The organism is Tolypothrix tenuis PCC 7101 (assembly GCF_963874875.1).
GTDB lineage: Bacteria > Cyanobacteriota > Cyanobacteriia > Cyanobacteriales > Nostocaceae > Aulosira > Aulosira tenue.
Genome location: NZ_CAWNJS010000002.1, coordinates 173,015 through 230,685 on the forward strand (window position 1 = coordinate 173,015; position 57,671 = coordinate 230,685).

General features: G+C 40.7%; 56 protein-coding genes and 1 pseudogene (2 of these 57 running past the window's edge). 35 read left to right on the forward strand and 22 right to left on the reverse strand.

Annotation, left to right across the window (positions count from 1 at the left end; all coding sequences use genetic code 11):
• The 8 genes from AACU25_RS34940 to AACU25_RS34975 form a co-directional block, all read left to right on the forward strand.
• Positions 1 to 871, forward strand: partial view of a hypothetical protein gene (locus AACU25_RS34940; protein WP_096584754.1) — the 3' end only. Its footprint begins 1,154 nt before the window's first position; 871 of the gene's 2,025 nt are visible here — the last part of the coding sequence; its start codon lies beyond the left edge, outside the window; its stop codon occupies positions 869 to 871.
• Between the two features lie 18 nt (positions 872 to 889).
• Entirely contained in the window at positions 890 to 1,516 is a 627-nt protein-coding gene (locus AACU25_RS34945) for a hypothetical protein (protein ID WP_096584756.1), read from the forward strand.
• A 617-nt stretch (positions 1,517 to 2,133) separates the two neighbouring features.
• Complete coding sequence (locus AACU25_RS34950) at positions 2,134 to 5,472, forward strand: hypothetical protein (RefSeq protein ID WP_321206717.1); 3,339 nt, start codon at positions 2,134 to 2,136, stop codon at positions 5,470 to 5,472.
• Positions 5,473 to 5,636: 164 nt separating this feature from the next.
• Complete coding sequence (locus tag AACU25_RS34955) at positions 5,637 to 6,449, forward strand: hypothetical protein (RefSeq protein ID WP_096584759.1); 813 nt, start codon at positions 5,637 to 5,639, stop codon at positions 6,447 to 6,449.
• Positions 6,450 to 6,469: 20 nt separating this feature from the next.
• A complete protein-coding gene (locus tag AACU25_RS34960) occupies positions 6,470 to 7,591 on the forward strand; it encodes a hypothetical protein (protein WP_096584762.1) in 1,122 nt (373 codons plus the stop codon).
• Between the two features lie 90 nt (positions 7,592 to 7,681).
• A complete protein-coding gene (locus AACU25_RS34965; protein ID WP_321206718.1) occupies positions 7,682 to 8,413 on the forward strand; it encodes a hypothetical protein in 732 nt (243 codons plus the stop codon).
• 17 nt (positions 8,414 to 8,430) lie between these two features.
• A complete protein-coding gene (locus tag AACU25_RS34970; RefSeq protein ID WP_096584764.1) occupies positions 8,431 to 10,065 on the forward strand; it encodes a TrbI/VirB10 family protein in 1,635 nt (544 codons plus the stop codon).
• Positions 10,062 to 10,871, forward strand: a complete 810-nt coding sequence (locus AACU25_RS34975; RefSeq protein ID WP_096584767.1) for a hypothetical protein — start codon at positions 10,062 to 10,064, stop codon at positions 10,869 to 10,871. Before AACU25_RS34970 ends, AACU25_RS34975 begins: the two co-directional genes overlap by 4 nt.
• Before the next feature lie 628 nt (positions 10,872 to 11,499).
• Here the strand turns inward: AACU25_RS34975 and AACU25_RS34980 are convergent.
• Positions 11,500 to 13,509: an ATP-binding protein gene (locus AACU25_RS34980; protein WP_096584773.1), complete on the reverse strand. Its 2,010-nt coding sequence runs from the start codon at positions 13,507 to 13,509 to the stop codon at positions 11,500 to 11,502.
• A gap of 90 nt (positions 13,510 to 13,599) precedes the next feature.
• Between AACU25_RS34980 and AACU25_RS34985 the strand changes: the two genes are divergently transcribed.
• From AACU25_RS34985 to holA, 10 genes are all read left to right on the forward strand, one after another.
• The gene (locus AACU25_RS34985; protein WP_321206719.1) at positions 13,600 to 15,165 is read left to right on the forward strand and encodes an ATP-dependent DNA helicase; all 1,566 of its coding nucleotides are present in this window, start codon (positions 13,600 to 13,602) and stop codon (positions 15,163 to 15,165) included.
• 488 nt (positions 15,166 to 15,653) lie between these two features.
• Complete coding sequence (locus AACU25_RS34990; RefSeq protein WP_321206720.1) at positions 15,654 to 16,721, forward strand: hypothetical protein; 1,068 nt, start codon at positions 15,654 to 15,656, stop codon at positions 16,719 to 16,721.
• 196 nt (positions 16,722 to 16,917) lie between these two features.
• On the forward strand, positions 16,918 to 17,364 hold the full coding sequence (locus AACU25_RS34995) for a DUF1257 domain-containing protein (RefSeq protein WP_096584780.1): 447 nt from the start codon (positions 16,918 to 16,920) through the stop codon (positions 17,362 to 17,364).
• Between the two features lie 3 nt (positions 17,365 to 17,367).
• Positions 17,368 to 17,574 carry a DUF2997 domain-containing protein gene (locus AACU25_RS35000; protein ID WP_096584782.1) on the forward strand — a complete coding sequence of 69 codons (207 nt, stop codon included), beginning with the start codon at positions 17,368 to 17,370 and terminating at the stop codon, positions 17,572 to 17,574.
• 233 nt (positions 17,575 to 17,807) lie between these two features.
• Positions 17,808 to 18,065 (forward strand): hypothetical protein, encoded by a 258-nt coding sequence (locus AACU25_RS35005; RefSeq protein WP_096584786.1) that lies wholly within the window; start codon positions 17,808 to 17,810, stop codon positions 18,063 to 18,065.
• Positions 18,062 to 19,678: an AAA family ATPase gene (locus AACU25_RS35010; RefSeq protein ID WP_096584789.1), complete on the forward strand. Its 1,617-nt coding sequence runs from the start codon at positions 18,062 to 18,064 to the stop codon at positions 19,676 to 19,678. Before AACU25_RS35005 ends, AACU25_RS35010 begins: the two co-directional genes overlap by 4 nt.
• Before the next feature lie 104 nt (positions 19,679 to 19,782).
• Positions 19,783 to 20,334, forward strand: a complete 552-nt coding sequence (locus AACU25_RS35015) for a WGR domain-containing protein (protein WP_096584792.1) — start codon at positions 19,783 to 19,785, stop codon at positions 20,332 to 20,334.
• A 337-nt stretch (positions 20,335 to 20,671) separates the two neighbouring features.
• Positions 20,672 to 22,087 (forward strand): DNA polymerase III subunit beta, encoded by a 1,416-nt coding sequence (gene dnaN / locus AACU25_RS35020; protein WP_321206721.1) that lies wholly within the window; start codon positions 20,672 to 20,674, stop codon positions 22,085 to 22,087.
• A gap of 95 nt (positions 22,088 to 22,182) precedes the next feature.
• The gene (gene dnaX / locus AACU25_RS35025; protein WP_096584797.1) at positions 22,183 to 23,670 is read left to right on the forward strand and encodes a DNA polymerase III subunit gamma/tau; all 1,488 of its coding nucleotides are present in this window, start codon (positions 22,183 to 22,185) and stop codon (positions 23,668 to 23,670) included.
• Positions 23,667 to 24,650 (forward strand): DNA polymerase III subunit delta, encoded by a 984-nt coding sequence (gene holA, locus AACU25_RS35030; RefSeq protein WP_096584800.1) that lies wholly within the window; start codon positions 23,667 to 23,669, stop codon positions 24,648 to 24,650. Before dnaX ends, holA begins: the two co-directional genes overlap by 4 nt.
• 200 nt (positions 24,651 to 24,850) lie before the next feature.
• Here the strand turns inward: holA and AACU25_RS35035 are convergent, their stop codons facing one another.
• From AACU25_RS35035 to AACU25_RS35045, 3 genes are read right to left on the reverse strand one after another with little or no spacing between them, the layout of a single operon-like run.
• Positions 24,851 to 25,123 (reverse strand): hypothetical protein, encoded by a 273-nt coding sequence (locus AACU25_RS35035; RefSeq protein WP_321206722.1) that lies wholly within the window; start codon positions 25,121 to 25,123, stop codon positions 24,851 to 24,853.
• A 6-nt stretch (positions 25,124 to 25,129) separates the two neighbouring features.
• Positions 25,130 to 25,492 carry a hypothetical protein gene (locus AACU25_RS35040; RefSeq protein WP_096584803.1) on the reverse strand — a complete coding sequence of 121 codons (363 nt, stop codon included), beginning with the start codon at positions 25,490 to 25,492 and terminating at the stop codon, positions 25,130 to 25,132.
• Complete coding sequence (locus AACU25_RS35045) at positions 25,489 to 25,815, reverse strand: DUF5674 family protein (RefSeq protein ID WP_096584806.1); 327 nt, start codon at positions 25,813 to 25,815, stop codon at positions 25,489 to 25,491. Before AACU25_RS35045 ends, AACU25_RS35040 begins: the two co-directional genes overlap by 4 nt.
• Positions 25,816 to 25,993: 178 nt before the next feature.
• On the opposite strand from AACU25_RS35045, the gene AACU25_RS35050 reads away from it, so the two are divergent.
• On the forward strand, positions 25,994 to 26,695 hold the full coding sequence (locus AACU25_RS35050; protein WP_321206723.1) for a hypothetical protein: 702 nt from the start codon (positions 25,994 to 25,996) through the stop codon (positions 26,693 to 26,695).
• Between the two features lie 218 nt (positions 26,696 to 26,913).
• Positions 26,914 to 27,306, forward strand: coding sequence for a hypothetical protein (locus AACU25_RS35055; protein WP_096584812.1), 393 nt, complete (start codon positions 26,914 to 26,916; stop codon positions 27,304 to 27,306).
• A 108-nt stretch (positions 27,307 to 27,414) separates the two neighbouring features.
• Here AACU25_RS35055 and AACU25_RS35060 read toward each other — a convergent pair whose 3' ends face one another.
• Genes AACU25_RS35060 through AACU25_RS35075 form a run of 4 tightly spaced genes read right to left on the reverse strand, consistent with a single transcriptional unit; the run spans position 27,415 to position 32,489 of the window.
• Entirely contained in the window at positions 27,415 to 27,873 is a 459-nt protein-coding gene (locus AACU25_RS35060) for a hypothetical protein (RefSeq protein WP_096584815.1), read from the reverse strand.
• A gap of 26 nt (positions 27,874 to 27,899) precedes the next feature.
• Positions 27,900 to 28,886 (reverse strand): hypothetical protein, encoded by a 987-nt coding sequence (locus AACU25_RS35065; RefSeq protein ID WP_096584818.1) that lies wholly within the window; start codon positions 28,884 to 28,886, stop codon positions 27,900 to 27,902.
• A 24-nt stretch (positions 28,887 to 28,910) separates the two neighbouring features.
• Positions 28,911 to 30,185 (reverse strand): TRAFAC clade GTPase domain-containing protein, encoded by a 1,275-nt coding sequence (locus tag AACU25_RS35070; RefSeq protein ID WP_096584821.1) that lies wholly within the window; start codon positions 30,183 to 30,185, stop codon positions 28,911 to 28,913.
• A gap of 51 nt (positions 30,186 to 30,236) precedes the next feature.
• Positions 30,237 to 32,489, reverse strand: a complete 2,253-nt coding sequence (locus AACU25_RS35075; protein ID WP_096584822.1) for a hypothetical protein — start codon at positions 32,487 to 32,489, stop codon at positions 30,237 to 30,239.
• Positions 32,490 to 32,655: 166 nt separating this feature from the next.
• Between AACU25_RS35075 and AACU25_RS35080 the strand changes: the two genes are divergently transcribed.
• Positions 32,656 to 32,982 carry a GNAT family N-acetyltransferase gene (locus AACU25_RS35080; RefSeq protein WP_321206724.1) on the forward strand — a complete coding sequence of 109 codons (327 nt, stop codon included), beginning with the start codon at positions 32,656 to 32,658 and terminating at the stop codon, positions 32,980 to 32,982.
• Between the two features lie 14 nt (positions 32,983 to 32,996).
• Here AACU25_RS35080 and AACU25_RS35085 read toward each other — a convergent pair whose 3' ends face one another.
• Together AACU25_RS35085 and AACU25_RS35090 are read right to left on the reverse strand one after the other, a co-directional pair.
• On the reverse strand, positions 32,997 to 34,862 hold the full coding sequence (locus AACU25_RS35085) for a type IV secretory system conjugative DNA transfer family protein (protein WP_096584825.1): 1,866 nt from the start codon (positions 34,860 to 34,862) through the stop codon (positions 32,997 to 32,999).
• Between the two features lie 82 nt (positions 34,863 to 34,944).
• The gene (locus AACU25_RS35090) at positions 34,945 to 35,820 is read right to left on the reverse strand and encodes an aspartoacylase (protein ID WP_096584827.1); all 876 of its coding nucleotides are present in this window, start codon (positions 35,818 to 35,820) and stop codon (positions 34,945 to 34,947) included.
• Between the two features lie 289 nt (positions 35,821 to 36,109).
• On the opposite strand from AACU25_RS35090, the gene AACU25_RS35095 reads away from it, so the two are divergent.
• Positions 36,110 to 37,024 carry a LysR family transcriptional regulator gene (locus AACU25_RS35095; RefSeq protein WP_096584830.1) on the forward strand — a complete coding sequence of 305 codons (915 nt, stop codon included), beginning with the start codon at positions 36,110 to 36,112 and terminating at the stop codon, positions 37,022 to 37,024.
• A gap of 182 nt (positions 37,025 to 37,206) precedes the next feature.
• Positions 37,207 to 38,295, forward strand: a complete 1,089-nt coding sequence (locus AACU25_RS35100) for a DUF5895 domain-containing protein (RefSeq protein WP_096584833.1) — start codon at positions 37,207 to 37,209, stop codon at positions 38,293 to 38,295.
• Between the two features lie 132 nt (positions 38,296 to 38,427).
• Here the strand turns inward: AACU25_RS35100 and AACU25_RS35105 are convergent, their stop codons facing one another.
• The 3 genes from AACU25_RS35105 to AACU25_RS35115 all read right to left on the reverse strand — a co-directional run bounded on the left by AACU25_RS35105 (position 38,428) and on the right by AACU25_RS35115 (position 41,711).
• Positions 38,428 to 39,156, reverse strand: coding sequence for a hypothetical protein (locus AACU25_RS35105; RefSeq protein WP_096584836.1), 729 nt, complete (start codon positions 39,154 to 39,156; stop codon positions 38,428 to 38,430).
• Positions 39,157 to 39,159: 3 nt separating this feature from the next.
• Entirely contained in the window at positions 39,160 to 41,154 is a 1,995-nt protein-coding gene (locus tag AACU25_RS35110; protein WP_096584838.1) for a peptidase M23, read from the reverse strand.
• A 248-nt stretch (positions 41,155 to 41,402) separates the two neighbouring features.
• Entirely contained in the window at positions 41,403 to 41,711 is a 309-nt protein-coding gene (locus AACU25_RS35115; protein WP_096584840.1) for a hypothetical protein, read from the reverse strand.
• A 139-nt stretch (positions 41,712 to 41,850) separates the two neighbouring features.
• Between AACU25_RS35115 and AACU25_RS35120 the strand changes: the two genes are divergently transcribed.
• The 4 genes from AACU25_RS35120 (at position 41,851) to AACU25_RS35135 (ending at position 46,577) form a co-directional block, all read left to right on the forward strand.
• Complete coding sequence (locus tag AACU25_RS35120; protein WP_321206725.1) at positions 41,851 to 42,540, forward strand: hypothetical protein; 690 nt, start codon at positions 41,851 to 41,853, stop codon at positions 42,538 to 42,540.
• A gap of 108 nt (positions 42,541 to 42,648) precedes the next feature.
• Positions 42,649 to 43,203 (forward strand): hypothetical protein, encoded by a 555-nt coding sequence (locus AACU25_RS35125; protein ID WP_096584846.1) that lies wholly within the window; start codon positions 42,649 to 42,651, stop codon positions 43,201 to 43,203.
• Between the two features lie 132 nt (positions 43,204 to 43,335).
• The gene (locus AACU25_RS35130) at positions 43,336 to 45,114 is read left to right on the forward strand and encodes a bifunctional 3'-5' exonuclease/DNA polymerase (RefSeq protein WP_096584849.1); all 1,779 of its coding nucleotides are present in this window, start codon (positions 43,336 to 43,338) and stop codon (positions 45,112 to 45,114) included.
• Between the two features lie 533 nt (positions 45,115 to 45,647).
• Positions 45,648 to 46,577 (forward strand): tyrosine-type recombinase/integrase, encoded by a 930-nt coding sequence (locus AACU25_RS35135; protein WP_096584852.1) that lies wholly within the window; start codon positions 45,648 to 45,650, stop codon positions 46,575 to 46,577.
• A 1-nt stretch (position 46,578) separates the two neighbouring features.
• On the opposite strand, the gene AACU25_RS35140 is transcribed toward AACU25_RS35135, so the two are convergent.
• Positions 46,579 to 47,160: a hypothetical protein gene (locus tag AACU25_RS35140; RefSeq protein WP_096584855.1), complete on the reverse strand. Its 582-nt coding sequence runs from the start codon at positions 47,158 to 47,160 to the stop codon at positions 46,579 to 46,581.
• Between the two features lie 114 nt (positions 47,161 to 47,274).
• On the opposite strand from AACU25_RS35140, the gene AACU25_RS35145 reads away from it, so the two are divergent.
• Together AACU25_RS35145 and AACU25_RS35150 are read left to right on the forward strand one after the other, a co-directional pair.
• On the forward strand, positions 47,275 to 47,766 hold the full coding sequence (locus AACU25_RS35145) for a hypothetical protein (protein WP_096584858.1): 492 nt from the start codon (positions 47,275 to 47,277) through the stop codon (positions 47,764 to 47,766).
• Between the two features lie 163 nt (positions 47,767 to 47,929).
• Complete coding sequence (locus tag AACU25_RS35150; RefSeq protein ID WP_096584860.1) at positions 47,930 to 48,349, forward strand: acyl-CoA thioesterase; 420 nt, start codon at positions 47,930 to 47,932, stop codon at positions 48,347 to 48,349.
• Between the two features lie 56 nt (positions 48,350 to 48,405).
• On the opposite strand, the gene AACU25_RS35155 is transcribed toward AACU25_RS35150, so the two are convergent.
• From AACU25_RS35155 to AACU25_RS35175, 5 genes are all read right to left on the reverse strand, one after another.
• Positions 48,406 to 49,086 carry a hypothetical protein gene (locus AACU25_RS35155; RefSeq protein ID WP_096584863.1) on the reverse strand — a complete coding sequence of 227 codons (681 nt, stop codon included), beginning with the start codon at positions 49,084 to 49,086 and terminating at the stop codon, positions 48,406 to 48,408.
• Positions 49,087 to 49,088: 2 nt separating this feature from the next.
• The gene (locus AACU25_RS35160) at positions 49,089 to 49,553 is read right to left on the reverse strand and encodes a hypothetical protein (protein ID WP_096584866.1); all 465 of its coding nucleotides are present in this window, start codon (positions 49,551 to 49,553) and stop codon (positions 49,089 to 49,091) included.
• 3 nt (positions 49,554 to 49,556) lie between these two features.
• Positions 49,557 to 50,582 (reverse strand): tyrosine-type recombinase/integrase, encoded by a 1,026-nt coding sequence (locus AACU25_RS35165; RefSeq protein WP_096584869.1) that lies wholly within the window; start codon positions 50,580 to 50,582, stop codon positions 49,557 to 49,559.
• A gap of 160 nt (positions 50,583 to 50,742) precedes the next feature.
• Positions 50,743 to 51,156 carry an HNH endonuclease gene (locus AACU25_RS35170; protein ID WP_096584872.1) on the reverse strand — a complete coding sequence of 138 codons (414 nt, stop codon included), beginning with the start codon at positions 51,154 to 51,156 and terminating at the stop codon, positions 50,743 to 50,745.
• Between the two features lie 9 nt (positions 51,157 to 51,165).
• Complete coding sequence (locus AACU25_RS35175) at positions 51,166 to 51,540, reverse strand: hypothetical protein (protein WP_096584961.1); 375 nt, start codon at positions 51,538 to 51,540, stop codon at positions 51,166 to 51,168.
• Positions 51,541 to 51,733: 193 nt separating this feature from the next.
• Between AACU25_RS35175 and AACU25_RS35180 the strand changes: the two genes are divergently transcribed.
• Positions 51,734 to 52,390, forward strand: a complete 657-nt coding sequence (locus AACU25_RS35180; protein ID WP_190445580.1) for a hypothetical protein — start codon at positions 51,734 to 51,736, stop codon at positions 52,388 to 52,390.
• A gap of 510 nt (positions 52,391 to 52,900) precedes the next feature.
• Here the strand turns inward: AACU25_RS35180 and AACU25_RS35185 are convergent.
• Together AACU25_RS35185 and cysC are read right to left on the reverse strand one after the other, a co-directional pair.
• Complete coding sequence (locus AACU25_RS35185; protein WP_096584875.1) at positions 52,901 to 54,037, reverse strand: hypothetical protein; 1,137 nt, start codon at positions 54,035 to 54,037, stop codon at positions 52,901 to 52,903.
• A 302-nt stretch (positions 54,038 to 54,339) separates the two neighbouring features.
• Positions 54,340 to 54,873, reverse strand: a complete 534-nt coding sequence (cysC, locus tag AACU25_RS35190; protein ID WP_096584878.1) for an adenylyl-sulfate kinase — start codon at positions 54,871 to 54,873, stop codon at positions 54,340 to 54,342.
• 52 nt (positions 54,874 to 54,925) lie between these two features.
• On the opposite strand from cysC, the pseudogene AACU25_RS37060 reads away from it, so the two are divergent.
• From AACU25_RS37060 to AACU25_RS37070, 3 genes and pseudogenes are all read left to right on the forward strand, one after another.
• Positions 54,926 to 55,098, forward strand: a pseudogene (locus tag AACU25_RS37060) (IS1/IS1595 family N-terminal zinc-binding domain-containing protein); the annotation flags it as partial.
• A 3-nt stretch (positions 55,099 to 55,101) separates the two neighbouring features.
• Positions 55,102 to 55,245, forward strand: coding sequence for a hypothetical protein (locus AACU25_RS37065; RefSeq protein ID WP_199347166.1), 144 nt, complete (start codon positions 55,102 to 55,104; stop codon positions 55,243 to 55,245).
• A complete protein-coding gene (locus AACU25_RS37070) occupies positions 55,245 to 55,406 on the forward strand; it encodes a transposase family protein (RefSeq protein WP_422641127.1) in 162 nt (53 codons plus the stop codon). Before AACU25_RS37065 ends, AACU25_RS37070 begins: the two co-directional genes overlap by 1 nt.
• 15 nt (positions 55,407 to 55,421) lie before the next feature.
• Here AACU25_RS37070 and AACU25_RS35200 read toward each other — a convergent pair whose 3' ends face one another.
• On the reverse strand, positions 55,422 to 55,556 hold the full coding sequence (locus AACU25_RS35200; protein ID WP_321206557.1) for a hypothetical protein: 135 nt from the start codon (positions 55,554 to 55,556) through the stop codon (positions 55,422 to 55,424).
• A gap of 119 nt (positions 55,557 to 55,675) precedes the next feature.
• On the opposite strand from AACU25_RS35200, the gene AACU25_RS35205 reads away from it, so the two are divergent.
• Both AACU25_RS35205 and AACU25_RS35210 read left to right on the forward strand, forming a co-directional pair.
• Positions 55,676 to 55,876 (forward strand): hypothetical protein, encoded by a 201-nt coding sequence (locus AACU25_RS35205; RefSeq protein ID WP_096584881.1) that lies wholly within the window; start codon positions 55,676 to 55,678, stop codon positions 55,874 to 55,876.
• A gap of 50 nt (positions 55,877 to 55,926) precedes the next feature.
• A protein-coding gene (locus AACU25_RS35210) for a type I polyketide synthase (protein WP_096584884.1) crosses the window boundary here: on the forward strand, positions 55,927 to 57,671 show its 5' portion. It continues 1,486 nt past the right edge of the window; only the first 1,745 of its 3,231 coding nucleotides appear in the window; its start codon is at positions 55,927 to 55,929; its stop codon lies beyond the right edge, outside the window.

Below are 57,671 nucleotides of genomic sequence, written 5' to 3' on the forward strand. Positions count from 1 at the left end.
TGAAGCCTACTTAAAAGTTCTTTCCAAACGACTTGATAGTTTAGAAATGGTAGTTAGCCGATTGGAAAAACAGATAGTAGCACAACAAAATAATTCTACTGTTGTTGAGTCAGAAACTGATACAGATATTGTCCCACCTAACTCTACTAGTCAGCCACCGACAGAAGTTGATATTTTAGAACATCTGACGAAACGCCAAGTACAGCAACAACAAGCTGCCTGTGCCGATGGTTTAGTGGGGTTTGCCAAAGTAGCTGGTGAATTACTTGACCAATCACCCCAAGACGGCATTCCTATTTCCAATAACAAAACTTTATGGGTAGAAGGACAAGGTAAACAAGTAGCGATCACCTTAAAAAATACCCAAGGTGAAACACTTTTTGCTGGTACTCGCACTCAGGGACAGTGGGCGATCGCACAAGACAATCTCAGCAGAGATGAAAAGACTGGTATTTGCAAACTACCACAGTCTAAAGAAGAATACGCTCTCAAAGCCAGCACCCAAGCATTAATTCAAAAATTTCAAGAACAGCTACCTAACCCATTTAACAGCAACGATGAATCGACATTCACCTGGACTGAAAAGGGCAAAGTCAAGTACGAGTTTGAAGTAGTGAAACTATCCAATGGTACACAGCTACTTCAAGGATTTAACCCTAATCGTAACGATGAACAAGTGCTTGATGCCGTTTTAGTACCAGGGCAGCCCCCAGACATTTTGCAGTGCAGCATCCCCCTGCGTGAGATAGAAGCGGTACTAGACAATCAGCAATCAACTCGCTCTACCCAAGCCCACACTGATAAAGATACTGCAAAACAACGCCAGAAACAAACTCAAAGAAAAGCCAGCAAACCAGAAATGCAAGTTTAATTTATCGAGAAGAGAAAGATGAATAACACTAAATCTCACAATTCTCAGTTTAAGCTGCTGTTATCTCGCAATTTTTCAACCAAATTGAGAAAGCTGAAAATCAACTGCACAGATTTACTTTTCATTGTTATATCTCTTACGATTGGAATTTATTTGTTAATTACAAAACCTATATTTGTCACTATTTTGGGATGTGCCAGTATTGTTTTCTCGAGTATTGGATATGTAATTCAGACAGTACCCATTCTAGAAAAGTATTTAGGTAGAAAAATTCGCTTCTGGCATATTGTTGCCGCCATTATTACTGTTACTGCTTTACTCGATACCTTTGCAACTCCAGCCCAAGCTATTTTCTTAAGCGGGTTGGAAAGCTTCTTCAACAATCTAGCTCAACAAAGTTCCCAAGCCGGAGGCGGTTCCACTAGTACTTTGGATGCCAATGTTGTTGGTTTAACATTTAACCTCATCCGAGGTGCATTCTTGCTGCTGGTTGCTGCTGCTTCTTTATTTGCTTACAACCAAGCACAGCAAGGTAATGATTGGCGACCAATTGTCACCCAAGTTGGTCTGGCGTTCTCCATTGTAATTGCCATTGATGTCATCACTTTCATATTTGTCGGTAATGGCACAGGAACACCCAGCTAATCTCAAATTACTCTCAATTTTCACCGCTAAATTCAGTTATAAATTAAACCCAACTTGATTTTATACCCATTAATACCAATTCTCCCAAGGAAGGTTACAGATGATGACAATAGGACTGCGAGATTGTGAATCGGTATCAGAAAAAATTGTCAAAATAATCAATGGAACATTCAGAGGATAATCAGAGTAGCAAAAGCCAATCAGCAACATCGTGTTATGAATTAAATCATGAATATAAGTTTAATTAGTGCATCATAATGTGACCAAAAGTTGAATTTATGTGTTGTTCAAAAAATGAGCATCGAAATACTTTAATTTCATTCTCAACTTTCAACATTAAATATGCTTCAAAAACATTTCTAGATAAAAATTTAGTGATTAGTGATCGCATTAGCGCAGATATGTTTTCCTGGCAAGAAAGGCTTCCTTGCTCTCTCGGAATTTTTTGAGCCAGGTTACTGCTGTAACTAGGTTTTAGCTTATTTAAACTCAAATTATCAGTTTGAAGTTTATCGTGTCCTTTTTGCCCAAGTTAACGATAAAAGCCCACAAATGACAATATCACGGCACATTCAGCAACTTAGGTTACTAATGCAGCACCAAATAATTACACAACTATGGCACAAGACAATCAAGAATTCATCAAAGTCAACCGAATTCTGGGCAAGCAAGCTAGCATTGGGCCTATTCCGGCGGAACAGCTACTTCCTTGGATTGCCATTATTGTAGTTTGCTATGTTCTCACCAATGGTTTACTCAGTTTGGGTATGGGTTGGTTCTTTGCCACCTCCTTTTGGCTAATTATCAGTTGGTGGATTCTCACAGGTAACCAGCCCCATCAGTTTTTAGATCGATGGCGTAAGCCACCGGGAACAGAGTGGTGCAATAGTAACAGCATTTACATCTCACCGATTCCCGAATATCGACCAGCTTGGATGCATCGGCGCTACGGGGACTCGCAAGTGCAAATCCGATTCAAGCCGCTGATTGTACCGAATCAATATGGAGGCAAAAGTAAGTTTATGCCCTTCCAAAATGAAGTAAACATCTGCTGTATTGCAGAAATTAAGAAAAACGATCGTGAAGTGGCTGCCCTGTTATTAGATCAAGGCAACTGTCAGTATCAACTTGTGTTTGGGTTTCACATCGCTGGACTGCATGACATACTGCATGAAAATGAGGTTAGCGAATTTGCTCACTCTATCGAAGAGGGTTTGAAAGAACTACCCCCCGGTGAAAAAATTACCTTTTGTACTGGTTGTTATAGTGATGATACTAAGTCATATTCCTTACCGACAGACTCTGCCAAGGGAGTACCCCACAAACGCCAAACCCCACTTACTGTCTTAGCAGACGATTGCCACTTAAAACCAGTTTCTGTGCTGCTTCGCAACGAGCAATTGCGGGTGGAACAACTCAAGGAAGCAGGTTCTCGCCAAATCTGGAACCAAATCGCTTTCTGTACTTGGACGAGCGATGATGAAGCTGGTTCACAGTACAAGGATTTTGTGGGTGGACTGATTGAAAAATGTAGAAAATTCGGCTCTTGGGCAGTTGAATTGATTACAGGGAATAAACGCACCTATCAAGAGGAGTTTTTCAAAAAGCTTTTACTGCAAGGGTTTCAGCAAGGATTTATCCAGTGGGAATTGCTACTCAATACCAAAATTGGCTTAGAAATAACACCTTGCAGTGCTACAGATTTGTGGCAGTGGCTGTGGAATCGATTTAATGAGGGTGCAGCACCTCCTATTCCCCAAGTTATTACACTGAAGGAGACTGAGACAGGACTGGAGTTAACAGAAACCCTAACCACCGACAAGCACATTTGTACATTACTGATTGAAGGACAACATGGACATTCTGCTTGTCCCGAACATCGAGGAGATCATGACCGAGTTTACCTGACAGGTAAAAGCAAGGTTTGTGGAGTCATGGTCGTAACAGATCCCCCTGTTGGTTGGTCTAATGCTCAAGAGCAGCTAAAGTGGGTCTGGAAAATCCTTGCTTCCAGCTATGTCCACGATACAGAAGCTTGGATTGAAATTAGCCGCAGCAATGACTTCTTCATCCAAGACAACCTGGCGCGTCAAGCAAAACAATCGAAAACAGCCCGTACTTTAGCCATAACCAAAGGACAGGGACGGGATATTGGAGCAGAAATCAAACAGGAGGAATCTTTTGAAGCCCAGCGACGACTTTACGAAGGCACAAAAGCGTTGCACTGTGCGCCTGTATTTTTAGTTTACCGCCACAGTGCCCAAGAGTTAACTCAAGCTTGCAACTTGTTGGCTAACAGTTTTGAGACTGCCAAAGTAATTCGAGAGCGTAATATTGCTTGGGAAATTTGGCTGCAAACTCTGCCGATTACCTGCAAATGGTTACTGCATGGAAGTAATCTCAGCGAACGCAGAATAACTTTAGATACCCATACTGTAGCTGGGATTATGCCCCTAACTGTTCCCAAGGACATCGATAAACAAGGTGTGGAATTCCTTACCAATCGTGGTGGCAAGCCTATTTATGTGGACTTATTTCACCAGCAGATTGGACGCGCTCTAATTACAGGTACTTCCGGCTCAGGAAAGAGCGTTTTGGGATGGCGCTTTGCTCTAGAGGCATTAGCTAACAATATTCCCGTTGTTGGTATCGATATCTCTGCCAGTGGTAACAGCACTTTCAAGACGGCAATTGAACTTTTGGGGGAGCAAGGAGCATATTACGATATTTCCAGTGGCAGCAGTAACCTACTGGAACCACCAGATTTGCGACGGTTCAACAAGTCAGAACGGGAACGGCGCATGGAATCTTGGAAAGAGTTTATTCGCAAAGCATTAACAGCGATGGCTTCGCCCGCCTTCGGCAACGCAATGGGTAAAGTCGAAAATCCCCATCTAGCTCAACGGGTTGATGCCTTGCTAGTCAAAGCTTTGGACGTATTTCTAAAAGACCCAGAAATTATTACTCGCTACAATCGAGCGTTTGAGATGGGGTGGCTTTCACCAGAATGGCAGCAGATACCCACGCTACCAGATTTCGTCAAGTTCTGCACCAGAGAGCGCCTTAATCTGAGATCCTTTGAAGAAATTGACCGACAGGCACTCAACCAAATCCAGAATCAGGTTAGTGCTTTACTGGTATCTAGGTTGGGGAAAGCGATCGCTCGTCCCAGCACTTTTTCCCCAGTACCGGCAATTAAATTCTTTGCCCTCAGTGGATTGAGTAACGAACAGGATGCTTACTTAATGGCAATTAACGCCCACAGTGCCTGTATCCGTAATGCCCTATCCCATCCTCAGAGTTTATTTATTGGCGATGAGCTTTCCGTATTGTTACGTAAAGATGGTTTTGCCCAGATTATAGGCGAAACCTGCGCTACAGGAAGGAAAGAAGGCATTGCTGTTCTGCTGTTGTCCCAGGACTTGGATACCATTTGCGAGTGTTCTACAGGCGCTCAAATTATGCAGAACATGACCTACCGGATTACCGGACGTATTACCAGTAGTGGTATTGCTTCTTTCCAACAGTATCTGAGTTATCCCGTCAATATTATCAGTCAGAATGCCACTGAAGCATTTTTGCCCCGTACCAGCGACCTTTATTCCTGCTGGCTTCTAGAAACAGGTGGTACATTCTGGCGTACCCGCTTTTATCCAGGGGAAATGATGTTAGCCAGTGTTGCCAATAACCAGGATGAACGAGAAGCACGAGAACGGGTGATGGCTCAGTATCCAGATACCACTAAAGGCAAGCTGTTAGGACTGAGAGCATTTACTGATGCATACATTCCTGCTTTGAAGGAAAATAGAGGCTTTAAACATATTGGTCGAGAAATACATCAAACCCCAGTATTGCGCGATTCGCTATGCCCTGCTGTAATACCAATTCTCCCAAAGGAAGCAACAGATGATGACGGGGGGAAACGGAGACGCAAAGAGGCGGAAATTCATTTGTAGCAGGATTTTAGAGAAAAGGTATAAGTCCTGCGGACAGTCTTTACCAAAGCGGAGCATCTGTGCTCTGGAGAAAGCGATCGCCAACATAGTAAAAATGAGCAACAGACTCAAGAACGCCTGATCGCAAGTTTATATATCCAGAACTGCATTAAGGGAAGTGAATCATGAAATCTAAACTTACCTTTATCAGATTGATGGTACTGATTCTAATTTTGGAACTAGGTTATATGGCCAGTCCAGCCCTTGCTCGGACTCAAGACAATGGTCGAGATCCAGTAGCTGCTGCTGTTGATAACAAAACTACTGGTGCTATTTTTACCTCAGACACAGCATCTCAAATCAATGATTTTGTGGGAGATATCAAAAATTTCACTCAAAATGAGCTATTGAATCCTCTTGGCAATCTGCTCAATTCTGCCTTGGGTGCAATTCAGATTCCAGATTTAAACAAAGTTTTGGCAGGAATCATGAACGGTTCTGCCAACAACGACCCTGGTGCGGTGCTGTCTGAAACTTTGGAGAACAAAACCAACGGTCAAAGCTCTTATGGTATCCGTGAAGACCTTGGTAAATATGCTACTAGAACAGTTGCTACAGGTATTGCCGAGCGGGCTACTTTGAGCCAAACAGCCCAAAGTCAGATGGCTCAAATTAAGCAAGCTACTCAACAAGATACTCAAGAAAGCGTCAGCTTGGGTGAGGAATCCCAAAGTTTAGATGTCACTCAACAGATTTTGCAAAACCTATCCCAACAGAGTGCCATTACCAGTCGCGTCAACGAGCGGATGCTTCAAGAAGCCCAGCAAGCACGCATTGACAGGGCATTGAGTATAACCATTACCGCTCAAACTGCCAAGGAACTTTCAGCCATCAATACTGCCGATCGCCGTAAAAGTGTTGCCGCAGGCAATGCTGCCACTCAACAGGCGGGCTTATTGATCATGCCTGGTGGCATTACCCTTGGTTCTGACAAGTAGTAGCTTTGATTTCGACACTTATGATCCATATTATTATTGCTCAGTCATTTCCGGTAACAGGTGGAGAACCCGATGCCCTAGAAATTATCTCCAGTTCTTTAGAACTTTCTCGCGCCACAGTTGAGTCGTGGAATAATGTCTGGTTAGTTACTTTAGATCCCCTCGGTTCGGCATTGTGGATTGGCTTGATTAAATTGGGCATCACCTTGGGAGCCGCTAGCATCTTATTTGTGGCGTTGACTACTGGTAAGGAAATCATTGAAAAGCAATCATGGTCAGAATTGGCATCAATTTTTGTTTGGCCTATCGCGATCATGATTTTTTTGGGGGCCAATGGCAATGTACTAGCTAAGACAATTACTGTTATTCGAGGCTTTGCTTACAACCAAGTGCAAAGCGTCCTTCAGCTTCAAGTTGGGGAACTAACATTTCGAGATGCTATTACCAATGTGGCTATTAGCAATATCGCTAGACAACAGCTAGAAAACCTCTATAGCGAATGCCAAGGAAAAGTTGGTACAGAGTTAGTTGAGTGCTGGAACTCAAAGCAAGCCCAGGCACAGGCAATTGTTACCAAAGCTGAAGAGGAAGCTAAATCTCCACTCAAACCACTACGAGATTTTGCTAGTTTCCTCTGGAGTAGAACTTTACCTGGTCAAATCGGTACTGCTGTTCAGTTTGCTAACGATCCAGGTAGTGTATTTCGAGATACTGCCATCCCCATTATTCGCTTTATCCTGTATGCCCTGCAATGGGGCTTTGTAAATATCTTGGAAGCTGCTCTACTGCTGACAGCATTATTTGCACCGATCGCCATTGGTTTATCTTTACTGCCATTACAAGGTCGTCCTATTTGGGCATGGCTGACAGGCTTTATTTCTTTGTTTGGTGTTCAACTTGGTTACAACATTTTAGTAGGTTTAGCAGCTGTTGTACTGGTAAAGTCGGGTGCTGAATTAGCATCTGATGTAGCATTTTTATGTTTTTTGAGCATTTTTGCACCTATTTTGGCAGTATTGATAGCCGGAGGTGGAGGGATGGCGATTTATAACGGTATTTCTGCCAATGTCAAAGGCCTAATCGATATTTTTAGCAGTGTCATTGGAACTGCAACCAGTATTGCTCTACTCCGCAGGGGGTAATACCAAATTTCTTTGGGATTTTAGATTAAAAACCTTTAACACAAGGCTGTTCGGTGGATTCTCAAACAATACTACCTATGCCCATTTGGTATGACTCTGCAAATTAAACGACTTCAATCTCCATTACTTCCAGAAGCTAAAAACCTCCTGGCTGTTTGTTTTCTGTGTCTAACTGCATTTAACGGTTTGATATTATTGTTGACTCTATTCACCGCTTTCAGGGTCAATAAAATTGCTGATCGCAAGACAACCTTTGCCCAGTTGGTAAATGGCGAGACAATCTACGTTTCCGAGCAAGATCGCAACTGGCGCTATCCAGATGTAATTCAAAAGGTAGTTAGTGACTGGACAACCCTAACATTTAACTGGGATGACAAACTCACTGGCACTAATCAAACAGACCAAGGCATTCAAGTTGGTAGAAATGGGCGTATTCCCACAAATGCTTGGTTTGCTTCCCTGCTGCTAGAACCGGAATTTGCCAAAGCTTCTCTACCGAAGATTGCTGCATTAGTTCCTAGTAGCTTATTTTCAGGTCAGATGCGTAGTACCACTATTATTTCCTATTTGTCAGAACCGAGAGCAGTACGACTTGGGGAATGGGAAATAGACATGATTTCTACCCGGATCTTAGTTGACCGTACTACTGGTAGAGATGAGCGTATTCCTTTTAACCGCACCTTTACCGTCCAAGCAGTGGAGATTCCTCGGTCTTCTTTAGGTAAAGATGCTCCCCTGGTAGAACAGAAAATTTATGAAGTGCGATCGTCTGGACTGCAAATTACCAAGATGGTTGAGTTCAATTCTCAGCAACGACGCTAAAGTAAAAAGCTATAATTATGACCAATTCAAATCAAAACTATGAATTTGATGACTTAAACGAAAATTATGCTGATTTGCCGCCGGAAATCAACACTCATAACGGTAATCATCGTTTTACCCAAGCCACTGTGGTTGCTGATGATGATATCACCCCTGAAGAGGAGCAGTTGTTAGCAGGTTATAACCCTACGGCAAGTAATCTCATTTCCGAAGAATATCGCTTGAAACAAGATGCAGAAGGAGCCGTAGAGCGACCGTTAGCAGAAAAACCTAGTGTGCGGCTAGGTTCAGTAGTTGGCTTAGTGGGAATAGTTATTGGCTCTGTAGGACTGGTCTGGTTTGGATTTCTCCAACCTAAACCTCCTGTAAAACTTGTAGTGCAAACTCCTACTCCATCTCCCACAGGCGAACCAGTTTTGGATGAATCTGCCGAACTTAAAAGCAGATTAGCGTTTCAAGACCAACGGCAACAACTGAAAGTGGAACCTGTTGCTCCTAAATCCCCAAGTCCAACCGTACAAAATAAACCCAAACCAAAGCCATCTCCACCTCAAGAAACTTTTTCACCGCGCACAACTCCTACATCGCGCATAACACCAATAACTCCTGTAAAAATTTCTCAACCTCCGCCCCCAGTAGTGCGGTATATTTCTCGAAATCCTGTAAGTTATCAAGCTTCACCACCAAGACGACAGCCTGAAAGTCATGTCGATCCTTTCCGGCAGTGGAACCAACTAGTTAACCTGGGACAGTCGCAAATCGGTAACTTTAAAGTAGCTGAAACTCAGTCAGAACCTGTAGTTAACACTCAAACTTCAACAGACTCCAAACCAACAGCTAGAGCATCCATTTCCACTCCCGAAGACCGTGATATCCAAACAGTTTTAATTGGCTCCAAAACCACTGATAGTACAACTGATAACTTAACTCCAGGGATGATAGGTATCCTCAATCGCACTCCTGTAGCTCCAGATACTGTTAATCTAAGTAAAACTAAAGAGGTAGCATTAGGTACATTTGCCCCAGGTAGAATTATCATGCCAATGATTTGGGATGAGGGGGGGAATAATCAAAGCGATCGCTTTGCTATCGAGTTGACTAAACCTATCACAGCCACAGATGGTACAGTGGCACTCCCATCTGGTACTGTTGTAGTAACGAGAACAGTGGCAGTAGGTAAAAAGAATAACTTAGTATCTGCTAGTGCGATCGCACTTATTTACCCTGACTCCCAAGGCACAGTCAAACAGGAAACCATTCCGCCTGAAACTCTTTCCATTCGCGGTCAAGGACAGCAACCGCTAATTGCTAAAAAGCTGAATGATGTAGGGACAGATATTGCCCAACAAGATTTATTAGTGGGATTACTCAGTAGTTTGGGTAAAGTGGGAAACATTGTGAATCAGCCCCGCACTCAATCTAGCACTGTTGTTTCTGGCGGCACTTTCAACCAAAGTATTGTTACTAGTAACTCTAATCCTCAGATTTGGGCAGCAGCGCTAGAAGGCTTTTTTAGTCCAGTTAGTGAACGTCTATCTAGACGCTCTGACCAAGCAGTACAGGAATTACTTCAACGTCCAAATATCCAGTTTTTACCTGAAGGTACGGAAGTCTCGGTTGTCGTTAATAGTTTTTTGAAAGTTGAACGATGAAACAGTTTGCTGCTCTTAGCATCGTCATTAGCTCATTACTGCTTGGTGTGACAGCACCTATTGTACAGGCACAAGCACAAACTCCTGCATATCGCTTGATTGAACGGGATATGGCTGCAAGTAATAGGATTCAGGTTGAAGTTACTCCAGGACGTGCTACGCCTATTAGCTTCACCCAAACCGACGAGGCGATCGCCTACATTTTGTTAGCAGACCCTTCACGACTGGTCTACACCACAGATACAGATTTAAAAAGTGGACGTGCCACAACCATCTTTCTGAAAGCCGTCCAACCGTTAAAGTTTCTAGGGGCTACCACAACTGCCATTACTAACTTACTTGTCCAAACTATAGACCAAACAGGACAAAAGCGACTCTATAACTTCGATATCGTTCCAGTGCGTAGAAACACTGGGTATGTTGGTATTCAGATTGCAAATGCGTTCGTCGTACCTCCAAGAGAAAGCAAGCTAGCAAGAGCGTCTCTAACAGGAGAAGGTATCACCTCTGGTACTGCGCTTTGGCCAATTGCTGGACAGCAGACACTATTAATAGATAAAAATCGCAGAGCTAGAGTAGATGATATTGAAACTGGGCTGAGAATTGCTATTAATCGGGGTTACACCAACAAAAGCGATCCAGTTGTTCCTAAAATGCAGCAAGTTTTATACCTATTACGAAATAGTAGAGTCACAGTAAAAGAAGCAGCGACATCTGTTGGTGTTCCAGTTGAGGTTATTTCTGAATTAGGAAGAATCGCTTTAAATGACCGTCTACTCAGACTAGGACAGCAGCGCTACAGGTGATGCACTGGTTAAATTACAAAGCAATTGACAGTGAGGCGCTGTGACTCATCTCTAAAACCCGTTACTGTGAGTCGGTTATTGTGCAGGTTCCGAGTTGGGGGCAAATAATCTCTATTGCCTTACCCTTGAAAAAAACAATTCTGTGTTCGTTATCTTCAGAGTCTCCTAAAGTGACTCGTTTACGGATACTCATGTTTTTCATATCAGAGACGGTATTCTCAAAGAAATCCGATTGATGTCCACAGTCGCAACGAAAGGATGATGGATACATTTCTATTGCCATCTTACACACCATGACGAACCCCGCCAAATACTACCATGCTAGTCAGGCGATATTTGACGGGAATAGTAATACCAATTTGAAAAAAGAATGCGACAGATTGTAGGGTCAAGGCACTGCCTTGACCTCTAGAATATATTGATGTGTCGCAAACATTATTTGAATTGGTATAAGGTAATCAGTGGGGTATTCAAGCAAGAATACCTCACTCGCCAGCTGAAAGATGTCCAGAAAACCCTGTGAGATAAAACCAGGATACTGTTATCACATTACTAATAATCATTGATACACAGGAATTTTTCAGCTATTTTCTTTCTTACAACTGCTTTAGGATTGCTATACTATTGATCAAGTTTTTAGCACCTTGATTATCTTGTCCACGAGCTCCATTGGCTTAATTGGCTTGGTAATAAAAAGTTGATACCCTGCTTTTAAAATACGTTGCTCATTTTTGGCTCCAGCAAATGCGGTAAGAGCGATCGCCTTTGGCATTACTTCGTTTACCGCTATCCTTTGTTTCCCTTCCTTTATGCTGCGGGAGCGAACCTGACGAATTAAGGTAAAGCCATCCTCATCTGGCATACTGATATCACTAATCAGTAGAGCGGGCGATCGCTGTTCTAAAAGTGCTAATGCTTCTTTGACTGATGCTGCCACTAATACATCTGCCCCGACGCTTTGGAGAACAGTCTGCATTAACATCCGAGCATCTGCATCGTCATCCACAACCAGAATGCACAAGTTCTGTAATTGAGCAATTTTCTGATTGTCATGTAGCAATTCTCCCAGTACTAGTTCATCATTGCTCAATCGCCCTGTCATGGTCACGGTAGGTAGCCTCACCGTGAATGTCGAACCCTTGCCCAATCCCGCACTGGTTGCTGTGATATTGCCATTGTGGAGTTGTACAATGTAATGAGCGATCGCTAGTCCTAACCCTAATCCACCAGCAGAACGAGTAGTGGAAGGGTCATGCTGACTAAACCGTTCAAAGACGAATGGTATAAATTCTGCTTCAATGCCCCTCCCTCTATCAATAACAGTAATCTGAGCTTGAGACTCAACTTGTTCCAACCTGATCTCTACACTTTCATTGTTGAAACTAAACTTAATTGCATTTGAAAGCAAATTCCAAACTACTTGTTGTAAACGAATGGCATCACCTAAAACGTTGGATACAGCAGCATCAAGATGTAATTGAATTTGAATACCCTTTGTTTGGGCTGACAATCGAATAGTATCTGCTGCCAACCGAATTACACTTGCTAGGTCAACAAGTTCCATCTCCAAATTCATTTCGCCTTTCTGCATCCTAGCCAGATCTAACAAATCATCAATTAAGCGAACTTGCAGACAGGCATTCCGCTCAATTGTTTCCAGTCCCTCAATTTTCAGTGCTTCATCCATCTCAGTTTCAGTTAGCAATAATTGCGCCCAGCCATGAAGATTATGTATTGGAGTACGTAACTCATGAGACAAGACAGCAATGAATTCATCTTTTACTCGGTTGATTTTTGCCAAATCCTCAGCCTTTTGCCTCAGTTCCTTTTCTACAGTTTTTAGTTCTTGAACTTGTTTATTTAAAGCTTGGTTCAACTCAATAATTTTTGATTCTGCTTGTTTGCGGTTCGTGATCTTTTGGAAGATTGCTAAGCCTGTTATGATTTTGCTATTTTCATCTTTGACTGGGAAAGTTTGTAATAGATAAACTTGATTGTTATCAGGGATTTCAATACACATTGCAGTACCCTTTAAGGTACTACGGTAAGCTGGTTCTATCAGCTCACAAATCTCAGGGAGAACAGTTTTGTGCAGGGTTTTATTTTGGAACTCTTCTTTTCCTAAACCCAAGATTTGCAGTTTTGTGCCCTCAGCACCAATAAAGCGCATATCTCGATCAAAGAGAAAAACTACTCCATTGGGTATATTTTGGGTTAATGTTCGGTATAGTTTTTCACAGTGACGGAGTGAATGCTGACTCTGTAATAAATCTTTTAGATTGATTAGATCTGCTATTTTATCAGTATCGGACTGCTGTTTGCTTGACTGGAAATTAGCAGTTAGTGTACTGATTAATAGAGCCTCGATGACAAATAATACAAATTCCAGGCTATCGAGAGTAGAAGATGGGTCTGTAAAAAAGTAATGACTAGCTAAAGCAGCTAAGAACACTGATATCAATCCTGAAATGATGCTACCGTACCAAGTACTTACAGAGATAGCAATCAGCCACAAGCTAAAAGAACTTGTAATTCCAGTTAAATACTCTAGTGCCAGCTTGACTAGCAAGGTTGCTCCCACACTGAAAAATGCAATTCCGTAGGGCAGGTATTTTTGTTTGATAAATAACATAGACATAGGAGTAACGCGACTTTGCAAAGTCGGATAAAAAACGACCGATGCTTTCTCTACAAGACGCTACGCGTGCTTGCTTCTCGGTTGCCCCTGGTGTCCTGTAATAAGAAATCTGAAATACCTATTACAAATGATGCTACATATTCAGATTATAAAGAGTTACTAAAATTTTTATCCACTTTACCGGAAGACCCTACGTGTAATGTAGTCGAACTTGGGGATGAAGCAAGACTAACAGCTATCGCTGCATTGAGTGGATCAATTAATGGAATTAGCGAAGCGATGATGATCCAAACAATTCCTACGTTCGCTGCAACAGGTTATTTTCCATTTCAACTCACACAGCAGCAGCAAAAAGCTTTAGATGCAATGTGGACATTTATACAGCCAACCGTGGTGTCTGCTTTATTTCTGCTGGTTGGCTATGCTGGAACTGGCAAGTCAACTATTGTTTTCCAATTAGTTAAAGTTCTTGTCGCTACAGGTAAGCGAGTTGTACTGACTGCACCCACTAATAAAGCTGTAGGCGTGCTGCAACGTATGGCGGCAGAAAATGGCGTAACTGGGGTAGAATTCTTCACCATTCACCAGTTATTAGGACTGGGTATGGTAACTAGAGGTAAAGAGAAAGTACTGGATCAAACCGGGCCTTCTTATATCAATCTATTTGATGTTGTCTTTATTGATGAATGTTCCATGATTGGTAAACAACTGTGGCACTGGATAGAAGATGTTGCTAACCAATCATCCATCTGGACAAAAATCAAAATTATTTTCATGGGCGACCCAGCACAGTTAAATCCAGTGAATGAAGGAAAATCCCCTAGTTTTCAAGTACCAGATAAAGCAGTATTGACTCAAGTTGTGCGTCAGGGAACTGGTAGCCCTTTGTTAGAATTTGTCACTGCTTGTCGCTATGCAGTCATCAAGAGTAAGTTTCCTTTTGAGCCTTATGCCAAATATCTGCCTGATAAAAGTAATGGGGCGTTGATGGTTAAACGTCAAACTTTGTTGCGCTATGCTTGCAAAAAGATGTCTAGAGAATTTGCTCAAAACCCAGATTGTTTCCGAATTTTATCCTGGACTAATACTCAAGTTGACTTTTACAATCAGCAGATTCGCACACATTTATATGGTGAAAATATCAATCGCTTTATTCCAGGAGAGAGATTAATCACCAGAGATCCTGTGATGGCTCCTGATGGTAAAACTACGATTCTTGCTACATCTACAGAGTTTACTGTTTTAGATGTCTTTGAGGATCGTTACAACAATTATGATACTTGGAGATTAAAAGTAGAGACAGATGAAGGTATTGTCCGTCAAATCTACGTTTTGCATGAAAATGAGCAAAAACAATTTGACCAAGAAAGCAAACGTTTACTCACAAGTGCCAAGCGTAATCCCTTTCTGTGGAAGCAGTACTACAAACATTCAGAGCAGTTTGCCAACATCAGAAACTGCTTTGCATTAACTGTTCATAATAGCCAAGGTAGTACTTTCTTAGAAGCGGGTATTGATGGTCAAGATTTGAGTAAGCGACTTTATCCAGAACCAGGAGATGATCGTAAGGCAATCTTGTCAAAAATTAGAGAGTTTAATCGTCTGTACTATGTTTCTAGCTCACGGGCTAGGCAGCGAATATTAGTTATCCGCTAAGAATTAATTGTGTCTAGCAATCTCGAAACTAAATTCCGGATGTGACTGTTTTTCATACTTTGAGAGATGTGTTTACACTCATCAGTAAAAACACTCTCTTCAAAAGGAAATTGTTCTGTTTTAATTCATAAACTATGAGATACACGACTTCTCTAATAAGTCGTGTATCTGGATAGCACCTTTTTTATAAAAAAGCATTTCGTATACAAAGTAAAAGAATAAAATTTCTAATTAAAATTATCTCAAATTTTAAATTTTAATTATTATAAAAATCCTTGAGTTGTATTGAATTTTTTAAGAATAAATTCTTTTTTGTATAAATAGACTAATAAAAATTTGCAATTTATTTTTAAATATAAGTTAATTAAATAATTTGATGAATTTTGTGAATAAAAGCTGCTTTCAAATTAGTAGCTATCAGGTAAAGCTAACGCTTTAGTTTACAGAGGTTAAAAACATTAATATTGCTAGGAAATAGGGTAGAAGCAGTGATTACAAATTCAACCGAAACTTTTCTAAAAGATGCTGTTGTTGAAAGATATAACCTCTCTAAACTGAACAAAACTCGCATCCGCTTCAAGATTCAGTTAAAGAAGACAACTAAGAGTAATGCTCCCAAATGGAAAGATGTTCTCAAATATTCTCAAGAAGATGAGCAAGAATCTGACTTAGTGAAGGTCACAATCTCAGAAGTTGGTTTAAAGGGCATCAAGGTTTTTAAAGCTTTAGACGAAGCAGCGAACCAATTAAGGCAAGAAATTACTTCAGTGCAAGAATGGATGAATTATGACAATGGTGATTGGATTTGCCCTATAGACTTAGCACCCTTGGTCTGGAATCAACTAATCGAAATTCGGGATAATATTGCACCTGTTTTACGCACTCAATTGAGAGAAGAGTATGACAAGGGGTACACAGACTATCAAGAACGTATTGACAACTTTCTCTCACTCAATGCTTGGCAATTATCTGTAGAACAACAACAAGAAGTTAAGCAGAACCTAGTAAAAGCTTTTCCTTGTTTAGAGGAATTAGAGGACTATTTACAAGTAGTAATTGGTCGTCCTGTTATTATTCCTGCCATCAGTGAACAACTGTCAGAGAAGCAAGCTGAATGCTTAGAGCAAATAACTCGGTTTATCGAACAGTATGACAGAAATTTAGAACAAACATTGAGGGAATCAGCGATCGCTCTCGGTGAACAACTAGCAGCCCAGTTGCTCGAAGATTTGAGCAACTGGGAACCTGGGCGCAAGCCGGTTAACTTCAAGAAGAAGATGGAACGCCATTTCAAAAAAGTCCAAATGCTTTTGGCTAACGCCAGCTTTGAAGCAGGTAGCAGTCTTGGACACATGATGACTCATCTAGAGAATATTCTCGAAAACGCTTCTGTTGATGCCAAAAAGCTAGATTCACAAGGGCGTTCTCAGTTGCAGAAAAAAATGGATGAAATTTGTTCCAAGCTTCTGGATGAACAACGCTATCTCCAACGATTAGCAAGCGATGAGGGTATGGGCTTAACCAGGGCTACAGCGATGTCTCTCAAACTTCGCTAGAAAAAACAATCAAGGATGCACTTAGTATCGTCCTTGATTGCAAACGGGGTGTGGAGTGTAGAGGAAGCAATACGCCCACACTTCCCAAGCTTGCTACGCAATTAAAAGAGGAAGTGATAGGTATGAACTTTTTGCTTCCTTGTGTATCACCATTGTTTGCATTAATTTACCAGTCCACAGTATTTAGAGGTAGGAAATGTCACATTTTTCAACTGTCACTACAAAACTAACTAACCGTGAATGTTTAGTACAAGCTCTACAAGATTTGCAGCTTACTGTCCAAGTTTATGAAAAACCACAATCGCTGAGAGGTTATTACGACGACTCCCAGGGGAAAAGTGCTGAGATTGTTGTCCCTGGCCGTAGTTTAAGTGTCCGCGCAGATATCGGGTTTAAGTGGGATCAGGAGGCAGGGGTGTATCAACTCATCCATGATGCTTATGAAACTGTACCCCGACTAGGAGAAGACTTCTTTTCGCACACCTTAATACAAGCCTACGGACAGAAGATGGTTCGCGCTAAAGCAGCCCAGTTACAAGAACATCTGGGAGAATGCACCATCACAGAAGAAACCAATGGTCAGGTACATACTTTGCGTCTCGCATTTTCAGCACATCAGCAAACTCAACAAGTTCGGAGATAATTTATGGAACGGGCAATCTTGATACATTTTGACACTGTTACAGGCGAAGTAAAAATAGAAGCCGAGGGATTTGAGGGATTGTCGTGCCTAGAAGCAACCCAACCCTTTGAGGAAGCTTTAGGCATAGTGCAAGGCGAACGCACTTACAAACCAGAATCTCAACAACAGCTTCGTAGTACGATTACTCAACAACAACAGTTGTACCAATAAATGATCGTGACTTACGTACAGGTAAGGGAAAATCAAACCGCAGAGGACACGGAGAAATAGGAGTTTCAGAGAGTTATTGCGTAAGTTTTAATGATTACAAGGGAGAGACTTCTTTAATAATTCCTTATCTTCGTGTCCTCCCTGTACCGCCTTTTCTTCACCTAAATAAACGTGCCATTTTGCCAACAAACATTCGATGGGGGACGAGGAAAATCCCCCTGCACAATTTTTCTATGAGCGAACTACCTGAAGATTATCCGATGCTCCATATTTACCCCTCAAAAGGAGCGCGGCAACCAGTAATTATCAAAGGAAATGCAGAGGGACTGTGCGCTTTAGTCAATGCTCTAATTTCCGCCATTGCTCATCCAAATTCTTCTGGAGTTGCTGAAGTTTTTAATGGCGATGCCGAAGTTTACGAAGTAGTCGTGAATCTTGTTACCACTCACGAAAAACTTTCTCCCGTACCCGATCAAAATTCACAACAATGAAACTATCAAACTTGATTACCACCATTGATTCTCAAATACCCATCGTGGCAATAGATGTTCTTTCCCCCGAAGAAGCCACTATCATTCAGTGGTTAACTACTGAAGTGATGGACAAACTTAACAGTCCTGTGTACTTCTGGAATTTGGGAGTTTCCGGCTTAGAACAATGTCTGATTGCTGACGACGGTGGACTGGTGTTCAAATCAGTCGAGACGTATAAAAAGCCGCCTCACATAGACCCTTTAATATATGTGTTCGAGTACATCAATAATTTTGGCAGTAATGGAGTTTTTATCCTGGGAGATGTTCACCCTTTTGTGGGTCAAAACTCCCTGCAATTAAGTTGGGAAGTCCTCACTAGAGTCAAAAACTTGTACCATCGCCTGAAACCAACTGAAAAGCGAATTGTATTTTTAGGTCAAAACATTCAACTGCACGAATCTCTGCTGAGATTGATTCCTTGCTGTGAAGTTCCTCTACCCTGTATTGAGCAAATTCAAGAGCACTTAGAATCATATGTGTTGTACTTGCAAGAATCTGCCGGTGAGCAAGAGGTAACTTTTACCGTATCTCTAACCACTGAAGATAAAGAAACCTTAGCAAGAGCAGCATTAGGGCTAACCTTGGAGGAAATTAGCGACTTTCTGCGGCTGACTATCAAGGAGCGATTAACTTCTAAAGGTATAGTAATTGATGCTACGGCCATCCCTTTGGTTGTGGAATACAAAACCCGCCTACTGGCTCAAATGGGTATTGAATTAGGTAAACCGGCGACCATACCTTTTGGTGGACTAGACCTGTTGCGGGATTGGTTGCAACGCCGTCGTCGGTTATTTTCCCAAGAAGCGCGATCGCTCAATCTACCTCAGCCTAAAGGAGTGCTACTGGCTGGGCCACCAGGAACAGGTAAATCAATAGTGGCGAAAAACATTGCAACCATACTCAACCTTCCACTGCTGCAATTAGATATTGCCTCAATGCTTGGTAGCTTGGTTGGAGAATCTGAGGGCAATGTCCGCCGTGCACTCAAGACTGCTGAAGCAATCGCACCCTGTATCTTGTGGATTGATGAGGTTGAGAAAGCACTTTCAGCTAATGGCGATACTTCTGGAGTCTCACAAAGGATTCTGGGAAATATCCTCACTTTTATGTCTGAATGTACCGCGGGAGTGTTTGTAGTGGCAACTTGTAATGACCCAACAGCGCTGCCTATTGAGTTCAAGAGGAAAGGGCGGTTTGATGAGAATTTCTTCGTTGACCTGCCTACTGAGTTGGAACGCTGCCAAATTCTTAAGATTCACTTGGAACGGTTTGGTATAGAAGTTCCGCAGGAATATTTAGAGGCGATCGCTGCTGCTACTGACAAGTTTAGTGGTGCTGAGTTAGAAACCCTGGCATCAGAAGCAGCACTACTGGCTTTCGATGAGGGAAGACCTCAGCAGGTCACACTGGCTGATTTAGAAAATTGCCAACAAAACATCACCCCTTTAGCTGTTCAAGATGCTGCTGCTGTTGAGCGGATGCAGTCTTGGTCAAAGATTGCGCGACCAGCTTCTAGCCCTGTGCAGGTGTCTAAGAAAGGTCTTCGTACTTCTAGATTCCGTACTAATTAGGTATTCCCAAATTAGTAATGATTTGAAGCTTTTGTCAAATGAACATCTCAACAACAGATGTTCATTTGACATGGTAATACTTTACTCTAAATTATGTCAAAAACATGGAAGTTTACTTAATATTTGTAGATGCGGCTCAGAACAGTAACAAATTCTGGAGTGCAAAAGTTGAGCAAGGTAATCTAACTGTTGAGTGGGGTAGAGTAGGCTACAAATCTCAGCAAAAAGTTCACTCTTTTGGTAATGCTCAACAAGCAGTTTCTAAATTTCACAATCTCGTGGCTGAGAAGAAAATGAAAGGCTACCGAGAAAGCCAACCTCAAATTGATAGTACTTCTGATTCTCTAGAAATTAAAAGAGCTATCCAATTATTGGAGATTTTGCGCCCTTATGTAGCACAAAGACAATTTACCAATAGAAATTATCTAGAGACATTAAACCAATATTTAAAAATCGTGCCTACACCTTTAGGAATGAAAATAGATCCGTCTCTAATATACCGCGATGTGGCAGATGTTGAGCATCAACTATCACTGCTGAACTCTTTGTTGGCAACTGATTCTGTGCTAGCTGATAACGCTACAGAAGAATCTGGAAATACAAGCAAAGTTATGAGTTTAAAAAGCATTAGAAAGAACTTTTGGAGGAATTTGTAGAACTTCAGAATTCTGGAGCAAAGCTGGATACGCCGAAAGCTACGATCAGAATAAAAGCTTACCTGAGAGCCGTTAAATGGAATATATAGCAAAATTCAGGAGTCAGGATGGGCTGCGCTAACAGAAATAAAACAGGCTTTATATTTGGCTTTGAGACGAATCGTTGTGTACTTCACTAACTTTAAATCCGCTGTATCAGTAAAACTCTGTATGTCTCACAGAGTAAAAACATCCCAATCTTTCTTTTCTGCTATCGCAGTCATCTTTCTAAGAATGACGCAATTAGAATTAAATTATCATGGTTCAAACAGCATCAAAACAAAAGGTAAAGCCTGCAATGCAGACAAAACAAACAAGTGTTGTTACTCCTAAATGCGAAAATGAAGTATCAGCAAATATCCCAGAAATACCAAAGGCTAAAAAGAAAAAAACTACACCTCCAGATGTTGATATTTCAGCTGAACCTATCTCAAATAAGCCTACTAATAAACGTTCTGCTAAATTAGAGTCAAACTCGCAACCACTTATAGAATTAGGAATGGAGGTAATCTGCTCACAAACTAAATTTCACGATGCACTCTCTTTAGTTAGTTGCGCTACTCCAGCTAAACCTATCCATCCGATTCTTGCTAATGCTCTAATACTTGCAGATATCGAAACACAACAGATACATTTAACTGTTACTGATTTAGCATTAACAATTCAGGCAAGTTTTGAAGCCCAGGTGTTGCTCAAGGGTGAAATTACTGTGCCAGTGGAAATGCTATTTGATATAGTTAAGCATTGCCCTAATGCTAATATCAACCTCAATAGCCAGACTCAGATTATACAGCTTAATGATGAGGATAAGCAAACAAAAATATGCTCTCTGGGTTTATCTGATGCTGATGGAAAATATGAAATTAGAGGTATTAGTGCTGAAGAATTTCCACCTATTTATACAATTGATGCAACTCCCATTCCTCTGCCAGCAACAGTTTTTAAAGATGGGTTGAAAGGTGCAATTTATGCTATCAGCACTGATGAAAATAAATATATCTTGACCGGAGTTCATATTCAACTCGCACAGGAGAAGTTAAAGTTTATTGCTACTGATGGACATCGAGTCGCAATTACTGAACTTTCAATTCTAGGAATTGCTAGAAAACCACGCAAACAATTAGAATCTGAAGAAATAATCCAATTTACTCTTCCTGGTCGAGTCCTTAAGGAACTAGTACGTAACTTGGATGAGTCTGTCGAATTCATTAATTTGTGGTATGATTCCCAAACTAATCGCTTGGGTTTTGCTTGGCAAGATATTATCCTCAAATGTCAATATTTGGAAGGAGCTTACCCTGACTGCGAACAGCTATTGGCAAGATTTAGCTTTGACCGAGAAGTAATCCTAGAAAAAGCATTCTTAGTCAAAGCATTAGAACGGTTAGCTGTGTTAACAGATAAAAAAGAGAAAGGTATTTACTTACAGTTTGATGGAACTTTACAGCAGCTAAGACTATCAATTGAACGGGAGTTTGGCAAAGGCGATCAGGTTATTGCTGCTCATCTACCATCAGAAATGTCATTGAATATCCAGTTTAACCTCAAGTATTTAGTAGAAGCAGCCAAAGCAATTCCTAGTACCGCGATTAAAATACATTTGCAACAATCAGATCATCCTGTCATGTTAGTTCCTTATGGAGATAGACAAAATCCAGAACTAGAAATGTCCATGCGTCAATTCTTACTGCCACTGTATACTCAAAATGCTTAATTTTGAATTTTGAGTTTGTATTAGCTGCTAATTTTGAGTGAAAATTCTACCCCCTTAACAGGGGTAAGGGCGACAAATTAAGGTTAATGTATCCTATGTCTACAGTCGCCCTACATCAAAAATATCGACCCCAGACAATAGCCGAATTAGTTGGACAGCCCTACATCAAAACTGCTCTGACTAATGCTGTCAAACACCTGCAAATTGCACCAGCTTATTTATTCACAGGTTCTAGAGGTACAGGTAAAACATCAACTGCTCGGATATTTGCTAAATCCCTCAATTGCCTTAACACTAAAAAACCAACTGACCAACCTTGTGGTGTTTGTCAATCCTGTCGTGCAATTGAAACCAGTAATAGCCTAGATGTTAGTGAAATTGATGCTGCTTCTAATAATGGTGTAGATGATGCCCGTGCTTTAATTGAACGCTGTACCTTAGCACCAGTTGCAGGACGCTACCGGATTTTTATTCTTGATGAGTGCCATTGTCTAACTGGTAACGCTTTCAATGCTTTACTTAAGTGTATTGAAGAACCGCCACCTCATGTTGTTTTCATTCTCTGCACAACAGAATTGCATAAGGTGTTACCTACCATTGTCAGCCGTTGTCAGGTGTTTAATTTCCGTACTTTGTCTGTTCAGGCAATTGTGCAGCACCTCGGTATTGTAGCAGATGCAGAATCTATCTCTATTGATGATGACGCACTAACAGCGATCGCTCGACTTAGCGATGGTGGATTGCGGGATGCACTGCAATTACTGGGTCAGGTGAGTCTTTTAGATGAAGATATCACTGCTAATCATGTCATGGAAATCGCTGGTGGTGTGACCCAAACAGAATTAATGTCAATTTTACAGGCAATATCCACCAACAACACCTTTAACTTGCTGCAAGTAGCAAGAGTTTTAGTAGATTCTGGGAAAACACCCAAATTGATTCTCTCCAACTTACTGCAAACATACCGAGATTTATTGATTATCAAGTCTTCACACAAAGAGCAATCCTTGCTGACTGGTTGTGTTAGCTATGCTCAACTCAAGGTTTTAGCAAATCACTGGAATTTCGAGACGCTGAATTTGTCCCTAACAGAGTTACAAAAAGCAGAAAACTATCTGCGGTACACAGTAAATGCTGCTGTGTGGCTAGAAGTTTGCTTACTGAACCTGATACCCAGTTTATTGCCTGTCAGTGCAACCAAGACGCTAACTGTTAAACCTGTGCATGATGGCAAGCTGCTACCAACAGTTGGAGTATACACCACAAATAAGGTGACAGCTAAACCTGTAGATGACAAATTGTTACCAGCAGTTGCAGCCCAAACTACTAACCTGGCTCAAATTTGGCAGCAGGTGATGGATACAGCTAAACCCAGCAATCAAAAGCTGTTGGCTCATGCTCATCTCGTTAAATTGCAAGGTGACAAGGCGATTTTAGAGGTTACACCAGCTTACCTCAATAAGTTTGAGAGTAGTAAAGAAGCGATCGCTAAAATGCTGCAACGAGCTACCCAAAGTCAACAACCAATGACTGTGTTAATTAAAACTGCCAACAAGAGCAGTAACGGGAGGGTAAAAGCATGATTGTCTTGCTGACAGGCGACGACCAACACGCCATCCAGGAACAGCTGAACCAATACAAAGCAGAGATTGATTCCCAATGGCTCACACTTTGCTATCACCGATTTCCAGCCGATCGCCTTGACCAAGCTATCAGTGTAGCTCGCACTCGTTCCCTGACAGGTGGTAAAAAACTGGTAATTGTGGAAAATTGCCACCTCAAGCAGTGGGGTGATACTGAGTTAGAAACTTTGCAGCAGCTTGTTCAAGTGCCTGAATTCACAATTCTGGTGTTTGTCGCCACCAATGTAGATAAGCGCCTGAAGATTTACAAACATCTTGTCAAGTATGCCAAGTTGTTTGAGTTTCCATTGATACCACCTTGGCGTACTGATTTGATTGAAAAGGCGATCACAACTCAGGCGAAAAAAATCAAGCTGGTGCTGTTAAAGAATGCGGTGGAATATCTAGCACAAGCAATTGGTAACGACATGACCCGTGCAGCCACAGAGTTACGCAAACTGTATCTTTATGGTAATGGCAGACAACTTGAGCTTGCAGAAGTAAAACAGTTAGTGCCATGTCAGACTCAGAATAGCCTACAACTGGCATCTGCTATTCGCCAAGGAGAAAGTAATCAAGTTTTGCACCTGCTAGATGATTTACTGTCACGCTCGGAACCATTACTGGTGATTGTTGCTACTCTCCTAACCCAGTTTAGAACTTGGCTGTGGGTGAAATCAGCGATCATTTCTGGGGTTAAAAAAGATAGTGAATTAGCTCAACTGTGCAATATCAGCAATCCTAATCGCATTTACTATTTGCGTCAGGAGGTAGCAAATACAACTATCAATACTTTAGCTAAAGCAGTGACTATGATGCTGGATTTGGAGATGTCTATCAAACAAGGTGTTGATAGCGGAGCGTTAGCGAGTCATCGAGCGTCGGCTAAAGATTTACTACCAACAATTCTTAGTGTTAGCAGGTTATTCAAGTTAACTTAATCAGATAAAATTGACCGATAGTTTTGGATTAAAGCAACTTGCGATCGCCTCCACCAGGGCGTAGCCCATCGCTACACCTGATGTTTGACAAGAGCATCGTCGTAGATATCGCTCAAATTCCAGATTTTATTGTTCCAAATACTCAATCACTGCCTCCAAGTCTGCAATCGCCCGATTAAATCGATTGAGCATTGCTTCTGCTACTTCTGGTTGGGCGTTGACAGTCGGTAGTTTTCCCTAACTACATTTTTGATTGCTTCTAGCCACAACGACAAATTTGTATGTCGAACTGCTGTCAACAATCCCATATTGGTGAGAACAGACAAGTGAAACCCAAGTTGGTCTTGTCCACCATAACCCAAATATCCGTTACTAAGTTCCAACTTTTCTGGAGTAAATTCAAAATACTGGTCAGAGGTAATACCAGCAGATTCTAGTTTGGGTTGTGGTAATGGAGGTTGGGATTGAGTCATTATCAGTTAGGATTGTTGTACAGCAGGTAATTTTGACATTTGCAAAACACTGTCTGACCAAATACCAAGTTCTTGAATAATCTGGTTTTTAGGTTCCGTGTTATTCCAGGCTTGTTCCCAGTTAAACAGCCAGCGTGTGAGAAACCTTCCTAAATTTGCTAACTCAAAAGCATTGTCAATATCTATATCTGGGCCTATCCACTCAATAAAATACATAGTCTCTCTAATCAGGCTTTTGACCACATCCTCATCCGTAGAGTCACTGAAAAGTTGACTTATCCGTGCTAAATTAGTTGCCAATTTTCCCAATCTAACAGGAATACTATCTTGCACAAAGGTTTCTTGCTCATAAGTTAAGCCACTATTCATCCCAGAAACTCCATAATAATTGCGGCAACCTGTTCTCTAATCTTAACGTCGATAATTTCCATCGAACGATTCTGTCGGGGACGGAGATTAACCATAGACTCATAGATTATCTGTTGGGTGTCAGGTCTGAAGCTAGCAGCCCAAATATCCTCCTGCTTACTGCCATTTTCTAGCAACGCCTGTTCACAGTAAAAGTGCATTTCACCTCCCCCAGCCAGAATCCGACGCTCAATATCTACCGCTACCTTGATATAAAACTTTAACTCTTGTAACATCTGCTCCATTTGCTCTGGTGTAGCACGAACTCTAATAATCTCAATCAAAAAACTTACTCCTATTAAACATACGCTTGCCCTGGCTATCTTGCCTAATTACAGCAGCCTTCAACTATCAACATTAAAACCCAATTGGTGCGTAGCTTTGTAACTAAATTTTGTACTTCCTGCCAGATGCAATATTTTGTATATCTGTATTGAAGCATGATTAATCGAAGTAATTAATTTGCAGCTTACCGCTGCATGGGAGAGATGTTATATTCTCTTCACCATGCCAGTAATTAATCTTGCCGATATTCAACAAATTACTAAAACACAACAACAAGTCCTATTCCCAAGTCAAAAATTTCATCCAAATCGCTCTGCCTTTGACTCTATAGTTGCAGATAATTTATCTTTGGTGATGAAACAACTATTTTTAGGACTGACTGTAGAACCTTTATTAAATGCCTATCCTCAAATTGCTCAGTGGGTTTCTCAAATACAGGAACTTGCACCGGAAATTTTTCAATCTCAGAAAAAGTTATTGGTTGATAGTCCAGTTATTGCGCCTCTTGCAATTAATGAAGATAATTACTTTATTCAAGTATTAACAAATATAGCATTTAAACAAGGTATTCCCAGGCTTTATGAATGGGCTGTACGCAATCCTGATTTAAGCTGGCAAGACCGGGTAAAGTTGTGGACTACGGCTAGACAATACTCAGTTACTCCTAACCAAATACAACTCGTAGTTTTAGCATTACATCCTGTTAAACCAGCCCAAAGATTAGATGTAGACTGGAATACAAAGAATCATAGACAGACTGAAAAATGGTTAATTAAACTACTAACTCAATCTCCAGATAACAAATCACAATCAAACATAGTCATTCCTGAGTTATCGTCAATGGTCAATTTAGAAGCGATTCCAGAAGTCAAGATTTAAGAGGCTAATGCCTCTGCCATTGGCAAATGTTTATTAAAGATAACCCCAATGGTACTCAAATCAACCTTGGACAGCCAGGAAAAAATGTCATTAGGGACTTCCAAATAAATATCCCATCGATGCATGAAGCTGGGGAGGCTGGGGGAGGAAGAATCCGATTATCATCTTCGTGCTTCAAAATTGGATAATTTAATTTCTGGAAGTCCCTTAGCGTAGGCTTGAGCCAGTCTCATCCCCGTCACATTTCCGTTTATCTCACGGTTCCTCAAGTCGCCCAGTCTTTAGAACTTTCACCCCATTGGATCTACGATCGCATTGTTGATTTTGTCACAGGTATCGATAAAATCCTCCTGGATCAAACCACTTTTACCACACTTACTAACACAGCTAACGGTAGTCTTACTGCCAGCGAGTTTGCTGTTATTGATGAATCTGTCAACGGTGCAACAGTAGTAGGTGCAAGTATTGCCCGTATTGTGTTTAACCGCTTTAATGGTGATTTATTCTACAATCCCGATGGTGCTACAGCAGGCTTGGGTTTAGGTGGATATTTTGCTAAGTTATCGGGTGTGAGTTCGATGTCTGCAACAGATTTCGCGTTGCAAGCTTGATTTGGGGGATGGATGATTTGGGCAGAAATACTTGTCGAAGTTGCTGAATTTCTTAGCGAATCGCAAGTAAGGGCGATCGCATAAGTTTTGCTTCGGACAGATAAAAGATTATAAAATTTTAATTTCCTGGACTAATTCATTATAAAGATTAAAATTTTTACTTGATACATTCCAGCTAGGGTGTATATTTCCTTTTTGGGAGTAGCAAATAAATTTGATTATTTTAAGTAAATTATTTTGCTCATAGGGTGTCAATTTAATAAAATTATCTAGTAGTTGGATATGTAGCTCAACTGCGAGGAAATTATGACCAAATTTATTAAGGTCTAAAAAATCAAATATATTTAAGTCTACTTTATAATCACGTTTATTAACACCGACAATTAAATCTGCATAGTGTGTTTTCATAACTTTTTTATAGCTATCTTGACTCTGGAAATAATCAGAAGACTCATATCGATATAAAAATATAAAAATAGTTAATAAATTCTCCTTTTCTTTGTTGTCTATCTGAGATATTAGTATCATCAGTTCTTTCACACGCTCTAAAGAGAATAATTTTTCCAATAAATTTTCTCCAGCGACATAATCATCTATGGATTCTGAGTTGGTTGTATTTGAGGCTGTAAAATCTGTTGTTCCTGAATTTGGGGTTGCTGTATCTGCTGAGGTTGGAATAGAAGTTTGAGACTGACTAGTATTCCTGCGACTGTTATCGCTACTATTAACAGAATTATTATTAAGCGAATTGTCTGGTTCTTTGGTGGAGAGTCTTCCCGAACTGTCGAAGGTTGGGACGGTGTTTCTTCCTTTTTTTTTTCCGGTGATTGAATAACTTCTTTAATGGGTTCTTCTACGTTAGATGCAAAACCTCTCCAAACACCTGCATCATGGAGAATAGTTCTTTTTTCTAAACTTTCTGTAACTACAAGCAGGACACCATCAGTTTTTGTATTTTCATCCCAAGCAATCCAATTTTTTGGTAGTGGTTGATTGATTATTTCTTCTGCTAATTTTTCTAAAGCGTTACTAGATGTATGCTCTATTTGATAGCTTCGCTTAGATTCAATAGTATTATTCTGTTGATAATTAATTTGTTCGACAGACTGGATAAATTTACTAATTATATCTAAATCAACCCGGAATTCTTCTAGCTCAAAAAAGTCAATCGATTCTTCTACCATTTTGGAGAAAGCTAAATCTTTCTTCAAGAAACTCTGAATTGCACTGTAGGCAATTTTTCGGAGAATCACTTCATTTTCTTCCAAATCATCCGCTATCCAGACAATAGAGTTTAAAACTATTCTACCTAATTTCTCTGAACGTTGAGGCGATTCAATCCCTGTGACTTCCAATAATAGCTTATTATCTTTTTTATCTCGGAAAATAAGTAAAGATGGTTTAACTTCATCAATTAGATCATTAACAATTGTAATTTGATTGTTATTCCCTTTGAATAATTGACGTTGAATCAAACTAGGTTTCCCTATTGGTTGATGTTCTTGAGTCTCAATTTTACGCCAGTGGATACCGGTTTTACCTAGCGCAGAAGTTTTGACATAAGTTTCAAAATTATTCATAATTCAATCATCCTTAATTATATATTAGAAAATATTTTGAGGGAAATCTAACCATTTGTGACCTTGAAGAATTGCGAAGCCATCATTATTTTTACAGCCCATAGCAAATCTAAATAAAGCATTATTAAAAGCATTAATTTGCTCTTGAGTTGCTTCAACTGTCCGCAATGTTGATTGTAAATTTGTCTGCACCTCTGATACTGTATCTTGCTTTTTATCAACTTCTTGTTTAGCTTGAGAATAAGGTGTTTCCCTATCATCGAAAAAGTTAGCCACTTCTCTAAATAGCCACCACATTTTATTCCGCTCATTCAATAGCTTTTGCTTCTTCTCAAATTCTTGTTTGGCAAACTCTAACTTGTCTTTTTCTGTATATAAAGTTGTTTCCAAATTTTGTAGGTTTTCTTGTTCTTTTTGCAAGACCTGCTTTTTGTTTTCTAGAAATACATTTATCAGAAAAAGCAAAATATACCGTAAAGGCTGTTCTCCGTCTTTGGGTTGATAGGGAGCATTAATTGGAGTTTTATGATAATAAAACCTTGTAAAATTGTTTTCGTCAGTTTTGTAGTGGGAAAAAGTTATATTACCAATAGTTTGTACTGGAGTAACAACCACGGCAACTTTATTAATTAAAGCGTCTGATTTGAAGAAATCGAGTAACCCACTATAACCTGTTTTTAGGTGATACAGTAAATTCTCTGCATCTGTACTTGTTTTAGTATAAGCTTCGCATTTGATGGGCGCAAAAATTACTAAGCGAGGCGAATCTATCTGAGAAAACGCATCCTTAATCAATTGAGTAATGCGCTGAGAATTATTCTTCTCTTCGTGCCATGTTCCAAGTTCTCCATGATTGACTCTACCTGTCTTTTTTTGCATTAGTGCAGTCGCATCAACAGGAATTACAATAGCATCACATTGATTTAATTGTTGTTTGATGTAATTTTTTTGCTCTGGTGCTGCATCGGGGTTAAAATATTCACCGGAAGGGTCAGTAAACCGCAATCCCATGAATTTTTTATTCCCACTTCCAATCTCAAAATAAAAGCCTTGATCATTCCAAGGATTATCCTTTGGTTGTGTTGGAGTAACTTGCTTTTTTAAACGTGGGTCTATATTTTTGAGAATAGATTTACATTCTTCTATTGCTCTTAAGCTATTAGTATCATCCACCCATGTTTGCAGGTTAGCACGCTCAAAGGTTTTGTGGAATTCTTCATGCATTGCTGCTAAGAGACTCGTTTTACCAATACCTCTTAAAGCAACCATTAAAATTTTCAGTTCTTCAATTTCATTCATAATTGTTATATAAACTCTATTACTTGGTTATTTTCCTAAACTTTATAGTTTCTATAGAACAAAATAGAAATATTCTTGTTTATTTACCATTGTAACTTGGTTGACTGCTTGTACCCATTCCTCTCTCATTTGCCTATCCTGCTCTTTTTGCCCAAAAACATCAGACCAAATTTTGCCACGATTTTTCCTCAAAAAACTTTTCCATTCTTTTTGGATGTCTTTTTGAAGAATTACATTATCGATGAATTCTTCGACCATTGCGTATACAGCTTCAGCCGGCTCACATAAAAGTTCTTCCAATGCTGGTTGGATAGTATTAATTGCTTTTTCATAATCAATTTCTAAAGCTGTAAGAATATCTTCTGCTGTAGTTTCTTTAGAAACAGCAAGTGTTTTATCTACTGGTTCTAACATTTGCCCATACTGTCCAGCGATAGGGCTAATATTAGTCAAACCATCTAAGTGATGACGAATTCGAGGAAGTATTAAGCCACGGTAGGATAGCTGAAAATTAGCTAACACTTGAAAACCTGATTTTAACTTGAATGCTTTTTCGGGAATAAGATGAATTATTTCTGTAAAAAAGTCTGAACCTTCTGCGAAGGATAAATTAGTTAATTTGCCCTTTGATTTGAAAATCTCAACAACTTTATTCTTAACTAATTCAACTTTACGTATTAAGCTCTCATCTAAGGATAAAAACTTATGGGATATTAAGACCCTTAGTTCATCTTGATAATCTGGATAAGCCCTAAATGCGCTACTCATCATAATACGAGTATTAATTTTTTCGAGAGCATTTTCACATGAGATTATACCTTTATCCTGTTCACAGTTTTCTATGGCTGCAATTACTCCTTCGTGTAGTTCTTCGTCAGGTATTTGACGTTGATACCAAAGTTCTGTTCTCAGTTCCTGAAGACTTAAGGTGATATCTCTCCACCAACCACTGTCATTATTTCCAAATAATTCGCCAAAAATTTCTTCGGTTTCTAGGTAATCATCTTCTGAATCTTGAGGCAAAATTGTTTTGGCTTTGCTTAGTACTGCATTCACAGATTCATGAATCTCAACTAAACGCTGTTGACATGCTTTAGAATATTTCCGATCAAGTTCATCTATACTATTTGTTAAATAATCTAAAATCTCATCTAATAATTTATTGGCAGCTTCTTTATCCGCACAATTAGTAATTAAACATTTTTCAACTAGGATATATTTTTCTTTGATTGTTTCTGATAAATCATGACAATTTTTTATATTATCGCCATTATTGGAATTAGGGCTAGTTTGATTTAGTACCAAAAACGACCATAAATTAATTGGTAATTCAACTAAGGCTGAACGCGCAGCATCGTATAACTTAACATCTACATCTGCCCAGTAATCTCCTGAAGATTTGGGCATTCTGACAAATAAAACAAAATCAATATCTTTCCCTAATGCTTGAATGAGTCTATTTTCATCTCCCAATCCGGTATCACCTAGTCCGGGCATATCAACTAAAGCTATTTTTCCAACATTTTCATTTGGAAACGTACAGGTAATCTTTACTTCTTTAACTGCCAAATAATTAAATAAAATTCGTTGACCATCAGTAGTATCTTGTGCTGTATACTCCCGTATTTGATGCTTTTTAATAATTTTTGGAGAAGGTTCTGTCAATAGATGGCGATATTGCCCAAACTGGGAATGATATCGCTTTAAATGCTCATACATTGCTCCTGGTTCTGCATAACCAGGAATGTTTTGAGGTAATTGTGGTAAGGGTTTATTTACGAATTCATCCACAGTTAGAGGTTTTGCCCCTAAATGAAGCTTTTCGTAGTAGGGGGTGATTACTTCGTCGAGGAACGATCGCTCTGTGTGAAACCACACCTCACCATAAGTATCTACATTTGGGTTGTGATGAATTGTACTACGCACTCCCGTACAATGCTGGCGATCGCCATCGGGTATTTCTGCGGCACTCAATCCTGTTAAACTTTGCAATAGTCGGCTTTTTCCCTGTCTCGCACGTCCGATGACACCGATATTGAGGGTATCGCGGGAAAAACGGTTTTTCAGTCGAGTTAAAGCTTCCAACTCAGAAGCGATCGCTAACTGGATGTGAGAAAAATCGACTTCCTTGAGTTTTCCAATGACGTTCGCATCTCCAATTTGATTGGAAAGATAATTGCGACGCTCCTCAAGTCGTTGGAGAGTAGCAGATAGGGTTTTTAAATTTCCTTCCACCCCTTCTATTCTCTGAGCCAGAGGTTTACGCTTTTCGATAATATTGGCGATGCGTGTGGTTACGTCCATTGGGTATGATTCTGAAAGTAGCATTTAACTAGTATATTTTCTTACTTAAGTATTTGCTACAGACACCACATAAAGTTGTGTGTAGCAATCGTCAAAAAATTTAAACTTTACGTATCTTTCTGCCAAACAGGCTTACTTACTCCAGCATCAGGTAGAAAATAATGTTTTGCTCAGTATTTCGCATACCTTGTTGCATAACCCAGAACGTTATCTGGGTAAGCCTTATTTAGCAATTGTCCAAACAAGTGGTGAGATTCTGGCTGTTGCCATCCGCACCCCACCCCAAAAATTGATACTATCCAAAGCCCAGAATATGGATGCCTTGCGGTTGATTGCTCAAGATTTACGTCAAGAGCAACTGCTAGACCAGGGATGCCGCCATTGTTTTCTCATTGCGGATTTAGCCAATCCCACAGCCAATCATATTTATCAAGCGATTGGGTATCGCCCCCTAAGCGATTGGCACGAATACTCATTCACCTCGAAGCATTAAAAGCTACCAGCTTCTTATCCTTGCAATCCTGGAGTTTGATAAACTCGTGCTGGGAAATTTTCTAAAACATCAGGTTCGCTACTACTAGACTCCTGTGCAGGTGCTACATCTTCTTCTGGTAATGGCAACATCCGCGCTGCTGACTCAATTCGTTCATGTAATGCTTGTGTTAGCGTTTTAATATCAGGAATTGTCACCTGATTTGACAAAGCAGGTTTAACTTGTGTGTCCCAAAGAGCCTCACTATCATGCGCCCGTTTTTCATCGGCTTTGGACACCGGAATAATTAAAGGATAGGGAATAGAAGCTTGTCCCTCGGAACTATAACCAGGACTGGTAATTACGCACTTACCTTGAGGAAATTTCAAAATTTCGTCAGCACTGATGACAGGCATTTTTTGCAAATTCTCACTCCAGCTAATTGAACGGCTCATTTGTCCGCCAAGCGATCGCCCTGTGGTACGATTTTTAATTAGCACTTCCTTCTCACCGTAACGCTTTGAGTAATCCTCAGCCGTTTTATAATTACCAGGATTAAACAAAACATGGGTACTACAAGCAGAAGCGATCGCACTCCCCATTTTATCCCCATAAATATCGTAAAGTTGCTCTAAACTTTGGATACCCAGAATAAAGCAGGCACCATTGGAACGATATTCATTAATCCACTGTGGTAATCTGTCCAGCTTAATTGATGGCAATTCATCCAAAGAAATAATCAACGGGTCTTTGCGGGGACGGCTTAAATTACCGACAATCATCAAGTGCATTGCAGCCGCCAGCAGAGGCCCAACCACACTGCGGCGTTCATCATCTAGCTTGAACACCACCATCTCTCTACCTTCAAGCTTAGTGGGAATGTCCGATTTCCCCATAAATGCCCTCAGCAAATCAGCTTGGATGAAAGATGAGAAAGTCCCGGCTGCTGTGGTTAAAATCCCAGAAATAGTCTTTTCTGCATCCTTGGCACTCAAAAATTGCACAAACGAAGTCGCCACCCATTCATCCAACCTTTTTGACTGTACTGCATGGTCAAGACGCTGTACCAATTTTGGCAACCGCAGCACCGCATAAAGCATCGCCATATCTGGGTAAGGTGAACCCTTAACTAACTGTAAAAGTGCTTTAGCTAACAAGTCCCCGGCTTTAGCAAAGAACTCATCACTTTTACCACCACTAGCAGCATTGCGGTTAATCACTTGTCCAATTTCTCCCGCCATTACCCCATCGCGTGCATCACGCATATAATCCAAAGGATTAATCACACCGCTAAAGGGTTCACCGGGAGCAAATACTCGCACTTTGTAACCATAACGGGCTGCTAAGGGTGCATGGAGTCGTAGTTGGTCGCCCTTCTTGTCGTAGAGTAAAATCGGGAAACCCTGCTGCATAGCACTTTCTAACATCCGGTCTATGGTTGAGTAGGTTTTACCAGACCCAGGTGCACCTATTACCAGTGTTCCCCTTTCGGCATTGGGAAACCAAACTGTAGGTGCTGCACCAAGTATAATTTGTATGTTAGCCAGCAACCCCCGCCATTTACCTTTTACCCAATAGTGAGGAGTACCAGACCACAGGGTAACTTTATTGTGTTTGTGTTCCTTGATTTGCTTGAGTGCTAGGTTAGTCGCTGCTAGTTTTTCACTGATACCGCAGACTTTACCAGTGGTAATTTTGCCTTTACCAGTACCACTGATTTGCAGTAGCAGTAAGACGAAGAGCAATCCTCCTATCATTGTCCAGCCTTGGGGGTTGTTGTACTGTTGGAACAATTTACCGAAGTCAATACTGGCTAGGGGTGCTGGGTAAGATGAGACTTCAATTAATGTCGAGTTAGCAATAATATGGCTGTCTGGTAGATTTTTCTGGTAAAGGTTCATAGCAATGGAGAATGCGTTTACCAGCAATTTTAGTTACAAGTCAAAACTAGGGAATTGACCTTATGGATATTTTTGAGAGTTTCTAGATTATGATTTGATACTTTTGGGTTAAATAGAAAGCAATTTTTTTTTCATAATAAGCAGATTCATTAATAAAAACTGGGTAGACAGTTGATTCACCTTCGTAAGTAATAGTCTGTCCGTCAAAAGTCAAAAACATTGGTTCACCTGGAGCAAGTGGCTGATAATCTTGAAACTGGAGTTGCGGATGAATCATCCCTTGCAGTTCACCAGATTCATTTCTGGGGTAGTCAATATTCCCTATTTGACGATAAATGGTAAGGTTATTATCAACAGATACAATTTCTCCCCGATTAGATTGCTCCAAGTAATCTAAAATATTGATAATCAAGGCTTCAGTTTGCTCAAAAATATCAGCTTGTAAAACTCCTTGAGCAACTGCACCCACTTCGATAGCAAAACCCAATTTACAGAGATTTCTCAAGTAAGGATGGTCTTGATTCAATGGGTATTGCAAAACTTTAACTAAAGGATTTATCTTACTTAGATAAGCAGCCAAATTTAACAAGTAGGGATGATGATTGTGCAAAATCACTGTCAGACCCATGTTAGAGGTTGTACTATGCAAATCAATAATTAAATCAATCTTTGACTGCTCAATAGTAAAAGCGATTTGTCTAGCAAGTAACTGCTCATGATTAATCAGCTTTGGATTTTGTAAATCTTGAGGTTTAAAGCAGCGATTAAGGTCAGTATCTATATACCGTCGTCCTGCCGCGATCGCTTGAGGGTTTGCTAATAAAGTTAAGATTTCAAAGCTGTCGCGCCTAATTAAATGAGAGTTTTGTTCGTACTTCTTGACTAGAAAAATTCCTGTCAGTTCGTTTCCATGAGTTCCACCAACAAGAGCAATGTTTTTGATTGGTGAATGAGACATAAATTTTTCTCCTTTAAGATGTTGAATTCAGCTTAAAGGAAAGTTAAATTTACTGCTACTAGATATTTGAGATAATATCATATAAAAAATCATATACCCTGGTTTTGTCAGCCTCCGAAAACCAGAATCAAAAGCCATGTTTAAAACTGTTAATGTAATTGAGTTTGTGTCTTTATTTTATAGTAAAATAAACATCACTATCACGAAGAAATGAAACTCTTGTGCAGCAAGGATTAGTTTCATCTAGAGAAAGTGAAGAAGAAGGGTATCATCAAGAAGGTAATGCTCAATGGTATTTCAACGCGGACATAATGTTGAACTACAACACTTGCGCTACTTTATCGCTGTGGCACAGCAAGAAAACTGTAGCATTAGCAAGGTGGCGGAACAATTGCACATGGCTCAGCCCAATCTCAGCGATAAAATAAAAGACTTAGAAAAAAAATTAGGTGTTTCTCTATTTGACCGTAATAAAAATCGACTACAGCTTACGAAAGCAGGACTTGAGTTTCTCAAAGAAGCCCATTTAATCTTATCTCAAGTTGACCATGCCATTGAGACGGCAACACTCGCTAGTCAGGGAAAGGTTGGACGATTAATAGTTGGATTCAATAGCTCAGTTTCTAATAGCGTTCTCCCCAGTCTTTTGAGCAAGTTTCGTACTAACTTCCCCAATGTCAAACTTGTTTTACAAGAACACACTGCTTACAGTTTAATTAAGGGTCTGGAAACCCAACAAATTGATATTGGGTTGATGCACTGGTCAGCTTTGAATCACCAAGACACAGGATTATATGTTGAGGCAATTAAGGAAGAGTCTTTAGTTTTGGTTCTACCATCAAACCATCCTCTGGCTGCTCAGGCTGAAATTTCTTTACAATCTCTTGCCCATGAGTCCTTTATCCTACCACCTTCCCATCTGTCCTATAGTTTGTACCAGCAAATTGTTAGTTTGTGTCAGAAAGTCGGTTTTGTTCCCCAAGTGACGCAAGAAGCTACTTTGATGTTGACAATTCTGAGCTTAGTTGCTGGAGGGCTTGGGATCAGTTTGCTGCCTGCTAATGTGAAAACGATAGAACGTCAGGGAGTTGTTTATCGAGGGATTCAAGAACCGACTCCAATGCTAAAGATTGTAGCTGCTTGGCGATCTGATAATTCTTCTGCTGTCTTACGCGAATTTTTAGCAGTCTGTCGCTTAATTTAGCATAGAGATTAAGCGAAATAGTACTAAGGAAAGCGATCGCACTTGACAGTTAACACTTAATAGTGAACGTTCAATATCATTGAATATGCAAGCTTTATGTCTAACATCTGGCTGGGGTCATTCTTTATAAACACTGAGAGGCTAACGCCTCATGCTTTGGACAATCATATTTATGCAGTCCAATGGTTAAATCAAAAGTTACAAACGACTCTAATCGCCCCCATCAATCTACTGCCAAAACTGCTGCTGATAAACCTAAAGGTGGTCAAGCTAGAACAACTGATACTGATGATTATGACTTTGAAGGAAGCGAATTTGAAATAGATCCAGAACTTTTCAATGATAATTATAACCAGGTTCGCAAACCGATTCTTCCCTATGGTATTGTCGTTAACGATAAACCTGCTGGACTTTTGATTCCAGAAGACCAGTTAGAAAAAGCTGGTTGGATTGAATTACCAAAAGAAGATGACCTAACTACCGTCACTTTGACTGAAGATGTCACCGGACTATTAATTACTGAATGTCGGTTACTAGTTTTAGCTTTTGCACCAGAATATATCCGCTATAAATCAGATGTTGAAGAAGTGGGTGGTTCTTTCGTCGGATTTTATGAAGATTACAGGCATAGTCTTGACAAGAAAACAATGGATGTGTGTTCAGAACACGCACTCATGTTTCTTGATGATAGGAATCAGCCATTACATACTATTCCTGTTGTAGTCCGGTTTAAAAATGTGGCTCTCTGGAGTTTTAAATCAGTACGTGAGGAGTTTTACCGTTCATTAGAGAAAACCTTCGCTGATTATTTCCAAGTGCCATTTAGTGGTAAAAGTGATAAATGGCGGAGTTTAGGTGTGCTAGAAGTTGAGTTTAAAGCAATTAAAGAAGGTGAAGGTAAAAATAAACATAACTGTTGCAAAACTGTAGCTTATACTAAACCAACAGTTGAAAATCTGCCGCAACTGTATTTGGGTAAACCCACAGCTAAAACTCTAATTTGGCAACAACATGATGCGATCGCTGGTTTTAATGAACCTCAATCCCTACCAGCTTTACCAGGAGAATCGGTATCACGAGATGTGGAAGTATTGCCACCAAATAAGAATAAGAACAAAACTCAAAGCGTTCGTAAATCCAAACCAGCAACCAAGCCACCTCGAAAAATTCAACTTATTGACTATGACGACTTCCTCGATGAAACCGACGATTTGGAAGCTGATTTAGACGATGATTTTGAGAACAACGAGGAACTAGATGATGAGGAATAGCCCAATGCAACTATAGAGTATGTCACATGAAACACTCTACCCACGGATCGGAGTTTTCCGCCGACTTCCGATGAAAATACCCTGCTGTAGGCAAGAAGACTACGGCAGAGTTTTCTTCTAGATTTTGAGTGATCAACTTTGAGAATTTTCACGCCTTGTAAAAAGCTGACTATCAGCAAGTTGATAGCCAGTGCCATTGAAACAAAAATTCAATTGACGTAGCTGCTCTTGCTCGGTTTGCAGTACCTTAATGCACGATAATGCCTGACCTCGGTTCTCTCCCACCTCCAATAAATGCTTACCTGGTGGCAGATTGGGATTCAAGTAACTCAAGAATACCTGAGTGATTGGTTTGTCCTTTCTGACCCAGTAACCAGTATACAGACATCCCAAAGCACCGCAGACATCAGGCGTATTAAAGTTGAAAACTGCCAACCTGCCGTCTTTTCCTTCCACACTCCAAGCCAGTATATTTTTAGCAGATGCTTTGGCATTTAACGCTGTATTTTCTACAATTACCTGTTCAATTACTGAAGTAGACACAAAATTAGTAGCTTTATTCCAATTAACGGTTGCCGCATTTAAGCTACAGCCTCCTAAGCTAATAAAAACTGACAGCAACAAAAAGATGCCCAAGCCAATGCGAAACCAATGAATCCAGTAGCGTACCCTCATAGGAGGTGCTGGTAATTCATACCCAGTTGTCCTCAGTGGTTGAGACTGAGTAAAGGAGCCAGAGGAAGAATCAACTTCCTTGCCTTGCGCTGTTTGTCCAAGGTGTTTTTTTGAATTGGTATCAGTATCAAGTATTTCTTTTATCTCATGGGCTGACGTAATAGAGGTTTTAGATAAATCTGTCATACTCTACCTCCCATTTTCAGTATTTTTAGCACTGCTGATGTAGCTATAAGTTACATTAGGAGAGCAGGTTAAGCTTCCGTTCTCGCTATTACTGTTATTGCGATAACGAGCTAAAGTGCTTTTGCCGTAATCTTTGAGACTGAGACGGCCAAGGGCATCTGAGCCATTTCCATCCACTTTGCTGTAATCACCACCAAAATGCTTTTGAGCCACTCGTTCAATTAGGCGTTCGCCCGTAAATGGCTGTCCTGTAGCCGGATCGATTTGCTCTTGTGTTACTTGAATTTTGTTAGCCATATCAGCCATAAACGCCCTATCTTGGTCAGCAGTCGGAAAAAACTCAAATAGTTCAGCCTCTGTTGGTTGATGCCTTTGCTTGACTTGATTCAGGAACTCTTGACCTCCAGGCTTGGCAGCAATTAACTGCACTACATAGGGGTTATAACTCATGAACTGGTAGCGACCGAGAGCGCGACCACAATTTGAACCTCTATCAGTACAGGAATATACGCCAACTGCTTTGTAATCCTTGCTACTAGCGCTCTCAGTTTCCCCAATTGCATTTAAGAGCGATTGCGCCAAGCGCACTGCCGGAGGCAATCGCAAATCAATACCGGAGAACGATTGACCTGTTATCGATTTACTATCATTACTAAACGTACATGGATTAATCTTCTCTGTTACTCCAGTACCGTTGGTAGCGCTAGCTTGAGGCTCTCTTGTCGCTCGAACTGGAGCATACGCAGTATTTGTCCTCTGTTCGCTCAAATTGCCTACAAACATCAAGGAGTTAACCTTGTAGCTGAAAAAAGGAACAGGCCCGATAAAATAAGGTGTACAACCCATTCGCCAAGCACAGAACCGAAAGAACAAAGCCGTATCTACCGTATCAGTAGTTTCATTCGGCTCCATTACCACCACCTTAAAAGCTTTACCAAACGGTAGCCTTCCTGTTGGTTCCCGACCGTTATTCACTGCTTTCAGGATACCCTGCCCGCCCTCGACTTCTTGGTATTTACCGGAAATCCACTGCTTTCCTTCTAACTTACTGCGATCGTGGAACTCCCTACCACCTGCATTTTCTAAATCATCTAATTCTAAGTAAGCGCAGTCTTTTTCATTACAAGGCACAGAAAACCCTTGCACATCTGAACCAGAAATCGTATTGTTACGCCGATTTTCTGCTGGCCCATAAACTACATCAATCCGCATTACCAAACTACCAATTTCAGTCATGGGATTAGGCATTGACCCTAAAGGTACTTGTCCCAAACCAGGAATATCCCAAACATTGCTATTCATCCAGCCTGTAAATTGTTGTAGCTGTACTGCATCTAAGTTAGGAATTGAAGAAATAGAAAACTTTGACAAGTCAATTTGTCCTAGCTTCATTTGCCCAACTTCATACTGTTTGAGTACCTGAGCTAATGTTAAATTAGATGCGGCAATTCCTTGAGATTTTAGTAATGCGTTAACTGGTGTAATATTGTTTACTTGTATGTCAGCTAATTCTGGAACAACCTGAGCTAAGTGCATCAATGTTTGCTCCCCAATTAGAGGAAATTTACTCAAGGTAATTTTGTTTAAATCTATACTTTTAATATCTGTGTTCGCCTCTGGTGCTGTGCGGAAAGCGATCGCCTGCAAAGAAAACTCCTCTGCCTGCAATGCTTCACTGATATCTCCTAACTTCAAATATTGGTCAGGAGTCATACCTACATTCCAACTGCGACTCAAGTCATAACCCAGTGTTTGGCTGTATGGACTGCCATCAATTGCACCAGATTGACTGATACCTGGTAGCTGGGACAGAGAAATACGGCTCCAGTCTGGGAGCAAAACTTTAGTAGCTCTTAGTCGAGACTGAGGATTTGCAACTTCTACAATTCGAGTCGGTAAATTGCCACCAAATGTGTTGATTGTAGCTTGTGCAGCAATACTATAAATAATATAACTAATGACAACCAGAAGAAATATCCATGCTTTTGGAATCTTCATAATTTCAGGTTTTAAAATGACAGCAACTATACCCCAACAAGCAAAGTAATTTATTGAATAAAACCCCGGCGTTGCTGAATGAAGGAATGAAAATTAAAAATTCAATCTCTCAACCTCTTACTCTCTGCGCCTGGAGCGTGTTAGCGAAGCGGGGCGTAAGCCCGACAAAAATCATCCCACGGATCAGCAACGCCAAAAACCCAATTACTTGTTGCTTATTGGGTGTAGAAAGAGAGTGAAAATATGACTTATAACTCTAACTCAGGGGATGCTGACTGTTGACTTTTCTTAGACTTGTAACCTGAGCCAGAACCATATCCTGGTAATTGAGGATTAGGATTGGCAGCTGATTCAGTGTAAGGTGTATCCCCAAGATTGATTTCAAAGATATTCTCTTGATAACCATCCCTAAATTGGTCTGCTTGCCAGGGATTATTATTATCTCCAGAACTTGATTGCTTAACACCGTAACATAAAGATTGATAGCCACTGCCAGACTGATAATTACTACTGTCGTCAGGATCAAGATTTTGGTTAATTGTGGGTTCGTTATTCATTGACATTATCTAAAAAACCTGTAGCAATGCCAGCATAAAAATATTTATCTAGTATCAGCCTTCACCTATTGGACATTAATTTTTTAGCCGATTGGCTATTTTTGGTGATGCGCTCATATCGAGATAAAAAATGGAGCAAATGAATTTAATTTCACCAGAAATAATGGCAGAAATTAGTAATGGTAATAGTAGCAAACTACCAGACAACACCCGAAAAATGCTGCAAATTCTGGCAAGTTTAAATATACCAAAAGAATTATTAGCAAGTCTTTTAGAAATAGCTGAATTTTCCCTACACCATGTTCGCTACCTTGCAGGGCCATTAGTAATCTATCGCAGTCCTTGGAGTGATACGATTCCCCAATGGTTGAAGTTTGCTTGTATTCAGGATCGATTGGAACTTATCTTCACTGAATATGAACAGAATCAGGTTGGTGTTTCCAGCACAGCCACAGAAGTTCTTACCTACATGATGCCAGCAACTTACGAAGCACCTTTACATAGGGACTACGCTGACCTTTATCTTTGGGTAGGTAATGAAGTTTTAACCAAATACGATAAATTACCAAAGGGTTGTAAGAGTTTTTATGAATTTATAGGTGATGGTGATACGAGCAATGCCAGCAATAATCGCATCATTCATTTTAATCAGGTAAAAAATGAATTCAACTATCTTAGCAGGTCAATTCGACGCAGCATAGTTAAACACGCAGCACAAGAGGGATGGGGTAAGCGACATGTCAATACCAAGTCGAACTTAGACTCGACCCAAAGCACCCCAACTCCTCAACCTTCATCAAATTCAACTGTGCAAATTAGCTTGTTCTGAATTTTCACTCTTCTCCTCAGCCTATTCAAATTTTTATCTGAGGATTTTTCTGTTAAATGGAAGCGCTCGCTTCTTTAGTTATGAACATCTATTCTCAAATTAATCATCATGAATACTCAAGAAATTCAAGAAGTTTTAAATCATCTCATCATTGGAATTACAGCCTTATATGCCATTGTAATGGTCGTTGATTTTGTTGCGGGAATAGTCCATCTGTGGCAAAAATTCACACTCAATATCGAATACCATACCAACAACACCACATCTGAACAATCACACCTTGAATCTATTGATATTAAGAAATCTCTCAAGTTAGAAAATCAAAATCAATCAACTAACCGTATTATATCAAAACCAGAACCTCAACCAGACAACTTTGTTAGCATTGATGTAGACAAAATTGATTTACGGACAGCCAGAAAAATTGCTACTGCCATAAAAAAAGCTTCAACATCCAATCATGACTTAATTATCAAACAAAAAGTCAACAGTAAAAGTGTTCCTTTAGCCTGGTTGCAATCACAGATTCAGCATCGTTTAGAACTGGCACCAGAAATTGTCGCACCCATTATCAGAGAATTGGCTCCTACTGCTTTTACATCTGTTCGAGAAAATATTCAGCATTCTAACATTGCAAAAACATGTAAACGTCAAGTCAGTTAATCATATAAAGAGAGGAATATCGATAGTATTACCTCTCTTTAATAGTTTTTCAAATCTTTTTATAAAACTAATTTGAAGTTGCTAGATATACAAGCTATCGCTTCTAGGTGATAAATTAAAATTAAATTCATTATGTTTACAAGCTTAATAAATACAAATAATATCAATATTTTTACCATACAATATACTCTTGTTTCCAATGTTTCAAGTCTTAATTCTGCTCTTCAACTTCTGTTTCAGGCAGAAGTTTTAGCCATAGATTGTGAAACAACAGGACTTGACCCCCTAACTGATTCTATTAGACTGATTCAAATAGCTGCACCAAACCATCCGGTAGTGCTGATAGATTTACCAGCTATTCCCAAAAGCGATCGCTCACTTTTAAAACAACTCCTGAGTAACTCTGCTGTCAAAATTGCTCATAATGCCAAGTTCGACTGGCAATTTCTCACACTCGCAGGACTTCAAACCTCCGGTAAATTCTTTGATACCCAACTTGCTTATAAAGTTCTAACCGCAGGATTAAAAACAAGCTCATCTTTACAAAATATAGTTAAAAAGTTACTACACTTTCAACTAGATAAAACTCAACAAATCAGCGATTGGTGTAAACCTCTTACCAAAGCTCAATTGCACTATGCTGCCTTTGATGCTGCCATATTACTTGACCTTTACCCAATTCTCCTCAAGAAGTTAAAGCAGGCAAAGTTACTCAAAATTGCCCGACTTGAATTTCAGTGTATGCCTGTTGTTGCTCAAATGGAACTTAACGGGATGCTATTTGACTTGTCTCGATGGCAGATACTGGGTGCAAAACTAGAAATTGAAAAAACAGATGCTTTAAACCAACTCAAGCAACTCCGTATTGCTAGCTCTCAGATGTCATTGCTGCCAGAACTGACAGATGCAGTAAACCCGAATTCACCTCAGCAAGTTTTGGCTGCTCTCCAAGCTATTGGTATCAAAATCAACTCAACTAATCAAAGTAAATTGGTTTCTTTAGCTGCACAGTATCCCATAATTCAAGCATTGCTAGATTACCGCCGTCTATCCAAAATTATCGGCACTTTTACCGAGAAACTACCGCAGCATATCCACCCCAAAACTGGGAGAATTCATCCCAACTATTATCAATTAGGAGCAAAATCCGGTAGATTTTCTTGCCGCAAACCACCTCTACAAAATATTCCCCGCGATCAAACAGCCCGTAGCTGCTTCATTGCTGCCCCTGGCTATAAAATTATCAAAGCCGATTACTCCCAAATAGAACTACGAATTATGGCTCGGCTTAGTGCTGATATAAAGATGTGCCAAGCCTATCGCCAAGGTGCTGACTTACATCGATTAACAGCATCTCTAGTAACTGGAAAACATATCAATGAAGTAACTGAAGAAGACCGCAGATTAGCAAAAGCAATAAACTTTGGATTGATTTTCGGTATGGGCGCTGCCAAACTCCAAATTTACGCCCAAGTAAAATATGGGGTGGCAATGACATTAGAACAAGCAAAAGCTTTCAGAAAACGATTCTTTGAAGCTTATCCTGGAATAGCTAAATGGCATGAAAACATCAAACATGAATACACGAGAGGCATTAAAGAAAGTCGTACACTAGCAAATAGACGACGGAGATGGGTAAACAAGCCCCGACTATCAGAGCTCTTTAACCATCCAGTACAAGGTTTAAACGCCGACATCAACAAATTAGCTATGGTAAAACTTTCAAACCCATTAGCTAAATTCAAAACAAAACTTATCTGTGTAAGACATGATGAAATTGTACTGGAATGTCCAGAGACTAAAGTTGAGCAAGTTAGCCACACACTACACAATTGCATGGTTGCTGCTGCCCAAAAGTTTCTCAACCCTATTCCAGTTGTTATAGATATTAAAACATCAAATAGCTGGTGAACTACCGTTCTGTCGTTCTGTAAAACCTACCCAAAACTACCATTATCTAGTAAAAAATAGACTTATGTAATTTTGATGTTTACTTCCTGATTCAACGTAGTCTCAAGATGACTCTTCTTGGGTTTGTCTACTCCACAGGCTTACACGGTAGAACTTACCGCCATATCTCTTGCTTTTGGAATATGAATTCCATTTCAGCTGGAAAAATTCCTGGCTGACCAAATTTTCCTCAAACAGATATACTCCCACCGCTAAGGTCGCCCCTTGAACACTGCGACCTTAGCCAAGCTCAGGGATGACAGTTGCTGTAACGCCACAATGCCAAACAATCACCTCAGACGCTTTGTGCCAGAATAATTAAGTATATAACTTAGCATTTAAAGCATTAAATACTTAAGTAAGTGATGCTTTAACATAACTTAATAAATGAGACAGATGTATCCCGAGTACCTGTATTAAGGGACAATAAAAATCAGACCTTATAAAAACAGACAAAACTTAAATTATGTCTGATAAATTTACAGGTAAAACAAATGGCTCTGTCGCTGGTACATGTGAACAACTATCGTCAGGCGATCGCTACTCTATCTCCCAGGCAGGGGGAGGCGAAGTTGATTGCTTTATGGTTGGAAGGGAAGGCAGAGTCATCTGTACAGGCTTACCAGCGTTATACGAAGCGATTTTTGGTGTTTTTGGGGAAACCTCTCAACAAGGTGACCTATGAAGATTTGGTGGAATACGCAACTCAATTTCAGGGTCAAGCTGAAAGTACTAAACGCATGTATTTGGCGGCGGCTAAAAGTTTGATTTCTTTTGCTCATAAAATTGGTTATTTACCTTTCAATGTTGGTATGGCACTCAAGCTTAATGAAATGCCAGACGCAATCAATGAACGCTATTTGGATGAGGCAGATATTAAGTTGTTGGTGCGGATGGCACAGAAAAAATTGGAACAAGTGAAGACACCCAAAAGACAATACACGGCGCGTCGGAATTTGTTGATCGTTAAGCTGTTGTATCAAGCAGGATTACGGGCTAATGAGTTGTGTCAGTTAACTTGGGGAGATTTAAGTTCGCGCGGAGACAGTGGTCAGGTTTATGTTCGTAAGGCCAAGGGCAGCAAAAACCGGACTATTCTGATTAAGTCGAAGCTATGGGCGGAATTGATGGAGTTTAAGGGAAATGCACTCGCGACAGATCCAGTGTTTGCGAGTCAGAAGGGAGGGCATCTCGACCGTCAAAATCTACATCCAATTATTAAGGAGATAGCAGAAGCTGCTGGGCTGAGTGAAAAGGTTTCAGTTCACTGGTTGCGTCATGCTCATGGTTCTCATGCGATTGAGCGGGGAACTAACCCAGTGCTGGTGAAGGAAACTTTGGGTCATGCCAACTTGGCGGTGACTGACCGCTATCTCAAGGCTAGACCGAGTGATAGCAGCGCTTTGAAGTTGATGGATTTGTAAACTACTGCTGTACTGGATGGTATAAACCATCTTCTGGGTGGAACTCCCAACCAATGCTTCTTGGGTCGCGGTTACGAGTCCAACTGATGAAATCTTTGGTGGAAAGTTTTTCAAAGTGGTCTACAAGATATGACGCTGTTAAACCTAGTCTTGAGGCTAAGTTTTGGGCTGGTAATGGTTGAAGTTCTAGTTGTGGCGGGTGGTAATTATTTGATTTGCGCTTAGAGCTTGGATATGAGCGCCCAGAGAGGACAGAAATTGCTCCTTCTATTTTTGCTAAGCGTTGGGCAATGGCTTCGGTTTTTTGCTCTAATAGTGAAAGTCTTTGTTTTGAGCTATCTTCTACACCCGATTCTATACTATCTTCTTGCCTATTAGCGAGTGCGGTCAGTTGGGCTTCTAGATTGTGTAGACGAGTTTCTATACTCACTTCTGTACCAGAAATTGGCCCCAGGACATGATACAAACCCTGGATAACTAAATCAGTAGCAGTGGTGTGACGTTCTCTTGCGGCAGTGCGGAGTGCTTTAGTTAAGGTTTTGGGAAGTTTGAAGTTAATTGATTCGCGTTCCATAGCAGCCATGTCTACACTACTTATATACTCTAGTACAGACAGTTTACCGCGTAGAAGTCGGGTTTTTGAGGAAAGGAACTGTTGCCCAGAAGTGAAAAATTAGTACTATAGGAGAAAAGAGTCGTGCCTGCTGAATTATATAAAGCTGGAATTATTGAGGTTGATGAGGATATAGATTTTACTGAAGAGGAAGAACTTTGGGATATTACAGTTCATTTTAATGGTGAAATGTTTACTCCAAAGCTTGCCTGTATCAGCAAACCTCAAGCTTTTGAAATCGGCAAAAGACTTTATAATTGGCTAGAGAATAATTATCGACGAATACAGGGATTTGAATTTAAGTGGGAAAAATATTCTGTAGAAAGAACCAGTATTAGAGAGTATCCTTGTTGTTATTTGCCATATTACTTTTTAGAAGAAGGTTTAGATGTTTTTACCTTTGAAGAACGAGATTCTGAAGCAATAGCATATGGCTGGATTACTGCTAGTCCTTTACCTTACTACATCGGATTAGATGGGTTGATAGTTATTGAGAATGTTACAGATGATGCTTATCAGGCAGGATGGTGTCCTGCTTGGAAATTAAGTAGAAAAAATTTTTTTGGAAATTCTTAACACTTATATTTCTCCTCATTATTTAACCCTTCTGGCTCCTGAATGCTGATTCCTATATTCTTAAGTTTTCACTGTTGTAGTGATTTTATCCGAAAAATCTCCAGATATAGCCTAATAGTATTTTAACCAATTGAATAAATCCATATTAAGAGAGTTTGAATTAATGAATTTTGAACTGGTTTCCTTGCAACTACAGGTACGTCCGAATGATCTAGATAGTTTCGGTCATGTTAACAATGCTACTGTTTTGGAGTATTTAGAAACTGGGCGTTGGCATTGGCTAAAACAACACAACTTACAGGGCAAACAGAAAATTCTTCCGGTTGTTGCTCGGATTGAAGTTAATTATCGTAAAGAAATTATCCTGGAAAATGTGATGATTCATACCAAGTTAGAATCAGACAAGAAAGCATCTAACTACCAAGCAAATTTTTGGCAATCAATTGAAATCATCAAAGAAGGCAATCCATTAGTTGCGGTTGAAGCTCGCATCAAATTAGTATTCATTGATTCGACCAAACGAACTTTGCGGACACTACAAGAATTTTTAGAAGGGGCAAACGATAATACTTTAACTACTTGAGCTTAAATAAAATTTCTACATTAACCAGGTAATAATCTGCCCACATTCAAAATATTTCATTTATTTTGGCTATCGTTTTTTATTATCCAAATATTCTGATTCTGATAAAAATCACCACGCTGCTCCAAATTAAACCCACCCAGCAGCAATCCCAACCATACCTCTACCATCGGCATTTTCAAAGCACGTTGAAGTTGGGGAAGCGAAATTTCATTTTGGATATCTGCAAGGTAGTAAGCGATCGCAGTTTGCCACTTGTGCACATCTTCATCACCCGCCAGCTTGTGAACATCTTCTACAGTCCTGACTTCCTCCAACATTTCTAAAACTTTCTCTTTCTCCACAGGTGCTACCACTGAATCACCTTGAGAGCCAGTATTGGAAAACTGATGCGGGCCATGTGGTTTGAAGGTCTGCGCTATGGGAGGTTCAATCAAATCATCCAAATCAAGCTGCATTGTAGTTCGCACCAACCCAGCAAAGATATCAGTGCTGACAATCGGCCCCAATGGACTATTGCGCTCGCGCACATCCTGCAACAGCATTACCGCACGAGATTTGAGGATATCTGCAATTTGATTAAACGCAACAGCAGCAGTTTCTAACTGTGCTTCCACAGATAAATCTGGTAGTTCTGCATCCAAACAATGCCACACTGGGGCTAGCGTTGAGTTTGGTGGTGCAACTGAAATTTGATCAAGCACATCCCAAATCGTTAATTGACGGTATGTATTCATCTTTATGATTCCGGATGTAGCGGACAAGGACGCACTGGACAGTGGTTGGGGCTAATCTCAAACATATCCTTATATTGATACAGCGAAACACCATATTCTTTGGCAAAAGCCTGCAACACCTTATCTGTATAGCTACGTATCTTGCCAGCAGTCAGCCCAAAGCAATGAATTGGTTCCAGACGACAAATCGGTTTTTGCCCCAACCATAGTTCAGCACCCAAAGCGTGTAATGGTTTATCTCCTGGCTCCTTGTATAAATACAGTACAGCAAAATACGTAGCAGGTGGTTCGACCGCTATTGAATCAATGCTCCTATTATCTTTAGTTCGGCTACGGTAAAACGAGCGCCGATTATGGCATACACGAGGATTCCAGCATCCATCTCCTTGCGCCCCATGCAGCACCTTAGCTTTAGCTGTTGGTAATTTGGCGCACAACTGACACTTGGTGTTCAGTGGCTTTGGCATATGCTACTCCACTTCTTCCTCACCTATGGCACGGTAATAAGCAGCGATCGCCGCTTCTTGCTCACTGCGAAGTGTATACCGTCGAAAAGCTTTCTCACTAGTATGCCCTGTCAGTTTCCGAGCATGAGTTGGGTCTACACCCAGTAGCAATAAATCAGTAGCATAAGTATGACGGAATTGATGCGGATGCAAGTCTTCAATACCAGCCAATTCGCCAATTTTTTCTACAGCAAAGTAAATACCGTGATAAGAAAGGCGTTCTCCAAGATATGATGGATGGTACGAAATCATCAGTGGACTGAGGCTAGTCAAAACCTCTCCCTGCGCCTCTCGCCATTGCAAATACTCTACCAGTACCTCTCTACTTTCTTTTCTTAAAGGCACCAAGCGAGGTTGGGCGGTCTTTGTGTCAGGTAAGAACAGCAGCTTACCATCAAATGATCCGACATTTAAATTCACCACTTCCCCAGCGCGGAGTCCATGACTGAGAATATGAACCAGTGCGGTATCCCGAACCTTTGTTTCTTCTAAATATTCCAAAGCTGACCACACTGATTCCATCTGTTCTGCTGTTAAACTTTGAGCAGGTGGCAGAGGTACTTTTTCCAACTTGACCCCCTGTGTGGGATTTGTAGTCATCATCTCTGGGTAGGTGAGACTCAACCATTTGAAAAAACTCTTTATAGCAGCAAGTCCTGCATTAATACTGCTTTTGGAAAGTGGTTTACCTGCATCAGTGCTGACTTCTTCCATCAAGTATTGTTTGTACAAACCTATATGACGCGATCGCATCTCATGATAGTGCAACTGCGTCCATCCCAAAAATCGCTTGAGTTCGCGTTCATAAAGCTTGCGGCTGTTGGGTGCGAGATTGTTGCTGCGTAAAAATTCCAATACTTTCACCCACCGGATATCAATTGGAGGAGTTTTTAAAGTATTCCTTTTACTACTTCCTGACTCTTTATTAACTGTGGCATCTTCAATCGGAATTAATTTAATGGGTGGTAAAGATTCTGCGCTCTCTATCATTTTTTATGCAATTAATTAAAAGAATAGTATTAGTTGTTTATTTTGAATAATGCTGTAACTAGACTGAAAATAATGCGATTATAAATTAGTTTTACTCAATGCTCGACTGCAACCACAATTAAATCTAAATTTCCTACTTAATCAGGTATGCAATCAATACTTACGGATATTGTTGTTGGCTCATTAATACTTGCCTTTGCAGCACACGATTGGGAATATTGAACTGAAGTAATTTTGCAGTAGATTTTCCCATCTGAGTTTTTCCTTCAATTCTCCCTGCTTCAAAATAGAAATGTTCATCCCAAATTTGACGGCGTGGGTTAAATAATGGGACAATTTCTCCAGTAGCCGCATCGATAGTAGCGAAATCAGAACCTTTATGACGATTGCATGATAGGCATGAAAGTGCTAAATTTTCAGCCGCAGTTTCACCACCATGTTTCACGGCAATAATATGATCTACTTCATGAGTATAAATTGAATAATCCTGATGGATTAAACAATATTCACAGCGTCCTAAAGCTCTATTGACGACCAGCTTCCTAAGTTCCGTTGAAATTGAATTAGATGTCATCTTATTTGATTACTTTTCCCTAGCTCGCGCCTTGAGTAAAATCATCAGATGTTCTAATTGCTCGTAAACATCTAATTCTGCTATTTCTATTTGAGTGAGTGAACCAGAGCGATTTTTTTCTAATAATGTTTGCAGCCGCATTTGTGTGTGTGGCGAAACTTTAAACCCAACAATTTCTTCTGGCGTTGGGCGCTTAATTAAGAAATCCAGCACTTCCAGATAAACTTCGGGTATTTCTACAGTTCCTATATTAACTTTTGACTGCTCAGTTGTTTGTTTGGGATCGTTATCCAACAATCGCCAAAGCAGTTCAGGTAACCGACTTTGCAAAGGTTCTAAACGCCCGACTAGTTCATCTGGTATTTCAATGGTGAGTTTTGCCACGCTGGAAACCATTAACTGAGTTAGTTGCTCATATTATGCTTGAAATTACATCGTAGTACAACACTACAACACAAAATAAGAATTCATTATCTTTTATCCGATATTAAATACGATTAATACCTTATGTTTTGATATACTCCTTGTTCTAGCTTTTTAGATAAAATATAATAGCTAGAACAAAGTAATAATAATTATGCCTCAAAAGATATGTGGACTCGGCTTTGATTGTGCTTCAATGATGTTACAACCGGGACTTGACCCTTCTGAATGCCTAAATTATAAAACCTGTGGAGCAGCCACTAAGCTGACTCCAGATGAAGAAATCGAACTAATTCGTGTGCGGCAGATTGCGGCTCAAGAAAGGCAACAAGAGTGGGAACGCATCCAGGAAACCTTTAGAACTACGCGCCGCGAAGCGGCAGTGATGATGCTAATGTCGAGAGGATGTCCTCAAAGTGCTGAATCGCTGGGTGTTGCTGCACAAATGGCCGCGATCGCCGCATCTGTTGCACAATTGCATCAAAATTTAAATAATATAGAAGGATTATACATTGCTCCTAGCGGCTGTGAAGTACATCATTATAATGTGAAGCGCCCAAGTGGAGTTTACGGATACAACAAACTCACAGCGGATGAGCCGATATTTGAACCATCCGAAAAACAGGAAAAAGTGAGAGTTATTCATTTAAGCCATGATGACGATCCGCGCAACACCGAAGCAAGACTGGGTATTGAGCGCCGAAATCAGTTAACTCGTGTACGTACGTTCCTGGCAACGGCTGTGGAATTGCTACAAGAAGCAGCCAATACTATTAGTGAACAGTCTTCTGATGAAGAGCGCTCAGTTTGAGGTGTCTTCTTCTTTGCCAAACGCTAAGACCCGTAACCTAAGTGATATAGAAACAATTTGACATGTTTTAGATTGCCTTGGAGAAAATATGCGAGTGTTGTTTTCAGGCTATCCCTGTTCTGTCACTCGCCGAAAACATTTGCCATTTGTGAATTAAGCGAGCTTTTATTTACCAAGGGTTAACACGATTTTTTTTCTAATAACAAATACAACACCCGTTTTTTTCTAATAGCATAGCTTGTATTGATTGCCTGATGCGGCTTCTAGGGATTACCCTCCTGGAGAGTGACAAAAGCGGGCTATTTTAGCGTATGTCTTACGCTAACTAATCTCCCACACCTTTTTTCGTTCACCCTTTTATCTATGTCATGAACAAGCCAATATTCAATAGCAGTTAGGGCAGTGACTTCCTGACTTAGGCATCTATTTAGCGCCTATTATTTTTCGATGATTACTGGGAAGTGTGACGGACTCGGACAAATTTTGGAAGCCTTAGCCCACTACTTAAGGTCAGTCGTCAGACCATGTAAACGTTGGGAGCTGACCAGTGTTGTCGAAGAGTCCAATGCCATAGCTGCCTCCGTAAGGCACAACCATCGCGTTTGAACGGACAGCAGCCCTCGCCCAGTCTGCGTTCCCAACTGCCGAAGCTGCAAGAGCCGCAAGACCAGTGGCCTGTATGCATTGCAAGAAGTATGCGCTAGTCACCAAGAGCAGGTCATAGGTGGGCTGGTCAAAGTTGGTGATTGCGAGGAATACGTTCTGGGGCTGCCACGTCGCCTTGCCCCGTGCGACCCCGGCTGACTGAATCGCTGGAAGTGCATCGGTACCACCAGCGCCGATGACAATCTCGGCGTAGCGACTACCAGTCCGGCTCGCGGCTTGCTGGGCGTGTTTGCGCCAGTTATCGAGCGCTCGGATCTCGTCAACGGCATAAGTGCCGTCGAAGAGTAAGGTTTCGTGATAGATGAAGTAGCCTACAGGAGCTATTGCGTTCGTTGGCTTTGAACCAGCGAGAATCTGGTCGAGGTAGCCCGCGTTGTACCCGTAGCTGTCGGTGAGTCCCTGAAGCTGCGCCCCCCGAAGGCTTGCCTCGGCGTATGCGAGCGCTCCAGCATCATTACCGTTGAATACCGTAAGCGCGGCATTGATGCCTGTCACAATTGAGTCAAACCTCTGCGCGGACGGCGGAAATCCTGGACGTGGGTTTGGTGAACCCGGCACTGGGAAGCGGATCAATGCGTTACGTAACCACACGCCACCAAAGTACCCGGCAAGGTGCATCAACCAAAGCAACGTCGAGAGGGAAGGGTCGCCAGGTTCGGACGGTCGGAGTGTCTTCTCGAACACGTACACTGGGACGTAGCGTGAGAGGAAGTCAATTGGATTTTGAAAAGCAGCTGGGGTTTCACGCGCGTAGCTACTCACGAGCCGATTGAGGAGTTCCAGATCCTCACTCATGACGGTCTTGAGATTGTCAAAGAACGGGTAGGGCGGCAGGTTGAGCCGCAGCCGCCGAGGTGGGCTTTGCGCGCCAGCAATATTGTGGAGTACTCCGGTACTTGAAACAAGCGTAGTGGCAAGGCCGGCCGCTCCTGCTCTAATAGCGCTAAGGAAAAAGGCCCGACGCGAGATATAGTTATGCATGGTAATTCGTTCTGGTACTGAATTAAAATACAGTAAGTTTACTAAATCTCCAATTTCAAGAATTTTCCATATAAATTAATCGGCTTTAACGTTGGTGCAGACTAGCGCTGATGGTTGAGCTAATAAATGTTGTGGAGTTAAAAACAAAGTTGATCAGCGCGATCGCACCTCCAGCGAACCACGAGTTAATAAACGCCGACCCAAAGCTTACCCCTTTATGACTAAACCCCGGCACAAATTACGCCAACAATTACAAACTGCTTAATTGATAAGCCTTTGAGCTTTTCTTAGCGCCATTCTTGTCATTCGTCTATTAAACCCTGACGTTCTAAATAGTGCAGCACTTGGTTAACACATTCTTCAACGGTAAAATTATCAGTTTGACAGATAATATCTGCATTAATTGGTGCTTCGTAGGGGTCAGAAATACCAGTGAAATGCTTGATTTTCCCCGCCCTGGCTTTGGCGTAAAGCCCTTTGATATCACGGGATTCACAAACTGCTAGTGGTGCTTGGACATAAATTTCGATAAAGTTGGTAGTCGTCTGTTTTAGTTCGGAGCGAACTTCACGATAGGGACTGATAGCAGCAACGATCGCAATTATGCCATTACGACTAAGTAAGTTAGCCACAAAGCCAATCCGACGCACATTTATATCTCGGTCTTGTTTGCTAAAGCCTAACCCTTGTGAAAGATGGGTGCGAACGATATCACCATCTAGCAACTCTACTAAGTAATTTCGTTTTTGTAGTTCTTGGGCTACACCGTGAGCAATAGTTGTTTTCCCCGCACCACTTAACCCTGTAAGCCAGAGAATTGCACCTTGTTGTTTCATGTTCAATTTAATACATACTAATGTTAATAGGTATGAATTCAGGTAAAACTGGATGGAATGTCCGCGTTGTGGGTCGTCTTATATCCGTAAGAACGGAAAGAAAAGAGGTAAACGGAATCACATTTGCTGTAATTGCGACGTGCGTTCCGCTAACGCCAATTCATTGATTGGTACGAACCACCTCAAGGATACAGTGATGAAGTGAAACGGGAATGCCTGAAAATTGATATGCATCGCTCTCAAGCACATGAGTGGATGCATAGATTGCAGCCCATATTAGAAGCAGCTTTGGGGCAGAAAATGGCACTACCAGAACGCCATCTCGACAGCATAGAAGCATTTTGGTCACGGTTTCCGGAGTTCAACGGGTAATGATTGATGGGACAGAGCATCCAATTACCCGTCCTCAAGATCGGGAAAAACAAAAACAGAATTACTCTGGTAAAAAGAAACGTCATACACGTAAACACTCAGCAGCTGTTGATCAAACCAAACGAATTTTAGTCTTAAGCAAGGCGTTGTTGCGTGAATAGGCAAAATGGTAAATTTTACCTATCGCCTATCAACTTAGCACCAGAGATAATTTTGAGGCGAAAAATGGCAGTTTCGGACAAAGAACGGCGATGATAACCAGACTCTTGTTTCCACTGCTTACGGGCTTTGTTGCATGAAAAAAAAGACAAACAAATTCGTGATTGAATTAGTAATTAGTCTTCGACTTTGTAAGAGTCTGGCTTACCTAGCTAAATCATGCGATTAAGCTCGGGGAAAAAGCTTATAATCGCATTTAGGCACTACAGGTATGGCGATCATACGAGCTATTATCGCTGGGAAATATGAGCCAAAAGTACTTGTAGCAAAAAATATCACCGTGTCAATAGATCCTGGTATGCATTATTATGAGCAGCGTTATCGTGAGCGAATTGTTAAGAATCTCCACAAAAAAGCCCAGGCTTTTGGTTTTGAGCTTATTCCTCAGGTCTCAGAAAATCTGGTTTCTTGAGAGAGTGATACGGGATCAAAAAGTTTCCGCACTCAGAATAAGGGTTTGAGATGAATCAAAATTCCCAACAATATCAAGAGAATTTTTATTCTAGCCAAGAGGGAGTTAAATTCCCAAAGCACCCAACCAACCAAACTGAAGAAACAGAGCAACGCAAGAGTGAAGCGATCGCTATTATAGGTATTGGTTGCCGCTTTCCCGGAGCTAATGACTACGAGCAATTTTGGCTCAACTTGGAAGCAGGAGTCAATAGCATCACCGAAATTCCTCCCCAGAGGTGGGATACCCAGAAGTATTATTCTCCCAATCCTCAAGAGCGAAATAAAACTATTAGTAAATGGTCTGGACTGATTGAGGCTTTAGACGAGTTTGATGCCCAGTTTTTTGGCATCTCCCCTCGTGAAGCTAAAATGCTCGAACCGCAGCAGAGGTTGATGCTGGAATTGAGTTGGTCTTGTTTGGAAGACGCTGGGTATTCACCATTTCAACTTTCAGGAAGCCCAGTTGGTGTTTTTATTGGAGCTTGTAATTACGACTCAATTCTTTATTTTAACCAGAATCAAGAAAACATCGAGGGACATCTGGGAACAGGAACTTGGACTTGCATGATTCCTAACCGAATTTCTCACTTCTTTGATTTTCGCGGTCCGAGTGTTCCTGTGGATACAGCTTGCTCCAGTTCACTAGTAGCGCTCCATTTGGCAATGAATGCTCTGAAAGAAAAGGACTGTGAAATAGCACTGGTGGGTGGAATTAGTGTTATGAATTTACCGATAGGATACCTGCAAATGAGTCAACTAGGGATGTTGTCCCCAACAGGACAGTGCCATAGTTTTGACAGTCATGCAGATGGTTATGTGCGGGGGGAAGGAGCAGGAATGATTTTATTAAAACCTCTAGCAAAAGCTATTGAGGATAAAGATCATATTTATGGTGTGATTAAAGGGATGGCGGTGAATCATGGTGGAAAATCACGAACTTTGACTTCTCCCAGTATTTATGCACAAGCCCAAGTGGTGCGTGCAGCGTATACCAAAGCCAATGTCGCCCCTAATACGGTTTCCTATATTGAAGCTCATGGCACTGGTACTCCCTTGGGTGATCCGATTGAAATTAATGCCCTGAAACGAGGGTTTAAACAACTGTATCAACAGTATAAGCTGCCAGGATTTGCAAAACCCTATTGTGGTCTAGGGACAGTTAAAACCAATATTGGACATTTGGAAGGAGCAGCAGGAATTGCTGGGGTGATTAAAGTCCTCTTGGCAATGAAGCAGAAAAAATTGCCCAAGATGCTAAATTTTCAGCAATTAAATCCACGTATTGAGTTAAAGGATAGCCCCTTTTATATAGTCACTGAAACCCAAGAATGGCAGCAGTTAAAAACCCTAGCAGGGGAAGTAGTACCTCGGCGAGCTGGTGTAAGCTCCTTTGGGGTTGGGGGTGTGAATGCTCATGTGGTTCTGGAAGAAGCACCACAGCCAAAGACTCAGAGGGTAGGAGTTGAGCGTCCTTTGCACATCTTAACTCTTTCGGCCAAGAATGAACAGGCTTTGGAGGAACTAGTCAAAAAATATCAAGGATATTTGCAGTCAAATCAAGAAGCATCAACAGCAAATATTTGCTTCACAGCTAATAGCGGACGCGCCCATTTTGAAAAAAAATTAGCAGTAGTAGCTGAATCTAATGCTGAATTACAGAAACAACTGGAAGCTTTTCTCAAATTTAATCAGACAAATGGAGTAGTCAGAGGACAACCTAAAGGGGAAAGCCCAAAAGTAGCTTTTCTGTTTAC

Bases quoted from the DNA above. Each gene is read 5' to 3' on its own strand.
- dnaX (WP_096584797.1), top strand. From the start codon at position 22,183: ATGTCTACAGTCGCCCTACATCAAAAATATCGACCCCAGACAATAGCC.
- AACU25_RS35005 (WP_096584786.1), top strand. From the start codon at position 17,808: ATGAGCGAACTACCTGAAGATTATCCGATGCTCCATATTTACCCCTCA.
- AACU25_RS35015 (WP_096584792.1), top strand. From the start codon at position 19,783: ATGGAAGTTTACTTAATATTTGTAGATGCGGCTCAGAACAGTAACAAA.
- AACU25_RS35130 (WP_096584849.1), top strand. From the start codon at position 43,336: ATGTTTACAAGCTTAATAAATACAAATAATATCAATATTTTTACCATA.
- cysC (WP_096584878.1), bottom strand. From the start codon at position 54,873: ATGAAACAACAAGGTGCAATTCTCTGGCTTACAGGGTTAAGTGGTGCG.
- AACU25_RS35170 (WP_096584872.1), bottom strand. From the start codon at position 51,156: ATGACATCTAATTCAATTTCAACGGAACTTAGGAAGCTGGTCGTCAAT.
- AACU25_RS35010 (WP_096584789.1), top strand. From the start codon at position 18,062: ATGAAACTATCAAACTTGATTACCACCATTGATTCTCAAATACCCATC.
- AACU25_RS35035 (WP_321206722.1), bottom strand. From the start codon at position 25,123: ATGACTCAATCCCAACCTCCATTACCACAACCCAAACTAGAATCTGCT.
- AACU25_RS35135 (WP_096584852.1), top strand. From the start codon at position 45,648: ATGGCTCTGTCGCTGGTACATGTGAACAACTATCGTCAGGCGATCGCT.
- AACU25_RS35040 (WP_096584803.1), bottom strand. From the start codon at position 25,492: ATGAATAGTGGCTTAACTTATGAGCAAGAAACCTTTGTGCAAGATAGT.
- AACU25_RS35095 (WP_096584830.1), top strand. From the start codon at position 36,110: ATGGTATTTCAACGCGGACATAATGTTGAACTACAACACTTGCGCTAC.
- AACU25_RS35125 (WP_096584846.1), top strand. From the start codon at position 42,649: ATGAATACTCAAGAAATTCAAGAAGTTTTAAATCATCTCATCATTGGA.
- AACU25_RS35065 (WP_096584818.1), bottom strand. From the start codon at position 28,886: ATGAATAATTTTGAAACTTATGTCAAAACTTCTGCGCTAGGTAAAACC.
- AACU25_RS35160 (WP_096584866.1), bottom strand. From the start codon at position 49,553: ATGCCAAAGCCACTGAACACCAAGTGTCAGTTGTGCGCCAAATTACCA.
- AACU25_RS34945 (WP_096584756.1), top strand. From the start codon at position 890: ATGAATAACACTAAATCTCACAATTCTCAGTTTAAGCTGCTGTTATCT.
- AACU25_RS35140 (WP_096584855.1), bottom strand. From the start codon at position 47,160: ATGGCTGCTATGGAACGCGAATCAATTAACTTCAAACTTCCCAAAACC.
- AACU25_RS35070 (WP_096584821.1), bottom strand. From the start codon at position 30,185: ATGAATGAAATTGAAGAACTGAAAATTTTAATGGTTGCTTTAAGAGGT.
- AACU25_RS35000 (WP_096584782.1), top strand. From the start codon at position 17,368: ATGGAACGGGCAATCTTGATACATTTTGACACTGTTACAGGCGAAGTA.
- AACU25_RS37070 (WP_422641127.1), top strand. From the start codon at position 55,245: ATGATTGATGGGACAGAGCATCCAATTACCCGTCCTCAAGATCGGGAA.
- AACU25_RS35150 (WP_096584860.1), top strand. From the start codon at position 47,930: ATGAATTTTGAACTGGTTTCCTTGCAACTACAGGTACGTCCGAATGAT.
- AACU25_RS35165 (WP_096584869.1), bottom strand. From the start codon at position 50,582: ATGATAGAGAGCGCAGAATCTTTACCACCCATTAAATTAATTCCGATT.
- AACU25_RS34980 (WP_096584773.1), bottom strand. From the start codon at position 13,509: ATGTCTATGTTATTTATCAAACAAAAATACCTGCCCTACGGAATTGCA.
- AACU25_RS35075 (WP_096584822.1), bottom strand. From the start codon at position 32,489: ATGGACGTAACCACACGCATCGCCAATATTATCGAAAAGCGTAAACCT.
- AACU25_RS35120 (WP_321206725.1), top strand. From the start codon at position 41,851: ATGAATTTAATTTCACCAGAAATAATGGCAGAAATTAGTAATGGTAAT.
- AACU25_RS35155 (WP_096584863.1), bottom strand. From the start codon at position 49,086: ATGAATACATACCGTCAATTAACGATTTGGGATGTGCTTGATCAAATT.
- holA (WP_096584800.1), top strand. From the start codon at position 23,667: ATGATTGTCTTGCTGACAGGCGACGACCAACACGCCATCCAGGAACAG.
- AACU25_RS35090 (WP_096584827.1), bottom strand. From the start codon at position 35,820: ATGTCTCATTCACCAATCAAAAACATTGCTCTTGTTGGTGGAACTCAT.
- AACU25_RS35115 (WP_096584840.1), bottom strand. From the start codon at position 41,711: ATGAATAACGAACCCACAATTAACCAAAATCTTGATCCTGACGACAGT.
- AACU25_RS35185 (WP_096584875.1), bottom strand. From the start codon at position 54,037: ATGCATAACTATATCTCGCGTCGGGCCTTTTTCCTTAGCGCTATTAGA.
- AACU25_RS35110 (WP_096584838.1), bottom strand. From the start codon at position 41,154: ATGAAGATTCCAAAAGCATGGATATTTCTTCTGGTTGTCATTAGTTAT.
- AACU25_RS34950 (WP_321206717.1), top strand. From the start codon at position 2,134: ATGGCACAAGACAATCAAGAATTCATCAAAGTCAACCGAATTCTGGGC.
- AACU25_RS35085 (WP_096584825.1), bottom strand. From the start codon at position 34,862: ATGAACCTTTACCAGAAAAATCTACCAGACAGCCATATTATTGCTAAC.
- AACU25_RS37065 (WP_199347166.1), top strand. From the start codon at position 55,102: ATGCATCGCTCTCAAGCACATGAGTGGATGCATAGATTGCAGCCCATA.
- AACU25_RS35180 (WP_190445580.1), top strand. From the start codon at position 51,734: ATGCCTCAAAAGATATGTGGACTCGGCTTTGATTGTGCTTCAATGATG.
- AACU25_RS35100 (WP_096584833.1), top strand. From the start codon at position 37,207: ATGGTTAAATCAAAAGTTACAAACGACTCTAATCGCCCCCATCAATCT.
- AACU25_RS34965 (WP_321206718.1), top strand. From the start codon at position 7,682: ATGACTCTGCAAATTAAACGACTTCAATCTCCATTACTTCCAGAAGCT.
- AACU25_RS35105 (WP_096584836.1), bottom strand. From the start codon at position 39,156: ATGACAGATTTATCTAAAACCTCTATTACGTCAGCCCATGAGATAAAA.
- AACU25_RS34970 (WP_096584764.1), top strand. From the start codon at position 8,431: ATGACCAATTCAAATCAAAACTATGAATTTGATGACTTAAACGAAAAT.
- AACU25_RS35205 (WP_096584881.1), top strand. From the start codon at position 55,676: ATGGCGATCATACGAGCTATTATCGCTGGGAAATATGAGCCAAAAGTA.
- dnaN (WP_321206721.1), top strand. From the start codon at position 20,672: ATGCAGACAAAACAAACAAGTGTTGTTACTCCTAAATGCGAAAATGAA.
- AACU25_RS34960 (WP_096584762.1), top strand. From the start codon at position 6,470: ATGATCCATATTATTATTGCTCAGTCATTTCCGGTAACAGGTGGAGAA.
- AACU25_RS34975 (WP_096584767.1), top strand. From the start codon at position 10,062: ATGAAACAGTTTGCTGCTCTTAGCATCGTCATTAGCTCATTACTGCTT.
- AACU25_RS34955 (WP_096584759.1), top strand. From the start codon at position 5,637: ATGAAATCTAAACTTACCTTTATCAGATTGATGGTACTGATTCTAATT.
- AACU25_RS34995 (WP_096584780.1), top strand. From the start codon at position 16,918: ATGTCACATTTTTCAACTGTCACTACAAAACTAACTAACCGTGAATGT.